The organism is Massilia sp. BHUDP2 (assembly GCF_046236355.1).
GTDB classification, from domain to species: Bacteria; Pseudomonadota; Gammaproteobacteria; order Burkholderiales; family Burkholderiaceae_D; genus Telluria; species Telluria varians.
The window spans coordinates 902,211-959,881 of record NZ_JBJUVW010000003.1; the positions used below are offsets into that span (position 1 = coordinate 902,211).

The 57,671-nt window shown below is 65.5% G+C and carries 50 protein-coding genes (2 of these 50 cut by a window edge); 41 read left to right on the plus strand and 9 right to left on the minus strand.

Annotated elements, in window-relative coordinates; all coding sequences use genetic code 11:
• Positions 1–643, minus strand: partial view of a Tex family protein gene (locus ACK6C6_RS20835; protein ID WP_409269071.1) — the 5' end (the start) only. It extends 1,709 nt beyond the left edge of the window; 643 of the gene's 2,352 nt are visible here — the first part of the coding sequence; the start codon lies at positions 641–643; its stop codon lies beyond the left edge, outside the window.
• Positions 644–913: 270 nt separating this feature from the next.
• Here ACK6C6_RS20835 and ACK6C6_RS20840 point away from each other — a divergent pair, with 270 nt between their 5' ends.
• Complete coding sequence (locus ACK6C6_RS20840) at positions 914–4,039, plus strand: DEAD/DEAH box helicase (RefSeq protein ID WP_209589891.1); 3,126 nt, start codon at positions 914–916, stop codon at positions 4,037–4,039.
• Between the two features lie 74 nt (positions 4,040–4,113).
• Here ACK6C6_RS20840 and ACK6C6_RS20845 read toward each other — a convergent pair whose 3' ends face one another.
• Positions 4,114–4,362: a DUF3297 family protein gene (locus tag ACK6C6_RS20845; RefSeq protein WP_027866436.1), complete on the minus strand. Its 249-nt coding sequence runs from the start codon at positions 4,360–4,362 to the stop codon at positions 4,114–4,116.
• 172 nt (positions 4,363–4,534) lie between these two features.
• Between ACK6C6_RS20845 and ACK6C6_RS20850 the strand changes: the two genes are divergently transcribed.
• The 29 genes from ACK6C6_RS20850 (at position 4,535) to tatC (ending at position 31,351) form a co-directional block, all read left to right on the plus strand.
• On the plus strand, positions 4,535–5,686 hold the full coding sequence (locus ACK6C6_RS20850) for a sensor histidine kinase (RefSeq protein WP_409269073.1): 1,152 nt from the start codon (positions 4,535–4,537) through the stop codon (positions 5,684–5,686).
• Between the two features lie 12 nt (positions 5,687–5,698).
• Positions 5,699–6,379 carry a response regulator transcription factor gene (locus ACK6C6_RS20855; RefSeq protein ID WP_036253354.1) on the plus strand — a complete coding sequence of 227 codons (681 nt, stop codon included), beginning with the start codon at positions 5,699–5,701 and terminating at the stop codon, positions 6,377–6,379.
• A gap of 106 nt (positions 6,380–6,485) precedes the next feature.
• The gene (locus ACK6C6_RS20860; protein WP_409269075.1) at positions 6,486–7,196 is read left to right on the plus strand and encodes a transposase; all 711 of its coding nucleotides are present in this window, start codon (positions 6,486–6,488) and stop codon (positions 7,194–7,196) included.
• Positions 7,197–7,519: 323 nt separating this feature from the next.
• Complete coding sequence (locus ACK6C6_RS20865; protein ID WP_409269077.1) at positions 7,520–12,235, plus strand: glutamate synthase-related protein; 4,716 nt, start codon at positions 7,520–7,522, stop codon at positions 12,233–12,235.
• Between the two features lie 18 nt (positions 12,236–12,253).
• Complete coding sequence (locus tag ACK6C6_RS20870) at positions 12,254–13,717, plus strand: glutamate synthase subunit beta (RefSeq protein ID WP_409269079.1); 1,464 nt, start codon at positions 12,254–12,256, stop codon at positions 13,715–13,717.
• A gap of 671 nt (positions 13,718–14,388) precedes the next feature.
• Positions 14,389–15,195: an ABC transporter ATP-binding protein gene (locus ACK6C6_RS20875; RefSeq protein WP_409269080.1), complete on the plus strand. Its 807-nt coding sequence runs from the start codon at positions 14,389–14,391 to the stop codon at positions 15,193–15,195.
• The gene (mlaE, locus tag ACK6C6_RS20880) at positions 15,195–15,977 is read left to right on the plus strand and encodes a lipid asymmetry maintenance ABC transporter permease subunit MlaE (protein ID WP_036209651.1); all 783 of its coding nucleotides are present in this window, start codon (positions 15,195–15,197) and stop codon (positions 15,975–15,977) included. Before ACK6C6_RS20875 ends, mlaE begins: the two co-directional genes overlap by 1 nt.
• Positions 15,978–16,018: 41 nt before the next feature.
• Positions 16,019–16,492, plus strand: coding sequence for an outer membrane lipid asymmetry maintenance protein MlaD (mlaD, locus tag ACK6C6_RS20885; protein ID WP_027866443.1), 474 nt, complete (start codon positions 16,019–16,021; stop codon positions 16,490–16,492).
• Positions 16,489–17,280, plus strand: coding sequence for a VacJ family lipoprotein (locus ACK6C6_RS20890; RefSeq protein WP_409269082.1), 792 nt, complete (start codon positions 16,489–16,491; stop codon positions 17,278–17,280). Before mlaD ends, ACK6C6_RS20890 begins: the two co-directional genes overlap by 4 nt.
• 104 nt (positions 17,281–17,384) lie before the next feature.
• Complete coding sequence (locus ACK6C6_RS20895) at positions 17,385–18,017, plus strand: phospholipid-binding protein MlaC (protein ID WP_285377384.1); 633 nt, start codon at positions 17,385–17,387, stop codon at positions 18,015–18,017.
• Positions 18,017–18,292: a lipid asymmetry maintenance protein MlaB gene (locus tag ACK6C6_RS20900; protein WP_036209648.1), complete on the plus strand. Its 276-nt coding sequence runs from the start codon at positions 18,017–18,019 to the stop codon at positions 18,290–18,292. Before ACK6C6_RS20895 ends, ACK6C6_RS20900 begins: the two co-directional genes overlap by 1 nt.
• A 150-nt stretch (positions 18,293–18,442) precedes the next feature.
• Positions 18,443–19,378: an ABC transporter ATP-binding protein gene (locus tag ACK6C6_RS20905; RefSeq protein WP_292043320.1), complete on the plus strand. Its 936-nt coding sequence runs from the start codon at positions 18,443–18,445 to the stop codon at positions 19,376–19,378.
• Positions 19,375–20,142: an ABC transporter permease gene (locus ACK6C6_RS20910; RefSeq protein ID WP_036209641.1), complete on the plus strand. Its 768-nt coding sequence runs from the start codon at positions 19,375–19,377 to the stop codon at positions 20,140–20,142. The genes ACK6C6_RS20905 and ACK6C6_RS20910 overlap by 4 nt, the downstream gene beginning before the upstream one ends.
• A gap of 22 nt (positions 20,143–20,164) precedes the next feature.
• Positions 20,165–20,401 carry a BolA family protein gene (locus ACK6C6_RS20915; RefSeq protein ID WP_036209638.1) on the plus strand — a complete coding sequence of 79 codons (237 nt, stop codon included), beginning with the start codon at positions 20,165–20,167 and terminating at the stop codon, positions 20,399–20,401.
• A gap of 3 nt (positions 20,402–20,404) precedes the next feature.
• Entirely contained in the window at positions 20,405–21,661 is a 1,257-nt protein-coding gene (gene murA, locus ACK6C6_RS20920) for a UDP-N-acetylglucosamine 1-carboxyvinyltransferase (protein ID WP_209589900.1), read from the plus strand.
• Complete coding sequence (hisG, locus tag ACK6C6_RS20925) at positions 21,658–22,332, plus strand: ATP phosphoribosyltransferase (protein WP_409269085.1); 675 nt, start codon at positions 21,658–21,660, stop codon at positions 22,330–22,332. Before murA ends, hisG begins: the two co-directional genes overlap by 4 nt.
• A 6-nt stretch (positions 22,333–22,338) precedes the next feature.
• Positions 22,339–23,658 carry a histidinol dehydrogenase gene (hisD, locus tag ACK6C6_RS20930; protein ID WP_409269086.1) on the plus strand — a complete coding sequence of 440 codons (1,320 nt, stop codon included), beginning with the start codon at positions 22,339–22,341 and terminating at the stop codon, positions 23,656–23,658.
• A complete protein-coding gene (locus ACK6C6_RS20935; protein ID WP_209589903.1) occupies positions 23,655–24,473 on the plus strand; it encodes a site-specific DNA-methyltransferase in 819 nt (272 codons plus the stop codon). The genes hisD and ACK6C6_RS20935 overlap by 4 nt, the downstream gene beginning before the upstream one ends.
• Positions 24,470–25,570, plus strand: a complete 1,101-nt coding sequence (gene hisC, locus ACK6C6_RS20940; protein WP_409269087.1) for a histidinol-phosphate transaminase — start codon at positions 24,470–24,472, stop codon at positions 25,568–25,570. Before ACK6C6_RS20935 ends, hisC begins: the two co-directional genes overlap by 4 nt.
• Positions 25,571–25,624: 54 nt before the next feature.
• A complete protein-coding gene (hisB, locus tag ACK6C6_RS20945; protein WP_027866454.1) occupies positions 25,625–26,215 on the plus strand; it encodes an imidazoleglycerol-phosphate dehydratase HisB in 591 nt (196 codons plus the stop codon).
• Positions 26,216–26,222: 7 nt separating this feature from the next.
• Positions 26,223–26,864, plus strand: coding sequence for an imidazole glycerol phosphate synthase subunit HisH (gene hisH / locus ACK6C6_RS20950; RefSeq protein ID WP_027866455.1), 642 nt, complete (start codon positions 26,223–26,225; stop codon positions 26,862–26,864).
• A gap of 40 nt (positions 26,865–26,904) precedes the next feature.
• Positions 26,905–27,681 carry a 1-(5-phosphoribosyl)-5-[(5-phosphoribosylamino)methylideneamino]imidazole-4-carboxamide isomerase gene (gene hisA, locus ACK6C6_RS20955; protein ID WP_036209620.1) on the plus strand — a complete coding sequence of 259 codons (777 nt, stop codon included), beginning with the start codon at positions 26,905–26,907 and terminating at the stop codon, positions 27,679–27,681.
• 5 nt (positions 27,682–27,686) lie between these two features.
• Positions 27,687–28,448 carry an imidazole glycerol phosphate synthase subunit HisF gene (gene hisF / locus ACK6C6_RS20960; protein WP_027866457.1) on the plus strand — a complete coding sequence of 254 codons (762 nt, stop codon included), beginning with the start codon at positions 27,687–27,689 and terminating at the stop codon, positions 28,446–28,448.
• 2 nt (positions 28,449–28,450) lie between these two features.
• Positions 28,451–28,858 carry a phosphoribosyl-AMP cyclohydrolase gene (gene hisI / locus ACK6C6_RS20965; protein WP_307189304.1) on the plus strand — a complete coding sequence of 136 codons (408 nt, stop codon included), beginning with the start codon at positions 28,451–28,453 and terminating at the stop codon, positions 28,856–28,858.
• Positions 28,851–29,189 carry a phosphoribosyl-ATP diphosphatase gene (locus ACK6C6_RS20970; RefSeq protein WP_036209610.1) on the plus strand — a complete coding sequence of 113 codons (339 nt, stop codon included), beginning with the start codon at positions 28,851–28,853 and terminating at the stop codon, positions 29,187–29,189. The genes hisI and ACK6C6_RS20970 overlap by 8 nt, the downstream gene beginning before the upstream one ends.
• 153 nt (positions 29,190–29,342) lie before the next feature.
• Positions 29,343–29,717: a histidine triad nucleotide-binding protein gene (locus tag ACK6C6_RS20975; RefSeq protein WP_027866460.1), complete on the plus strand. Its 375-nt coding sequence runs from the start codon at positions 29,343–29,345 to the stop codon at positions 29,715–29,717.
• A 104-nt stretch (positions 29,718–29,821) separates the two neighbouring features.
• A complete protein-coding gene (gene tatA, locus ACK6C6_RS20980) occupies positions 29,822–30,067 on the plus strand; it encodes a Sec-independent protein translocase subunit TatA (RefSeq protein ID WP_036209607.1) in 246 nt (81 codons plus the stop codon).
• A gap of 9 nt (positions 30,068–30,076) precedes the next feature.
• Positions 30,077–30,598, plus strand: coding sequence for a Sec-independent protein translocase protein TatB (gene tatB / locus ACK6C6_RS20985; protein WP_409269088.1), 522 nt, complete (start codon positions 30,077–30,079; stop codon positions 30,596–30,598).
• Positions 30,599–31,351 (plus strand): twin-arginine translocase subunit TatC, encoded by a 753-nt coding sequence (tatC, locus tag ACK6C6_RS20990; protein ID WP_036209600.1) that lies wholly within the window; start codon positions 30,599–30,601, stop codon positions 31,349–31,351.
• A gap of 12 nt (positions 31,352–31,363) precedes the next feature.
• Here tatC and ACK6C6_RS20995 read toward each other — a convergent pair whose 3' ends face one another.
• The 5 genes from ACK6C6_RS20995 to ACK6C6_RS21015 form a co-directional block, all read right to left on the minus strand.
• Entirely contained in the window at positions 31,364–33,100 is a 1,737-nt protein-coding gene (locus ACK6C6_RS20995) for a PHB depolymerase family esterase (protein ID WP_409269089.1), read from the minus strand.
• A 295-nt stretch (positions 33,101–33,395) separates the two neighbouring features.
• Entirely contained in the window at positions 33,396–35,297 is a 1,902-nt protein-coding gene (locus ACK6C6_RS21000) for a DUF885 domain-containing protein (RefSeq protein WP_409269090.1), read from the minus strand.
• Positions 35,298–35,424: 127 nt separating this feature from the next.
• Entirely contained in the window at positions 35,425–35,907 is a 483-nt protein-coding gene (locus ACK6C6_RS21005; RefSeq protein WP_409269091.1) for a hypothetical protein, read from the minus strand.
• A gap of 49 nt (positions 35,908–35,956) precedes the next feature.
• Entirely contained in the window at positions 35,957–40,072 is a 4,116-nt protein-coding gene (locus tag ACK6C6_RS21010) for an SNF2-related protein (protein WP_409269092.1), read from the minus strand.
• Complete coding sequence (locus tag ACK6C6_RS21015) at positions 40,069–41,982, minus strand: S9 family peptidase (protein WP_409269094.1); 1,914 nt, start codon at positions 41,980–41,982, stop codon at positions 40,069–40,071. The genes ACK6C6_RS21010 and ACK6C6_RS21015 overlap by 4 nt, the downstream gene beginning before the upstream one ends.
• An 89-nt stretch (positions 41,983–42,071) precedes the next feature.
• Here ACK6C6_RS21015 and hemE point away from each other — a divergent pair, with 89 nt between their 5' ends.
• The 4 genes from hemE to ACK6C6_RS21035 all read left to right on the plus strand — a co-directional run bounded on the left by hemE (position 42,072) and on the right by ACK6C6_RS21035 (position 47,463).
• On the plus strand, positions 42,072–43,154 hold the full coding sequence (gene hemE / locus ACK6C6_RS21020; RefSeq protein WP_409269095.1) for a uroporphyrinogen decarboxylase: 1,083 nt from the start codon (positions 42,072–42,074) through the stop codon (positions 43,152–43,154).
• 565 nt (positions 43,155–43,719) lie between these two features.
• The gene (locus ACK6C6_RS21025; RefSeq protein ID WP_409269096.1) at positions 43,720–45,726 is read left to right on the plus strand and encodes a primosomal protein N'; all 2,007 of its coding nucleotides are present in this window, start codon (positions 43,720–43,722) and stop codon (positions 45,724–45,726) included.
• Between the two features lie 22 nt (positions 45,727–45,748).
• Positions 45,749–46,573, plus strand: coding sequence for a hypothetical protein (locus ACK6C6_RS21030; protein ID WP_409269097.1), 825 nt, complete (start codon positions 45,749–45,751; stop codon positions 46,571–46,573).
• A gap of 68 nt (positions 46,574–46,641) precedes the next feature.
• A complete protein-coding gene (locus ACK6C6_RS21035; RefSeq protein WP_409269098.1) occupies positions 46,642–47,463 on the plus strand; it encodes a hypothetical protein in 822 nt (273 codons plus the stop codon).
• On the opposite strand, the gene ACK6C6_RS21040 is transcribed toward ACK6C6_RS21035, so the two are convergent.
• On the minus strand, positions 47,432–48,298 hold the full coding sequence (locus tag ACK6C6_RS21040) for an oxygenase MpaB family protein (RefSeq protein WP_409269099.1): 867 nt from the start codon (positions 48,296–48,298) through the stop codon (positions 47,432–47,434). The genes ACK6C6_RS21035 and ACK6C6_RS21040 overlap by 32 nt on opposite strands.
• Positions 48,299–48,411: 113 nt before the next feature.
• On the opposite strand from ACK6C6_RS21040, the gene ACK6C6_RS21045 reads away from it, so the two are divergent.
• Positions 48,412–49,851, plus strand: a complete 1,440-nt coding sequence (locus ACK6C6_RS21045; RefSeq protein ID WP_409269100.1) for a dihydrolipoyl dehydrogenase — start codon at positions 48,412–48,414, stop codon at positions 49,849–49,851.
• 41 nt (positions 49,852–49,892) lie between these two features.
• On the opposite strand, the gene ACK6C6_RS21050 is transcribed toward ACK6C6_RS21045, so the two are convergent.
• Entirely contained in the window at positions 49,893–50,378 is a 486-nt protein-coding gene (locus ACK6C6_RS21050; protein WP_409269101.1) for an SRPBCC family protein, read from the minus strand.
• A 161-nt stretch (positions 50,379–50,539) separates the two neighbouring features.
• On the opposite strand from ACK6C6_RS21050, the gene modA reads away from it, so the two are divergent.
• The 6 genes from modA to ACK6C6_RS21080 form a co-directional block, all read left to right on the plus strand.
• Positions 50,540–51,286 (plus strand): molybdate ABC transporter substrate-binding protein, encoded by a 747-nt coding sequence (modA, locus tag ACK6C6_RS21055; RefSeq protein WP_409269103.1) that lies wholly within the window; start codon positions 50,540–50,542, stop codon positions 51,284–51,286.
• Between the two features lie 6 nt (positions 51,287–51,292).
• Complete coding sequence (gene modB / locus ACK6C6_RS21060; RefSeq protein WP_027866477.1) at positions 51,293–51,973, plus strand: molybdate ABC transporter permease subunit; 681 nt, start codon at positions 51,293–51,295, stop codon at positions 51,971–51,973.
• Positions 51,970–53,046, plus strand: coding sequence for a molybdenum ABC transporter ATP-binding protein (gene modC / locus ACK6C6_RS21065; RefSeq protein WP_409269104.1), 1,077 nt, complete (start codon positions 51,970–51,972; stop codon positions 53,044–53,046). Before modB ends, modC begins: the two co-directional genes overlap by 4 nt.
• Before the next feature lie 94 nt (positions 53,047–53,140).
• Positions 53,141–55,201 (plus strand): UvrD-helicase domain-containing protein, encoded by a 2,061-nt coding sequence (locus ACK6C6_RS21070; protein ID WP_209589776.1) that lies wholly within the window; start codon positions 53,141–53,143, stop codon positions 55,199–55,201.
• A 156-nt stretch (positions 55,202–55,357) separates the two neighbouring features.
• Positions 55,358–57,514, plus strand: coding sequence for a DUF4214 domain-containing protein (locus tag ACK6C6_RS21075; RefSeq protein WP_409269106.1), 2,157 nt, complete (start codon positions 55,358–55,360; stop codon positions 57,512–57,514).
• Between the two features lie 68 nt (positions 57,515–57,582).
• On the plus strand, positions 57,583–57,671 hold the 5' portion of the coding sequence (locus tag ACK6C6_RS21080) for a SlyX family protein (protein ID WP_027866480.1). 115 nt of this gene lie beyond the right edge of the window; only the first 89 of its 204 coding nucleotides appear in the window; it begins with the start codon at positions 57,583–57,585; the stop codon falls past the right edge of the window.

Here is a 57,671-nt window from a genome sequence, read left to right on the forward strand (position 1 = left end):
CGGCGAATTTTTCGCCTTCGTCTTCTTTACCTGCTACGACCTTGGACTCGACCACGCCGTGCTCCTGCACGTATTCGCGCAGCGACTGCAGCAGCGTCGCATCTTCGGCGAAGCGCTCCATCAGGATCTGGCGCGCACCGTCGAGGGCCGCCTTGGTATCCGCCACGCCCGGGTTGGCGCCGCCGTCGGCGTTGGTGAAGGCTTCGCGCAGGTAGCCGGCGGCCACTTCGTCGGGGTTCAGGCCTGGGTCGTTCAGCAAGGCCTCGGCCAGCGGGGCCAGGCCCGCTTCGATCGCGATCTGCGCCTTGGTGCGGCGCTTCTGCTTGTAGGGCAGGTACAGGTCCTCCAGACGGGTCTTGTCCTCGGCATGGGCGATTGCATCGAGCAGCTCCGGCGTCATCTTGTTCTGTTCCGTGATCGACGCGATGATCGACGCGCGGCGGTCTTCGAGCTCGCGCAGGTAGCGCAGGCGCTCTTCCAGAAGTCGCAGCTGGGTGTCGTCGAGGCCGCCGGTGGCTTCCTTGCGGTAGCGTGCGATGAAGGGGACAGTCGCGCCTTCGTCGAGCAGGGCGACGGCGGCGGCCACCTGGGCCGGTTTGGCGGACAGTTCGAGGGCGAGGCGTTGTTCGATGGATGGCAGCATGGTGCGATGGTGTGCGCGATGAGTACGCGCGTGTCTCTAAAAGGTCAAGCGAACAATGATACGCAAACGCGGTGGATACACCAGTCTTGACAGCGCCACTTGAACATGCGAGAACAGTCGGCTGTACGCGTGATTCGCATGCACGAACAGCGCGCACGAAGATGGTGCGGACAAGTTTTGTCCGCTACGTGCGATTCCGAACAAAACGGAAGCGTCCGTATGAAGGATAATGTTCTTTATTGTCGTTTTTAATACAGACACACGAGACCCATGCACACAGTCGATGATCATCGCGAGAACGCCACCGACGCACCCGCAGCAGCACCTGCCGTCGCCCGCGCTCCCGCACGCGCTCCCGCCCTGCCCGCGCCGGTGGTGAGCTGGCTGCAAAGGGTCGAGGCGGCGGCGCACCCGCAGCCCAAGCTGACCGACGAGGTCGCCGATCCGAAGGCCGTGCAGTACAAGTTTGTCTACGTGATGGCCCCGACCAGCGGCGGCCGCCACGTCGCCATCTGCCTGTGCAAGGCGCGCCTGCGCCCGAACGGCGACGTCGCCGCCGCCAGCCCGGTGAGCGAAGTGTTCTCGCTGCTGTCGGCGCCACCGGCCTACCTCGAAGGCGACGACGTCGACCTGGTGCGCTTCTTCATCGCCATGCGCAGCGGCTCGGCCCAGGGCACCAGTGCCACCGAACCGAAAGGCAAAGTCGGCGCCATCCTGCTGCAGATGCTTCTTGAACAAGGCAAGCTGCTGTGGGCGAACTCGTGGTCCGACATGGCCAATGGCCTGGTCTATCCGCTGCAGGCCGGCCCGACCCGTCTGGCCAGCCTGGCCTGGCGCGACGAGGGCCGCGTGGCCAAGCTGGGGTGGTCGGTGGAGCCGGCCAACGGCGCCACCCACAGCGGGGCCGACCTGATCGACTACATGCTGCCGACCGACCCGCCGTGGTACATCGACAACCTGTCAATCGGCCCGCTCGAACTGAATCGCGGCGGCATCGACATCTCGCTGGCCGAACTGCAGGCGCTGGTGGCCCAGGCCCCGACCCTGACCGGCACCGACAAGAAGCGCGTCTCGCAACTGCTGCTGGCGCACGGCCTGCAGCAGCTGATGCCGCTGCCGCAGCCGCTCACCCAGCGCCTGCGCAACGACGTCAAGCCGATTCCGCACCTGCTGCTCGATTCGGTGCAGCTGTCCGACGGCGGCACGCCGCGCTGGCACGACTTCGCCGTGCTGGCCTACGACTACGACGGCCAGCGCGTGTCCTTCGATCCGGCCCAGCGCGTGGTGCGCCAGATCGGCGACGTCACCGAGGTCATCGAACGCGACCCGAAGGCCGAAGCCGCGGCCCTGAACAAACTGAACGAGATCGGCTTCCGCAAGCCGGTCACCGCACCGTTCAACGCCATGGCCGGCGCCCTGGTGCTGGACAGCCAGGCGCACTGGCTGCGCTTCGCCGAGAACGACCTCGACGCGCTGTCCGACACCGGCTGGCACCTGCAGAAGTCGGCCAAGTACCGCTACGACGTGGTGCCGGTCGAAGACTGGTATGCCGACATCGACGAACCCGAAGAAGCGGGCAATGCCTGGTTCGAACTGGAGCTGGGCATCGTGGTGGCGCGCAAGCGCGTGCCGCTGCTGCCGGTGCTGGTGCAGCTGATCCGCAGCGCCCCCGCCGATTTCGACCCGGCCGTGCTGGCCGCCCATGCCGAAGCCGACCAGATGCTGGCCACGCTGCCGGACGGCGTGCGCGTGGCGCTGCCCTGGGGCCGCTTGAAGCCCATCCTCGCCACGCTCGGCGAGCTGTACTTCAATGACAAGATCAAGGGCCGCATGCGCATGTCCACGCTGGACGCGGCGCGCCTGGAAGACCTGGCGCGCGGCCTCGAGCTGCGCTGGACCGGCGGCGAGCGCCTGCGCGAAACCGGCCGCAAGCTGAGCCAGTTCGGTTCGGTCAAGAAGGTCGAGGCCCCGAAAGGCCTGCAAGCCACGCTGCGCGACTACCAGCTCGACGGCCTGTCGTGGATGCAGTTCCTGCGCGAGTACGACCTCGGCGGCATCCTGGCCGACGACATGGGTCTCGGCAAAACCGTGCAGACCCTGGCCCACATCCTCACCGAGAAGGAAGCAGGGCGCCTGACCAGCCCGGCCCTGGTGATCGCGCCGACCAGCCTGATGACCAACTGGTTCGACGAAGCCGCGCGCTTCGCCCCGAGCCTGAAGGTGCTGCTCCTGCAGGGCAAGGAGCGCATGGACCTGTTCGACCAGATCGACGACGCCGACATCGTGCTGACCACCTATGCGCTGCTGCCGCGCGACGAGGAAAAGCTGCGCGAGCACCACTATCACCTGGTGATCCTGGACGAATCGCACTACATCAAGAACACCCGCTCCAAGGCGGCGCAGACGGCCGGCTCGCTGAATGCCCGCCACCGCCTGTGCCTGTCCGGCACCCCGCTCGAGAACCACCTGGGCGAGCTGTGGTCGCAGTTCCACTTCCTGCTGCCTGGCCTGCTGGGCGACGAGAAGAGCTTCAACAACCAGTTCCGCCACCCGATCGAACGCCAGGACGACTCGGTGCGCCGCACCCTGCTGAGCCGCCGCATCAAGCCCTTCCTGCTGCGCCGTACCAAGGACCACGTGGCCAAGGAACTGCCGGAGAAGACCGAGATGGTGCGCCGCATCGAGCTTTCGGGTGCACAGCGCGACATGTACGAAACCGTGCGCCTGGCGATGGACAAGAAGGTGCGCGAGGAGATCGACCGCAAGGGCGTGGCGCGCAGCCAGATCGTCATCCTCGAAGCGCTGCTCAAGCTGCGCCAGGTCTGCTGCGACCCGCGCCTGGTCAAGGCCATGCCGGGCAAGAAGAACACCGCCGCGGTGTCGGCCAAGCTGACCGACCTGATGCAGATGGTCGAAGACCTGCTGCAGGAAGGCCGCAAGATCCTGGTGTTCTCGCAGTTCACCAGCATGCTGTTCCTGATCGAGGAAGAGCTGGCCGCGCGCGGCATCCACTACGCGCTGCTCACCGGCGAGACGCGCGACCGCTCGGCCCAGGTGGCCGCCTTCCAGCAGGGCGCGGTGCCGATCTTCCTGATCAGCCTGAAGGCCGGCGGCGTAGGCCTGAACCTGACCGCGGCCGACACCGTGATCCACTACGACCCGTGGTGGAACCCGGCGGCCGAGAACCAGGCCACCGACCGCGCCTGGCGCATCGGGCAGGATAAACCCGTGTTCGTGTACAAGCTGATCGCCAAGGGCACGCTGGAAGAGAAGATCCAGCAGCTGCAGCTGAAGAAGTCGGAGCTGGCGCAGTCGATCCTGTCCGAAGGCGAATCGCAGAAGATGGCGCTGACGCAGGAAGACCTGCAAGCGATCTTCGCACCGCTGGAAGACTAGGAGCGCTCCAAGGGCGCAAATAAAAAGGGCGGCTGGTTTGCACCAGGCGCCCTTTCTTTTTGCATCACTGCGGATTACTTGTAAAAAGCCTCGACCTTGCCCTTCAGCTTGATCAGCATCGGCTTGCCCTTGCGGTCGAGCGTGCGGCCGGCGGCGACCTTGATCCAGCCTTCGCTCATGCAATACTCTTCGACGTCGTGGCGATCCTTGTCGTTGAAGCGGATGCCGATCTCGCGCTGGAAAACGTCGCGGTTATGAAAAGGGCTGCTCGGGTCGATCGAGAGCCGGTCCGGGAGTGGGGGGAGGGTAGCGGTATCGTTCATAGACGCGAATTATCCACCAACTGCGCCCACCGTGGCGCATTTTTCATCACATCGGCATGGCGATCCGGCGCCGGAGCAGGACAAGGTCGGGCTTGCTCCTATACAAAGTGGCGGGAGCAACGATATACTGAGTGACAACGTTCATTGTCCCATCGATAACAGAAAGTGCCCAATGACCCGTAGCACGGCTGCTGATCCCCATGCTCCGGCCAGTCCGGAGCGCCCTGCCGGCATTGCCGGTATCGATCATCATTTCCGCACCATTGCCGAACTCGCCGGCGACATTGCCTTCAGCATTGAGCTGCCCGCGCACACGCTGCGCTACCTGAGCCCGGCGTTTTTCGCCTTGCTGGGCCACGAGGCCGGCGCACTGCAGGCCGCGATCGCCGGCGGCGGCGCGCACGAGGCGCTGGGTGCGCTCGGCCTGCACCTCGCGGCGCAGGGCGAGCTCGCGCCGGGCGAGCGCCGCGTGCAGGAAGTCGACGTGCGCAACGCGGACGGCCATCCGGTCGGGCTGCAGGTGATCACTACGGTGGTGCGCAACGATGACGCCAGCCGCTCGCTGGTGGGATTGCTGCGCGACCTGTCGGCGCAGCGCGCCCACCTGGCCGACCAGCGCCGTTTCGCGAGCATGCTGAACCACGAATTCCGCACGCCGCTGGCAACCATCGACGGCGCGATCCAGCGTCTGGAAGCGACCGCGCAGGGCGCCGACGACACCGTGCGCCAGCGCTACCGCAAGATCGCGGTCGCGGCCGACCGCCTGATCGCCATGCTGGATGAATATTTGTCGCCCGACCGCATGGCCGCGATCGGCCAGGTGCGCCAGCCGAACACGATCGCCGCGCGCGACTTGCTGGACGACGGCGTGAAGCAGTTGCGCGAAGCGGGCCGCGAAGCGGTAGTGGACGCGGAACAGCTGAGGCTGGGCCTGCGCGGCGAGCCCGAGGGATTGCGGCTGGCGCTGAAAGTCCTGGTCGACAATGCCCTGCTGTACTCACCCGCCGGCAGCAAGGTGACGCTGGGCGCGCGCCGCAGCGGCAACGGCGTCGAGTTCACGGTGCGCGACGAAGGCGCCGGGGTGCCGCCGGAGGATGCAGCCTGCATTTTCGACAAAGGCTACCGCGGCAGCAATGCCACCGGCCTGCCGGGCAGCGGCCTGGGCCTCTATATGGCGCGCTCGATCGTCGACGTCCACGGCGGCATGCTGCGCCTGGGGGAGGACGGCAAGGAATTCCGGCTCTGGCTACCCGCCCTGGATATTAACGGCCAACAACAACTTGCCTCATCCTCTCCCAACAGTGATAATCGGACCGATCATTAACCTGACCAATCCATGACGCAGATACTGATTGTTGAAGACAATGGCGAATACGCCGACGACATGGCCGAGTTCTTGCGGGAACTGGACCATGACGTCACGATCGCCAAGACCGCGAGCGAGATGTGGGCGGCGCTGACGCGCACGCCGGCAGCGGTCGTCGTGCTCGACCTCGGCCTGCCGGACGAGGATGGTTTCAATGTCATTCCGCGGATGCGCCAGCTGTACCCGGAGATCGGCCTCCTGGTGCTGACCGGCCGGGTCGCGTTCGACCACCGCATCCTCGGGCTGCGCCTGGGCGCCGACCACTACCTGACCAAGCCGATCAAGTTCCCCGAACTGGCGGCGCACATCGAAGCGCTGGACCGTCGCGTGCGTCCGGCCGACCCGGCGCCAGCGCCGAGCAAGTGGACCCTGCGCGTGAGCGCCCGCCAGCTCGAACTGGGCGGCAAGGTGATCGACCTGACCGAAAAGGAGTGCAACTTCCTGCACCTCCTGACCATCAACACCCGTCCGGTGCCGCGCCAGGTGATTGTCGCCGGCATGGGCGGCGAAGACCCGGACGCCAGCCGCCGGGTCGACATGCTGGTCTACCGCCTGCGCAAGAAAGCCCGTTCCGGCCTCGGCCAGGACCTGCCCCTGCGCAGCGCCTACGGCGAAGGCTACAGCCTCTCCGCCGGCTTCACCCTGGCCTGAGTATTAAATAGGGACAGAGTTGCCCCATTTTTTGGCTGCCCCGCGATTAATTGGGGACAGAGTCAGGTTTCTCGGCTAAAATGCGTGCTCGACTTTCGAGCACGCCATGGCACGCCTTCCCCGACTCATCATCCCGAACCAGCCCCATCATCTTATCCAGCGCGGCAACAACCGCCAGCCGATCTTTCGTGAAGAGGTCGACTACCAGCGCTTCCTCGCCTGGCTGAAGGAGGCGGCGCGCTTCTACGAGGTGGCCATTCACGCCTATGTGCTGATGCCGAACCACCTGCACCTGCTGGCGACGCCTTCCAACGATACCGGGCTGGCGCTGATGATGCAGAAGGTCGGCCGCTTCTATGTCCCCTGGTTCAATCAGAAGTACGAACGCACGGGCGGACTGTTCGAAGGGCGTTTCCGCACATCGCTGGTCGATACCGAGCATTATTTGCTGGCCTGCAGCCGCTACATCGAGCTCAATCCGGTGCGCGCCGGGCTGGTCGCGGCGCCGCTGGACTACCCGTGGTCGAGCTACGCCCACCACACCGGCGTGCGCACGGACGCCCTCATCACCGACCACCTGCTCTACTGGGGCCTGGGCAATACGCCTTTCCAGCGCGAAGCGGCCTACACCGACCTCGTGATGCAGGGCATTGCTCAGGAAGAGGTGGACTTCGTGACCGCCTCGGTACTGAAGAACCAGCCCCTGGGCTCGGATGCCTTCAAGGCCGAGCTCGAGCGCCGGACCAAGCGCCAGATCCTGCCGGCCAAGCGCGGGCGGCCGTTCCGGGAACCAATCCCGCCGCTTCCGCAAGCATAAGCAATCAGCAATTGATCAAGGGCACGATTATTCGTTCCCTTTTTTTATTCGGCATCGCGCAAGCAGGTCGGCAGGTATGGAATGTGACATCCGGACGAGCCTGCTGCCATACTGAACGCCTCCACTTCTCCTCATTAAAATCAATGGCTTATCGATGAATAGGCCCATTTTTGCCGTTTGCATGTGACTCTGTCCCTAATTAATAGAAACTTCAAAAACTTATCAAAAAATTTGACTCTGACCCTAATTATTCTTGTTTACGTTTGTGTTGCGTTGCACTATTCTCGATTTTCGACCCTAGATAAAGCTGTGGAGATTGCCTCATGATTGCCCAAGGTTTGTACGATCCCGCCAATGAACACGATGCCTGCGGCGTCGGTTTCATCGCCCATATCAAGGGCAACAAGAGCCACTCGATCATCGAGCAGGGCCTGCAGATCCTGAAGAACCTCGACCACCGCGGTGCGGTCGGCGCCGATGCGCTGATGGGCGACGGCGCCGGTATCCTGATCCAGATCCCGGACCAGTATTTCCGCGACGAGATGGCCAAGCAGGGCGTGGAACTGCCGCCGCCCGGCGAATACGGCGTCGGCATGGTGTTCCTGCCGAAGGAACACGCTTCGCGCATCGCCTGCGAACAGGAAATCGAACGCGCCGTGCGCATCGAAGGCCAGGTCGTGCTCGGCTGGCGCAACGTGCCGGTCGACGAGACCATGCCGATGTCGCCCTTCGTGAAAGCGAAGGAGCCGGTGATCCGCCAGATCTTCATCGGCCGCGGCCCGGACATCATGGTCACCGACGCGCTCGAGCGCAAGCTCTACGTCATCCGCAAATCCTCCGGCCACGCGATCCAGGCCCTGAAGCTCCTGCACGGCAAGGAGTTCTTCGTGCCCTCGATGTCGGCCCGCACCATCGTCTACAAGGGCCTGCTGCTGGCCGACCAGGTCGGCGTCTACTACAAGGACCTGCAGGATCCGCGCTGCATCTCGGCCCTGGCCCTGGTGCACCAGCGCTTCTCCACCAACACCTTCCCGGAATGGCCGCTGGCCCACCCCTACCGCCTGATCGCGCACAACGGCGAGATCAACACCGTCAAGGGCAACTTCAACTGGACCCGCGCCCGCGAAGGCATGCTGAAGTCCGCCGTGCTGGGCGAAGACCTGGGTAAACTCTTCCCGCTAATCTATGAGGGCCAGTCCGACACCGCCTGCTTCGACAACGCGCTCGAACTCTTGGTGATGGCCGGCTACCCGGTCGCCCAGGCGATGATGATGATGATCCCGGAAGCCTGGGAAAACCACACGTCGATGGACGACAACCGCCGCGCCTTCTACGAATACCACGCCGCGATGATGGAACCGTGGGACGGCCCGGCCGCCATGGCCTTCACCGACGGCCGCCACATCGGCGGCACCCTGGACCGCAACGGCCTGCGCCCGGCGCGCTACGTCATCACCGAGGACGACCTGGTCGTCATGGCCTCGGAATCCGGCGTGCTGCCGATTCCCGAATCGCGCATCGTCAAGAAATGGCGCCTCCAGCCGGGCAAGATGTTCCTGATCGACCTGGAAGCCGGCCGCATCATCGACGACAAGGAGCTGAAGGACACCTACTCGAACGCCAAGCCGTACAAGGCCTGGATCAAGTCGGTACGCATCAAGCTCAACGAAATCAAGCTGTCGGAATCGCAGCTGACCCAGCACCGCGCCAAGGATGCCCAGGGCGAAAAAGCGGCGGTGCCGCTGCTGGACCGCCAGCAGGCCTTCGGCTACACCCAGGAAGACCTGAAGTTCCTGATGGCGCCGATGGCGGTGCTGGGCGAAGAAGCCACCGGCTCGATGGGCAACGACTCGCCGCTGGCGGTCATGTCGAACAAGCTCAAACCTTTGTATAACTACTTTAAACAATTGTTTGCGCAAGTGACCAATCCGCCGATCGACCCGATCCGCGAAAGCATGGTCATGTCGCTGGTCTCCTTCATCGGTCCGAAGCCGAACCTGCTGGACACCAACAACGTCAACCCGCCGATGCGCCTGGAAGTCTCGCAGCCGATCCTCGGCTTCGACGACATGGCGCGCCTGCGCGGTATCAGCTCGCACACCGGCGGCAAGTTCAAGTCCTATGAGCTGAACATCTGCTATCCGGTCGCCTGGGGCAAGGAAGGCATCGAAGCCTCGCTCGCCTCGTTGTGCGCCGAAGCCGTGGACGCGGTCAAGTCGGGCCACAACATCCTGATCGTCTCGGACCGCAACATGTCCGCCGACCAGGTCGCGATTCCCGCGCTGCTGGCCACTTCGACCATCCACCAGCACCTGGTCGCTAGAGGCCTGCGCGCCTCCACCGGCCTGGTGGTCGAAACCGGCTCGGCCCGCGAGACCCACCACTTCGCCCTGCTGGCCGGCTACGGCGCGGAAGCGGTGCACCCGTACCTGGCGCTCGAGACCCTGGCGGACCTGGCGCACAACCTGCCGCACGAGATGGACGCCGACAAGGCGATCTACAACTACACCAAGGCGGTGGGCAAGGGCCTGATGAAGGTGATGTCCAAGATGGGCATCTCCACCTACATGTCCTACTGCGGCGCCCAGATCTTCGAAGCCGTGGGCCTGAACAAGTCGCTGGTCGACAAGTACTTCCGCGGCACTTCCTCGACGGTGGAGGGCATCGGCCTGTTCGAAGTGGCGGAAGAGGCGCTGCGCCTGCATTCGCTCGCCTTCGGCAACGATCCGGTGTTGGCCAACGCGCTCGACACCGGCGGCGAATACGCCTTCCGCGTGCGCGGCGAAGACCACCTGTGGACCCCGGACGCGATCGCCAAGCTGCAGCACTCGACCCGCGCCAACAATTTCAGCACCTACAAGGAATACGCGCAGATCATCAACGACCAGAGCCGCCGCCACCTGACCCTGCGCGGCCTGTTCGAGTTCAAGATCGATCCGTCGAAGGCCATCCCGCTGGAAGAAGTCGAGCCGGCGAAGGAAATCGTCAAGCGTTTTGCTACCGGCGCGATGTCGCTCGGCTCGATCTCGACCGAGGCGCACGCCACGCTGGCGATTGCCATGAACCGCATCGGCGGCAAGTCGAACACCGGCGAAGGCGGCGAAGACCCGCGCCGCTACATGGGCGAATTCAAGGGCATCAAGATCGCCAAGGGCGAGAGCCTGGCCTCAATCCTGGGCTCGGACCGCGTGGTGGCCGACATCCCGCTGGAAGAGGGCGATTCGCTGCGCTCGAAGATCAAGCAGGTGGCGTCGGGCCGCTTCGGCGTCTCCGCCGAGTACCTGGCATCGGCCGACCAGATCCAGATCAAGATGGCGCAAGGAGCAAAACCAGGCGAAGGCGGCCAGCTGCCGGGCCACAAGGTGTCCGAATACATCGCCAGCTTGCGGGTCTCGGTGCCGGGCGTCGGCCTGATCTCGCCGCCGCCGCACCATGACATCTATTCGATCGAAGACCTGGCGCAGCTGATCCACGACCTGAAGAACGTCAACCCGAGCGCCTCGATCTCGGTCAAGCTGGTGTCGGAAGTCGGCATCGGCACCGTCGCCGCGGGCGTCTCGAAGGCCAAGGCCGACCACGTGGTGGTCGCCGGCCACGACGGCGGCACCGGCGCGTCGCCGCTGTCCTCGGTCAAGCACGCCGGCACCCCGTGGGAGCTGGGCCTGGCCGAGACCCAGCAGACGCTGGTGCTCAATGGCCTGCGCAGCCGCATCCGCGTCCAGGCCGACGGCCAGATGCGCACCGGCCGCGACGTGGTTGTTGCCGCCATGCTGGGCGCCGACGAAATCGGTTTTGCGACGGCGCCGCTGGTGGTCGAAGGCTGCATCATGATGCGCAAGTGTCACCTGAATACCTGCCCGGTCGGCGTCGCGACCCAGGACCCGGTGCTGCGCGCCAAGTTCCAGGGCAAACCAGAGCACGTGGTGAACTACTTCTTCTTCGTCGCCGAAGAAGCGCGCCAGCTGATGGCGCAGCTGGGCATCCGCAGCTACGACGAACTGATCGGCCGCACCGACCTGCTGGACAAGGCCCGCGCGGTCCAGCACTGGAAGGCGCAAGGCCTGGACTTCTCGAACATCTTCTACCAGCCGAAGGTCGAATCGCAGCGCGCGCTGTTCCACACCGACGGCCAGGACCATGGCCTGGACAAGGCGCTGGACCACAAGCTGATCGCGCAGGCCAAGGCCGCGCTGGAGAAGGGCGAGCGGGTCTCCTTCATCTCGCCGGTCCGCAACCTGAACCGCACCGTGGGCACCATGCTGTCGGGCGAAGTGGCCAAGCGCTACGGGCACGCCGGCCTGCCGGACGACACCATCCACATCCAGCTGCAGGGCACCGCCGGCCAGTCGGCCGCGGCCTTCCTGGCGGCGGGCATCACGATCGACCTGGTGGGCGAGGGCAACGACTACGTCGGCAAGGGCCTGTCGGGCGGCCGCATCATCGTGCGCCCGAACACCGAGTTCCGCGGCTGGGCGGTGGACAACATCATCGTCGGCAACACCGTGCTGTACGGCGCGATTTCGGGCGAAGCCTTCTTCAACGGTGTAGCCGGCGAGCGCTTCGCGGTGCGTAACTCGGGCGCCACGGCGGTGGTCGAGGGCTGCGGCGACCACGGTTGCGAATACATGACCGGCGGTACGGTCGTGGTGCTGGGCGAGACCGGCCGCAACTTCGCGGCGGGCATGTCGGGCGGCGTCGCCTACGTGTACGACCCGAAGGGAGAGTTCGAAGGCAAGTGCAATACCACGATGGTCAACCTGGAGCCGGTGCTCACCACCAAGCAGCAGGGCGACAAGGCCGGCTGGCACAGCCAGACCCGGGGCGGCGAGCGCGAGTCGGACGAGGTCATCCTGCGCCGCCTGATCGAGCGCCACTTCAAGCACACGGGTTCGACCCGCGCGCGCAACCTGCTGGACGACTGGGCCAACAGCCGCGGCAAGTTCGTGAAGGTCTTCCCGACCGACTACAAGCGCGCACTCGAGGAAATGCACAACTCGAGCATGGAAGAGGCGAACGACAAGATCGAGCTGGCTGCTTAAAGAGATAAGGAAAACAACGTGGGTAAAATTACCGGCTTCATGGAATTCGAACGGCAGGAAGAGGGCCACCTCGAGCCGACCGATCGCGTCAAGAACTACAAGGAATTCGTGCTGACCCTGACCGATGGCCAGGCCAAGGTACAGGGCGCACGCTGCATGGATTGCGGCATCCCCTTCTGCAACACGGGCTGCCCGGTCAACAACATGATCCCCGACTGGAACGACCTGGTCTACCACGGCAACTACCGTGCGGCCGTCGAGAACCTCCATTCGACCAACAACTTCCCGGAGTTCACCGGCCGCATCTGCCCGGCGCCCTGCGAGTCGGCCTGCACGCTCGGCATCAACGACGACCCGGTGGGCATCAAGTCGATCGAGCGCAAGATCGCCGACACCGGCTGGGAGCACGGCTGGATCGTGCCGCAGCCGGCAAGCGTCAAAACCGGCAAGAAGGTCGCCGTGGTCGGCTCCGGCCCCGCCGGCCTGGCCGCCGCCCAGCAGCTGGCGCGTGTCGGCCACGACGTGACCGTGTTCGAGAAGAGCGACCGCATCGGCGGCCTGCTGCGCTACGGCATTCCCGACTTCAAGATGGAGAAGGACCTGATCGACCGCCGCGTCGAGCAGATGAAGGCGGAAGGCGTGGTCTTCCGCACCAGCGTCCTGATCGGCAAGGACTTCCCGGCCACCGTCAGCAACATGGCGCGCGACACCATCTTCCCGGAAGACCTGGCGAAAGACTTCGACGCCGTGGTGCTGGCCGGCGGCGCCGAGCAGCCGCGCGACCTGCCGGTGCCGGGCCGCGAGCTAAAGGGCGTGCACTTCGCGATGGACTTCCTGCCGCAGCAGAACCGCGTGAATGCCGGCGACAAGCTGAAGGACCAGATCAAGGCGACCGGCAAGCACGTGGTCGTGATCGGCGGCGGCGATACCGGTTCCGACTGCGTCGGCACCTCGAACCGCCATGGCGCGGCGTCCGTTACCCAGTTCGAACTGATGCCGATGCCGCCGGAGCAGGAAAACAAGCCGCTGGTCTGGCCGTACTGGCCGACCCGCCTGCGCACCTCGTCCTCGCACGAGGAAGGCTGCCAGCGCGACTGGGCGGTGGCCACCAAGCGCCTGGAAGGCAAGGGCGGCAAGGTCGAAAAGCTGGTGGCCTGCCGCGTCGAGTGGAAAGACGGCAAGATGGTCGAGGTGCCGGATTCGGAATTCGAGATGAAGGCCGACCTGGTCTTCCTGGCGATGGGCTTCGTGTCGCCGGTGCAAAACGTGCTGGACGCCTTCGGCGTGCAGAAGGATGCACGCGGCAATGCCCGCGCCGTCACCGAGGGCGAAAAGTCGTACCAGACCTCGCAGCCGAAAGTGTTCGCCGCCGGCGACATGCGCCGCGGCCAGTCGCTGGTCGTGTGGGCCATCCGCGAGGGCCGGCAGTGCGCCCGTGCGGTCGATGAATTCCTGATGGGAAGCTCGGTGCTGCCGCGTTAAGCTGTTTGCTATCGACACAAAGGCGGCCTCGGCCGCCTTTTTCTTTTGGTTTTTTTATCCTGGTGTAACCCTTGGGGGTCAGGTCTGACATTTAGACACGAGCTCGAGCGTTACCCTTGTTGTATTGCTCAGCTCGTGTCCGAATGTCAGACCTGACCCCGTTGGCCGTTGGTAGTGCCGTCGATGAATTCCTGATGGGAAGCTCGGTGCTGCCGCGTTAAGCTGTTCGCTATCGACACAAGGCGGCCTCGGCCGCCTCTTTCTTTTGGTTTTTTTATCTCGGTGTGTACAGGTTCCAACAGCCGGGTGGTATTTACCGCTTACCGACACACTTATGTGCGTGTCCGCACGACGATCAAACGCTCAATGTTCGTAGGCTAAGCCTTATTGCAGTGCATCACATGACACAAAATGCGGGTGCAGACAAAAAGATACATCCGCAAATGTATGGTTCATTGCTCTGCAGTATTTATTGATATAATTCAATAACTTTCATGTTAGTAGATATACATATCTCTTAAAAAACAATGCCTTACAAAATAAAATATCTGACTCATTAGTCAATATTGTTGTAAGAGCACGTCGCGAAAGCGGGCCAAAATGGGCCACCTCAAGCGGGGCTTAAGCTTTCTGCACTACAATAACGGATTACCCAAAATATCAAACACGCTGTGTCCAACCTAGTTGAAATCCGCGATCTGCACTTTGCGTACGGGGAGCGTTCCATCCTGTCGAACCTGCGCATGGACTTCCCGCGCGGTAAGCTCGTGGCCGTCATGGGCGGTTCGGGCTGTGGCAAGACCACGGTCCTGCGCCTGATCGGTGGCCAGATCCGTCCGCAGCGCGGCGAGGTGCGCGTGGGCGGCGAAGTCGTGCACCAGCTCAATACCGAGGGCCTGTACCGCCTGCGCCGCCGCATGGGCATGCTGTTCCAGTTCGGCGCGCTGTTCACCGACCTGTCGGTATTCGACAACGTCGCCTTCCCGCTGCGCGAGCATACCGACCTGCCGGAAGAAGTGATCCGCGACCTGGTGCTCATGAAGCTCAATGCCGTGGGCCTGCGCAACGCGCACCGCCTGAAGCCGGCCGAGATTTCCGGCGGCATGGCGCGCCGCGTGGCCGTCGCCCGCGCCGTCGCGCTCGACCCCGAACTGATCATGTACGACGAGCCCTTCGCCGGCCTCGACCCGATCTCGATGGGCGTTACCGCCAACCTGATCCGCAACCTGAACGATGCCCTCGGCTCGACCTCGATCCTGGTGTCGCACGACGTGCACGAATGCTTCGCGATTGCCGACTACGTGTACTTTATGTCGGCAGGCAAGATCGTGGCCGAAGGCACGCCGGCCGAGCTGCGCGTCTCGGAAGACCCGTATGTGAAGCAGTTCGTGAATGCCGCGCCCGATGGCCCGGTGCCCTTCCACTATCCGGGCAAGTCGCTGGCCGACGACCTCGGCCTGGGCGGGGTGCGCAAATGATGATCACGCGTTTCCTGGGAAACATCGGCCGCAGCGTACGCGAAGCCATCGAAAGCGTCGGCTTCGCCACGCGCGCCTTCTTCAACCTGCTCGGCGTCTCGCCCGGCGCCTTCAGGCGCCCGGCCCTGATCTCGGAACAGATCCACTTCATCGGCAACTATTCGCTGGTGATCATCATCGTGTCCGGCCTGTTCGTCGGCATGGTGCTCGGCCTGCAGGGCTATTACACGCTGAACCAGTACGGCGCCGAGCAGGCGCTGGGACAGGTGGTGGCGCTGGCCCTGGTGCGCGAGCTCGGCCCGGTCGTGACCGCGCTGCTGTTCGCCGGCCGTGCCGGCACCTCGCTCACCGCCCAGATCGGTCTCATGAAGGCCGGCGAGCAGCTGTCCGCCATGGAAATGATGGCGATTAATCCGGTGCAGCGTGTGCTGGCGCCGCGCTTCTGGGGCGGCGTGATCGCCATGCCGATCCTGGCGGCCATCTTCTCGGCGGTCGGTGTGTTCGGCGGCTACCTGGTCGGCGTGCAGCTGATCGGCGTGGACGAGGGCGCGTTCTGGTCGCAGATGCAGGCTGGTGTGGATGTGCGCGCTGACGTACTGAATGGCGTTCTCAAAAGCTTTATCTTTGGTATCGCGGTGACGTTCACGGCGCTGTTCCAGGGTTACCAGACCAAGCCGACCCCGGAAGACGTGTCGCGCGCGACCACGCGTACCGTCGTCATCGCGTCGCTGATGGTCTGGGGCCTGGACTTCATCATGACCGCGCTGATGTTCAACAAGTAAGAACAAGCAAGTAACTAAACAAGATTTACTAGGGTATTCGTATGCACCGCAAAACTATCGACGTCTGGGTTGGCCTGTTTGTCCTGCTGGGCGCGGCCTCGCTGCTGTTCCTGGCCCTGCAGGCCGGCAATATGAGCTCGCTCTCGTTCAGCAAGACCTATGCCGTGACCGCAAAGTTCGACAATATCGGCGGCCTCAAGCCGCAGGCGCCGGTCAAGAGCGCCGGCGTGGTGGTCGGCCGCGTGGGTGAAATCACCTTCGACGACAAGACCTACCAGGCGCTCGTGCGCCTCGATATGGAGCCAGGATATAAATTCCCGAAAGACAGTTCGCTGAAGATCCTGACTGCTGGCCTGCTGGGCGAGCAGTACATCGGCATCGAACCGGGTGGCGACACCCAAAACCTGGCCGAGGGCGACCGCATCAACCGTACCCAGTCGGCGACGGTGCTCGAAGACCTGATCAACCAATTTATCTATAGCAAGGCCGCTGAAGGAAAGGAAGGTAGTGAATGAAGCACGCACCACACCGTACCACCGGCCGTATCCATGGGCTTGCAGCAATCGCTGCCGTCCTGCTGCTGACCGGCTGCGCCACGACGCAGAATCCGCAAGACCCGCTCGAAGGCTATAACCGTACCGTGTTCCGCTTCAACGACGCGGTCGACCGTACCGTCCTGAAGCCGACCGCCACCGCCTACAAGAACGTGACCCCGAGCTTCGTGCAGACCGGCGTCGGCAACTTCTTTGGCAACCTGTCCGACGCCTGGAGCGCGGTGAACAACCTGCTGCAGGGCAAGGTGGAGAATGGCATGGGCGACGTCACCCGTGTCGCCGTCAACTCGACCTTCGGCATCTTCGGCCTGCTCGACATCGCCTCGGAAGCCGGCATCCAGAAGCACAACGAGGATTTCGGCCAGACCCTGGGCGTCTGGGGCGTTCCAAGCGGCCCCTTCTTGATGTTGCCGATTCTGGGCCCATCTACGGTGCGTGACACCGCTGCGTTGCCTGCCGACATAGGCGGCGACATCTGGAAGTACAAGCGTCCGGAAAACTGGCGCAACATCGGCGCCGCGGTGCGTGTGGTCGACAAGCGCGCCAGCCTGCTCGATGCCGGCAACCTGCTGGAAGACGCCGCCCTGGACCGCTACGAGTTCCTTCGCGACGGCTACATGCAGCGCCGCCAGAGCCAGGTCTATGACGGTAACGTGCCGCGCCAGGCCGAGGATGCCGATGAGGCGACCAGCAATGCCGAACCGGCCGCCGACCCGGCAGGCAAGGCAAGCGCGGAGCCGACCAAGTAACAAGTCCTTACATACCGGTGTCATCCGTAGGACAGCAAGAAGAGTTAACCGGGGCATGCCGCGCCGCTTGAAGGCGGCGCCGTACCCAACGACAAGGAAACCACATGAAGCCCATCATCCAACTGATCGCAGCAGCAAGCGCCACCGTCGCCTTCGCCACCTCGGCCATCGCCGCCGAAGCCCCGGACGCCCTGGTCAAGCGCATCAGCGCCGACGTCATCGAGACCGTCAAGTCGGACAAGGACATCCAGGCCGGCAACCGCAACAAGATCATGGACCTGGTCAATTCCAAGATCCTGCCGCACGTCGACACCCAGAAAATGACCCAGCAGGCGGCCGGCCGCTTCTGGCGCCAGGCCACCCCGGCGCAGCAGCAGCAGCTGACCAAGGAATTCACCAACCTGCTGGTCTACACCTACTCGGGTGCGCTGTCGCAGATCAAGAACGAGACCGTCGAATTCCAGCCGATGCGCGCCGAAGCCGGCGCCAACGACGTGGAAGTGCGTTCGCAGGTGAAGGTCGCCCGCGGCGAGCCGATCACCCTGAACTATCGCCTGGCCAATGGTCCGCAGGGCTGGAAGATCTACGACATCAACGTGCTGGGCGCCTGGCTGGTCCAGACCTACACCAGCACCTTCGCCAGCGAGATCAACAAGGGCGGCATCGATGGCCTGATCAAGAAGCTGGCCGAGCGTAACCAGCAGCTGGCTTCCAAGCCGCTGAAGGCGCCGAAGTAATGGCCGAAGCCAATCCGATGCTCTCGCTCGATGCCCTGACCTTCCAGAGCGCCAGAAGCGCCCTGGAGCAGGGCTGCGCGGCGATCGCCGCGGGCGAGACCGTGTTCGACCTGGCCGGCGTCGGTGCCGCCGATTCGTCCGGCGTGGCCCTGCTGCTGGCCTGGCAGCGCCGTGCCCAGAAGGCCGGCCAGCGCCTTACCTTCATCAACGTTCCCCAGAACGTGCAGAAGCTGGCTGCGCTGTATGGCGTGGACCAGCTGATCCCGCAGTCGTAATCGCGTATTTCCCCGGTGGGCGGCAAGCCCGCCCACCGGCGAACCCCTCCCGCGCCGAATTACCCCGCCGGCCTCTTGCATTGTCGATTTCCCCTATAATGGGTCGTTTCCCCGCACGGCCTGGCGCGCTCGCGCCGCCTCCCAACAAGAATGACAGCGATCCAGATTAACAGCGTCGAGAAGAGCTACAAGGGCTTCAAGGCCCTCAAGGGCGTCTCGATGAACATCGAGGAAGGCGAGTTCTTCGGCCTCCTCGGCCCCAACGGCGCCGGCAAGACCACCCTGATCTCCACCGTGGCCGGCCTGATCCGCCCGGACGTGGGCAGCGTCAAGATCCACGGCCACGACGTCGTGAGCGACTTCCGCGAAGCGCGCAAGCGCCTGGGCGTGGTGCCGCAGGAACTGGTGTTCGATCCCTTCTTCACCGTGCGCGAGACGCTGCGCCTGCAGTCGGGTTATTTCGGCATCAAGAACAACGACGCCTGGATCGACGAGGTGATGCATAACCTCGACCTCACCAACAAGGCCGACGTCAACATGCGCGCCCTGTCGGGCGGCATGAAGCGCCGCGTGCTGGTGGCCCAGGCGCTGGTGCACAAGCCGCCGGTCATCGTGCTGGACGAGCCGACCGCCGGCGTCGACGTCGAGCTGCGCCAGACCCTGTGGAAGTTCATCTCGCGCCTGAACCGCGAGGGCCATACCGTGGTCCTGACCACCCACTACCTGGAAGAAGCGCAGGCCATGTGCCAGCGCGTGGCGATGCTCAAACTGGGCGAAGTGGTGGCGCTGGACACCATGTCGGCGCTGCTGCGCCGCGTGTCCGGCTCGCAGCTGGTGGTGCATTTGAAGAGCGGCGAACTGCCGGATGGCCTGCGCCACCTGGTCTCGCACGACGAGCACGACCAGAACAACGGCAGCGGCAACCGCTACACCCTGCGCGTCAACCACGTCAACGAAGTCGAGCCGATCCTGGCCAGCCTGCGCACGAACGGCGCCGTGATCGACGAGATGCAGCTCGAGCAGGCCGACCTGGAAGACATCTTCCTGCAGGTGGTCGGCGACAAACAGCCGGGAGGTCCGCAATGACCCTGTTCTCCGTGGGTTTCCGCACCCTGTTCTACAAGGAGTCGCTGCGCTTCTGGAAAGTGGCGACCCAGACCATCGCCGCGCCGGTCGTCACGGCCATGCTGTATCTGTTGATCTTCGGCCACGTGCTGGACGGCCGCGTCGAGATGCTGGACGGCGTCAGCTACACCGCCTTCCTGATCCCGGGCCTGGTGATGATGAGCGTGCTGCAGAACGCCTTCGCCAACTCGTCCTCGTCCCTGATCCAGTCCAAGATCACCGGCAACCTGGTGTTCATCCTGCTGCCGCCGCTGTCGCATGCCGAAATCCTGTCGGCGTATGTGGCGGCGGCCGTGCTGCGCGGCGTCGTGGTCGGCTTCGGCGTGTTCGTGATCACCGCCTGGTTTGCCCACCTGAGTTTCGTGGCGCCGCTGTGGATCCTGGTGTTCGCCTTCCTGGGCGCGGCCATCCTCGGCACCATGGGCGTGATCGCCGGCATCTGGGCCGAGAAGTTCGACCAGCTGGCCGCTTTCCAGAACTTCCTGATCATGCCGGCCACCTTCCTGGCCGGGGTGTTCTATTCCATCCAAAAACTGCCGCCGTTCTGGCTCGCAGTCTCGCATTTCAACCCGTTCTTTTATATGATTGACGGGTTCCGCTATGGATTCTTCGGCAAGTCCGACGTCTCGCCCTGGACCAGCCTGGCCATCGTGTCGGTGTTCTTCGTGGTGCTGGCGGCCATTGCGGTCAACCTTCTCAAGCGCGGCTACAGGCTGCGCCACTAAAAGAATTCACTTGGAGTTACCCGTGGCGACCACACCCGAACTGATCCACAGCTACATCAGCGCCGGCCTCGAATGCACCCACCTTCAGGTCGAAGGCGACGGCCAGCATTTCACGGCGGTCATCGTGTCCCCAAGCTTTGCCGGCAAGCGCCCGATCCAGCGCCACCAGCTGGTGTACGCCGCGCTCGGCGACCGCATGCGCGAAGAGATCCACGCGCTGTCGATGAAGACCCTCACCCCTGAAGAGTACCAAGGCTAAAACATGGACAAGCTCCAGATCGTTGGCGGCAAGCGCCTGAATGGCGACATTTCCGTTTCGGGCGCCAAGAACGCGGCGCTGCCCATCCTGTGCGCCGGCCTGCTGACGGGCGGCGACCTCGAACTGTCGAACGTGCCGCGCCTGCACGACGTGCGCACCATCCTCAAGCTGCTCGCCCAGACCGGCCTGAAGGTGACCCAGGACGACGAACGCGTCACCCTGAATGGTTCGAACATCACTTCGCTGGAAGCACCGTACGAGCTGGTGAAGACCATGCGCGCCTCGATCCTGGTGCTGGGCCCCCTACTGGCGCGCTTCGGCGAAGCCAGGGTCTCGCTGCCGGGCGGCTGCGCGATCGGTTCGCGTCCGGTCGACCAGCACATCAAGGGCCTGCGCCAGATGGGCGCCGAGATCACCATCGAAGGCGGCTACATCCACGCCCGGACCAACGGCAAGCTCAAGGGCGCGCGCATCCACACCGACATGATCACGGTGACCGGCACCGAGAACCTCCTGATGGCCGCCACCCTGGCCGAGGGCGAGACCGTGCTGGAGAACGCCGCGCGCGAGCCGGAAGTGACCGACCTGGCCAACCTCCTGGTGGCCATGGGCGCAAAGATCGAAGGCATCGGCACCGACCGCCTGGTGATCCAGGGCGTCGAAGCCCTGCATGGCGCGCAGCACGCCGTGATCTCGGACCGCATCGAAGCCGCGACCTTCCTGTGCGCGGTGGCGGCCACCGGCGGCGACATCATGCTGCGCAACACCCGCACCGACATCTTCGACGTGGCGCTCGACAAGCTGCGCGAGATCGGCCTGCAGCTCGACGTCGGCACGGACACGATCCGCGCGCGCATGGACAAGCGTCCGCACCCGGTCTCGTTCCGCACCACCGAATACCCGGGCTTCCCGACCGACATGCAGGCCCAGTTCATGGCCGTGAACATCCTGGCCGACGGTCCGAGCCGCGTCACCGAAACCATCTTCGAAAACCGCTTCATGCACGTGCAGGAGATGAACCGCCTGGGCGCCCAGATCTCCACCGAGGGCAATACCGCCTTCATCAAGGGTGTGGACCGCCTGGTCGGCGCGCCGGTGATGGCGACCGACCTGCGCGCCTCGGCCTCGCTGGTGATCGCCGGCATGGCGGCGCAGGGCACTACCCTGGTCGACCGCATCTACCACCTCGACCGTGGCTACGACCGCATGGAAGTCAAGCTCTCGGCCGTCGGCGCCGACATCGTCCGCATCAAAGAATGACTATCACCACCAACACCGGAGAGCCGGGCCTGATCCTGGCCCTCTCCAAGGGCCGCATTTTCGAGGACACCCTGCCGCTGCTGGAAAGCGCCGGCATCACCGTCCTCGAGAATCCGGAATCCTCGCGCAAGCTGATCCTGCCGACCAACGACCCGGGCGTGCGCGTGCTGATCGTGCGCGCCAGCGACGTGCCGACCTATGTCCAGCATGGCGCCGCCGACTTCGGCGTGGCCGGCAAGGACGTGCTGCTCGAGCATGGCGGCGAAGGCCTGTACCAGCCGATCGACCTGCACATCGCCAGCTGCCGCATGTCGGTGGCGGTGAACGCCGGCTTCGACTATGAGAGCGCGGTGCGCCAGGGCGCGCGCCTGCGCGTGGCGACCAAGTTCGTCAACACCGCGCGCGAGCACTTCGCCCGCAAGGGCGTGCACGTCGACCTGATCAAGCTGTACGGTTCGATGGAACTGGCGCCGCTGGTCGGCCTGTCCGACGCCATCGTCGACGTCGTCTCCACCGGCGGCACCCTGCGCGCCAACAACCTGGTGGAAGTCGAAAAGATCATGGACATCTCGTCGCGCCTGGTGGTCAACCAGGCCGCGCTCAAGCTCAAGCGCGAGCGCCTGCAACCCATCCTCGATGCCTTCCAGCGGGCATCCTCACAACAAGGCTAAAGCATCATGGCAGTACAGATCCGCAAGCTCGACTCCACCGCCCCCGACTTCAAGCAGCTGCTTTCCGCCCTGCTGGCTTTCGAAGCCGAAACCGACGACGCCATCGAGTCCAGCGTCGCGAAGATCCTGGCGGACGTGAAGCATCGCGGTGACGCTGCCGTGCTGGAGTACACCAACCGTTTTGATCGCATCCCGAACGGCGGCGCTGCTTCGATGGCCGCCTTCGACGTCAAGCAGGACGAACTGGATGCGGCCCTGGCCTTGCTGCCGGAAGCGCAACGCGCGGCATTGCGTACCGCAGCGGAGCGCATCCGCGTGTTCCACGAGCGCCAGAAGCAGGAACTGAACGGTTTTACCTTCACCGAGCCTGACGGCACCGTGCTGGGCCAGCGCGTGACGCCGCTGGACCGCGTCGGCATCTACGTCCCGGGCGGCAAGGCTGCCTATCCGTCCTCGGTCCTGATGAACGCCATTCCGGCCCAGGTGGCGGGCGTGCAGGAAATCGTGATGGTGGTGCCGACCCCGGATGGCGTGAAGAACCAGATGGTGCTGGCTGCCGCGGCGATCGCCGGCGTCACCCGCGTGATCACCATCGGCGGCGCCCAGGCGGTCGGCGCGCTGGCCTACGGCACCGAGACCATTCCCGCGGTGGACAAGATCGTCGGCCCGGGCAACGCCTATGTGGCGGCCGCCAAGCGCCGCGTGTTCGGCACGGTCGGCATCGACATGATCGCCGGCCCGTCGGAGATCCTGGTGCTGTGCGACGGCACGACCGACCCGGACTGGGTGGCGATGGACCTGTTCTCGCAGGCCGAGCACGACGAGCTGGCCCAGGCCATCCTGCTGTGCCCGGATGCGGACTACATCGCGCGCGTGGAAGCGAGCATCCACAAGCTGCTGCCGACCATGCCGCGCGCCGCGACCATCACCACCTCGCTGAGCGACCGTGGCGCCCTGGTGAAGGTGCGCGACATGGAAGAGGCGTGCGAGATCGCCAATGCCATCGCCGCCGAGCACCTCGAGATCTCCGCAGAGGAGCCGCTGCAGTGGGCGGATAAAATCCGCCATGCCGGCGCCATGTTCCTCGGCCGCTTCTCGTCCGAGTCGCTGGGCGACTACTGCTGCGGCCCGAACCACGTGCTGCCGACCTCGCGCACCGCGCGCTTCTCCTCGCCGCTGGGCGTGTACGACTTCCAGAAGCGCTCGTCCGTGATCCAGGTGAGCGAGCAGGGCGCCCAGACGCTGGGCAAGGTGGCGGCCGAGCTGGCCTATGGCGAAGGCCTGCAGGCGCACGCCCGCAGCGCAGAACTCCGCCTGAAATCATGAGCACCTGGGTCGACCAGGTCTTCTGCGAGGATGCGCTCGCCGGCATGGCGCGCATCCCGGATGCGTCCATCGACCTGATCCTGACCGACCCGCCCTACAATCTCGGCAAGGACTACGGCAATGCCTCCGACCAGCAGAGCGTCGAGGATTACCTGGCCTGGACCGAGCAATGGATCGATGCCGCGCTGCCCAAGCTGAAAGCCAACGGCAGCCTGTACATTTTTCTGACCTGGCGCTTCGCACCCGAGATCTTCGTGATGCTGAAACGGCGCATGACGATGATGAACGAGATCATCTGGGACCGCCGCGTGCCCTCGATGGGCGGCAGCGTGCGCAGCTTCTCCTCGGTGCACGACACCATCGGCTTCTTCGTCAACCGCAAGGATTATTACTTCGACCTGGATGCCGTGCGCATCCCCTATGACGCCGAGACCAAGAAGGCGCGCTCGCGCTCGATCTTCATCGGCGCCAAGTGGCTGGAAGTCGGCTACAACCCGAAGGACGTGTGGAGCGTCTCGCGCCTGCACCGCGAGCACCCGGAGCGCGCCGACCACCCGACCCAGAAGCCGCTCGAGATCATCGAGCGCATGGTGAAAGCTTCCTGCCCGCCGGGCGGCGTCGTGCTCGACCCCTTCATGGGCAGCGGCACCACGGCCATCGCCGCGCGCCAGACCGGGCGCCATTTCACCGGCTTCGAACTGAACCCCGCCTACTGCGACATCATCCGCGCGCGCCTGGCCGCGCCCGAGGTGCCGGTCGCAGGTAAAAAACGCAAGAGCGCGAAGAACGCTCCCCTGAACGAGGAAACCGCATGACATCGAGCGTCACTGCGATCGACAAGTTGATCGCCAATACCATCCGCCAAGACGTCCGCGACACCGCCACCTACTTCGTGCCGGATGCGAGCGGCTACATCAAGCTCGACGCGATGGAAAACCCCTATGAACTGCCGGACGCGCTGCGCGCCGAGCTGGGCCAGCGCCTGGCCGACGCCGCGCTGAACCGCTATCCACCGCCTTCCTACACCACGCTCAAGGGGAAGATCTGCGCCGGCCTGGGCGTGCCGGGCGGATACGACGTCCTGCTCGGCAACGGCTCGGACGAGCTCATCTCGATCATGGCCACCGCCGTGGCGCGCCAGGACAAACGGGCGGTCGTCATGGCGCCGACCCCGGCCTTCGTGATGTTCGCGCGTTCGGCCGGGTTCGCGGGCGCCGATTTCGTCGGCGTGCCGGTAAAAGCCGACTTCTCGCTCGACCTGCCGGCCATGCTGGCCGCCATCGCGCAGCACAAGCCGTCGCTGGTCTTCCTGGCTTACCCGAACAACCCGACCGGCAACCTGTTCGATGCCGCAGACATGGAAGCCATCATCCGCGCGCTGGGCGAGACCGGCATCGCGGTGGTGGACGAGGCCTACCAGCCCTTCGCCAAGAAGAGCTTCATGGGCCGCCTGCCGGAGTTCCCGAACCTGGTCGTGATGCGCACCCTGTCCAAGCTGGGCCTGGCCGGCATCCGCCTCGGCTACCTGTCGGGCGATCCGAAACTGCTGGAGCAGTTCGAGAAGGTGCGCCCGCCCTACAACGTCAACGTGCTGACCCAGGTCGCGGCCGAGTTCGCGCTCGACCACCTCGACGTGCTCGACCAGCAGGCCGAGATGCTGAACGCCGAGCGCACGCGCCTGGCCGCCGAACTGGCGGCCCTGCCGGGAGTCGAAGTGTTTCCATCGGCGGCGAATTTCATCTCGATGCGGGTGCCGGACGCGGACCGTACCTGTTCAAAACTGCGCGACGAAAAGGTGCTGATTAAAAATTTGAGTAAAATGGACAAGGTATTGGCCAATTGCATTCGCGTCACGGTCAGTACCCCTGAAGAAAACACCGCATTCCTGAATGCCCTGAAAGCGTCCCTATAAAGTGTTACCCGCGGCAGCCCCTTCCGGGCAGGCCGCACTGACGAGCCCCCAGCAATGAACCGCACCGCCGACATCACGCGCAACACCAACGAGACGCAGATCCGCGTCGCGATCAACCTCGACGGCACCGGCCGCCAGAATCTCAATACCGGCGTCCCCTTCCTCGACCACATGCTCGACCAGATCGCGCGCCACGGCATGATCGACCTCGAAGTCGAAGCCGTCGGCGACCTGCACATCGACGCGCATCATACCGTCGAGGACACCGGCATCACGCTGGGCATGGCGGTGGCCAAGGCCGTGGGCGACAAGAAGGGCATGGTGCGCTATGGCCACTCCTACGTGCCGCTGGACGAAGCGCTGTCGCGCGTGGTGATCGATTTTTCCGGCCGTCCGGGCCTGGAAATGCACATCCCCTGGACGCGCGCCATGATCGGCACCTATGACGTCGACCTGACCGGCGAATTCTTCCGCGGTTTCGTGAACCACGCCGGCGTGACCCTGCACATCGACAACCTGCGCGGCGTGAACGCGCACCACCAGTGCGAGACCGTGTTCAAGGCCTTCGGCCGCGCGCTGCGCATGGCCACCGCGCTGGACGAGCGCGCCGCCGGCATCATCCCTTCGACCAAAGGCACCCTGTAAAACCATCATGACGAACAAGATTGTGGTGGTCGACGGCCTGGGTAACCTGCGCTCGGTGGCGCAGGCGCTGCGCGCCGCGGCGCCCGAGGCCGACATCCTGGTGTCCAACAACGCGGCCGACATCGATGCGGCCGACCGCATCGTGCTGCCGGGCCAGGGCGCGATGCGCGACTGCATGCGCAGCCTGCGCGAATCCGGCGCCGAGGAAGCCCTGCTGCGCGCCGTGAAGACGCGCCCGGTGATGGGCGTGTGCGTCGGCGAGCAGATGCTGTTCGACGAGAGCGAAGAGAACGAAGGCACGCCGGGCCTGGGCCTGTTGCCGGGCCGGGTCGTGCGCTTCCAGCTGGATGGCAAACTGCAGGCCGACGGCTCGCGCTTCAAGGTGCCGCAGATGGGCTGGAACCGCGTACGCCAGACCCGCGCCCACCCGCTGTGGGAAGGCGTCGAGGACGGCAGTTATTTCTATTTCGTGCACAGCTATTATGCTGCGCCCGACGAGCCTGCCGACACGATCGGCGAGGCCGACTATGGCGGCATGTACACCTGTGCCGTCGCGCGCGACAACCTGGTCGCCACCCAGTTCCACCCCGAAAAGAGCGCAGCCGCCGGCTTGCGCCTGTACCGCAATTTCATTCATTGGAAACCGTGAGTTTCAACCTTAATCCGCTGCCAACCAACCGACAACGACCATGCTGCTGATCCCTGCCATCGACCTGAAAGACGGTCACTGCGTTCGCCTGAAACAGGGCGACATGGACCTCGCCACCGTGTTTTCCGAAGACCCCGCCGAAATGGCGCTGCACTGGCTGAAAAAGGGCGCACGCCGGCTGCACCTGGTCGACCTGAACGGCGCGTTCGCGGGCAAGCCGAAGAACGAGGAAGCGATCAAGTCGATCCTGAAAACCGTGCAGGACTACGCCGAAGAAATGGGCATCGAGGAGATCCCGGTCCAGCTGGGCGGCGGCATCCGCGACCTCGACACCATCGAGCGCTACCTGGACGACGGCATCACCTACATCATCGTCGGCACCGCCGCGGTGAAGAACCCGGGCTTCCTGCACGACGCCTGCGGCGCCTTCCCGGGCTCGATCATCGTCGGCCTGGACGCCAAGGACGGCAAGGTCGCCACCGACGGCTGGAGCAAGATGTCGGGGCATGAAGTCATCGACCTGGCCAAGAAGTTCGAAGGCTACGGCGTCGAGTCGATCGTCTATACCGACATCGGCCGCGACGGCATGATGGGCGGCGTGAACATCGAAGCGACCGTCAAGCTGGCCCAGGCCGTCAAGATCCCGATCATCGCCTCGGGCGGCGTGCACAACCTGGCCGACGTCGAAGCGCTGTGCGCGGTGCAGGACGAAGGCATCGAAGGCGTGATCTGCGGCCGTTCGATCTACGAAGGCACGCTGGACCTGACGTCGGCGCAGGAACGGGCCGATGAACTGACCGAGGGCGCCCAGGCTTAAGCTCCATGCTCGCAAAACGCATCATCCCCTGCCTCGACGTCACCGGCGGCCGTGTGGTCAAGGGCGTCAACTTCACCGAGCTGCGCGACGCCGGCGACCCGGTCGAGATCGCACGCCGCTATGACGGACAGGGCGCCGACGAAATCACCTTCCTCGACATCACCGCCTCGAGCGACGGCCGCGACCTGATCCTGCCGATCATCGAAGCCGTGGCCTCGACCGTGTTCATCCCGCTCACCGTCGGTGGCGGCGTGCGCAAGGTCGAGGACGTGCGGCGCCTGCTCAATGCCGGCGCCGACAAGGTGTCGATGAACACCTCGGCCGTCACCAATCCGCAGCTGGTGTTCGACGCCTCGCAGAAGCACGGTTCGCAGTGCATCGTGGTGGCGATCGACGCCAAGCAGGTCGCGCCCGGCAAGTGGGAAGTCTTCACCCATGGCGGGCGCAACGCGACCGGGCTGGATGCCGTCGAGTGGGCGCGCAAGATGGAATCGCTCGGCGCCGGAGAGCTGCTGCTCACTTCGATGGACCGCGACGGCACCAAGTCCGGCTTCGACCTGGGCCTGACCCGCGCCGTGTCCGACGCGGTCGGCATTTCCGTGATCGCCTCGGGCGGCGTGGGCGGCCTGCAGGACCTGGCCGACGGCATCCTCGAAGGCCATGCCGACGCCGTGCTGGCCGCCAGCATCTTCCACTACGGGCAGCACACGGTCGGCGAAGCCAAGCGCTTCATGCACGAGCGCGGCATCCCGATGCGCCTGGAGTGAACATGCCGAACAAGTGGCTGAATAAAATCCGCTGGGACGAGAACGGGCTGGTGCCGGTGATCGCCCAGGAAGCCGCCACCGGCGACATCCTGATGTTCGCCTGGATGAACCGCGAGGCGCTCGCGAAGACGGCGGAGCTGGGCGAAGCCGTCTATTGGAGCCGCTCGCGCAAGAAGCTGTGGCACAAGGGCGAAGAATCCGGCCACACCCAGAAAGTGCTGGAAATGCGCCTCGACTGCGACGAAGACGTCGTGCTGCTCAAGATCGAGCAGAAGGGCGGCATTGCCTGCCACACCGGGCGCCACTCCTGCTTCTTCCAGCGCTTCGACGGCGAGGACTGGCAGGCGGTCGATCCCGTGCTGCAGGACCCCGACACCATCTATTCCCAGAACAAGAAATCCCATGAGTGAGATCCTGGCCCGCGTCGCGGCCACCATCGAGTCGCGCAAGCCGGCAGCCGGCGGCGACCCTGCGACTTCCTACGTTGCCAAGCTGTTCAGCAAGGGCGACGACGCCATCCTGAAGAAGATCGGCGAGGAAGCGACCGAAACCGTGATGGCCGCCAAGGACGCGCGCGTCTCGGGCGATGCCTCCAAGGTACTCTACGAGACCGCCGACCTGTGGTTCCACTCGATGGTCCTGCTGGCGCAATTCGGCCTGAGCCCGCAGCAGGTGATCGATGAACTGGCGCGCCGCGAAGGCGTGTCGGGAATCGAAGAAAAAGCTGCGCGCAAAGAATAAACAGACAATAAGCAAACAGTAAGTACCTACTCACGCTTGCCATGCCTGCAAGCGATGTCATAATCAGGCCTCCGCCGTCACATCGATGTCATGCGATGCCGGTAGGATGCACGGGTTCCTGACAGGGGACGCTGTAACAAGATCGGAGACAAGATGGATAACTGCATTTTTTGCAAGATCGTCGCCAAGCAGATTCCGGCCAGCGTCGTCTATGAAGACGACGACGTGCTGGCCTTCAAGGACATCAACCCGGCTGCCCCGGTACACCTCCTGGTGATCCCGAAGCAGCACGTGGACAGCCTGTCCGACTGCGGCATGGATCACGCGGCCGTGCTGGGCAAGATGCTGGCGCTGGCGCCGAAGCTTGCAGAAGAGCATGGTATTGCCGTCAAATCCGACGGCAACGGCGGACGCAGCGGTGGCTACAAGACCCTGATCAACAGCGGACCGGACGGCGGGCAGGAGGTTTACCACCTGCACCTGCACGTGTATGGCGGCAAGCGCCCATGGCGCGGGCTCGGTACCTAAGCCCGAACTAAGATTTTAGTGGGGGCAAGACGCCCCGTATGGCGTATACTGAAACGTACGCTTTCCCGAATTACAGGCGCGATGCGCCTTGCTAGGAGATAAACATGGGTTCGATGAGTATTTGGCACTGGGTGATCGTCCTGGTGGTCGTGATGCTGATTTTCGGCACCAAGAAAATCAGCAACATCGGTGGTGACCTCGGCAAGGCCGTGAAAGGCTTCAAGGATGGCGTGAAGGGCGAGGAAGACAAGGCCAATCCGAACGCTGCTTCGACCAGCACCCAGCCGCCGCAGCAGGTGGCCGACAAGTCCACCATCGACGTGGAAGCCCGCGACAAGACCCGTCACTGATCCACGGGCATGATCGATCTGGGACTGTCGAAGCTGGCGATCATCGGCGTTGTCGCGCTGATCGTGATCGGCCCTGAAAAGCTGCCGAAGGTGGCGCGCATGGCGGGCACCCTGTACGGGCGCGCCCAGCGCTACCTGCACGACGTCAAGTCCGAGGTCAGCCGCGAGATCGAGCTCGACGAGCTGCGCAACCTGCACAAGGAAGTGCACGAGAGCGCGGCTTCGTTCAAGGACGAGGTCGAGCAGTCCATGTCCAGCCACGTTGACGAGGTCGAGGCGCTGTGGGACGGCAGGGAGCATGTTTCCTCCTCCACCTCCAGCACCTCCTCGTCCGGCACGTATCCCTTCGTCAGCACGGGCGACATCGAGCGCAAGGCGCGCGACTTCCGGCGCAAGAAGCTGGTGCGGACATCAAGCGTGCCGGCCTGGTACAAGCACCGCAACGGCGGCAAGACCCATGTGCTCTCCGGCGCCGCGCGCGTGCGCAAGTTCCGGCCGGGTTCAAGCAAATCCAAGACTTCCTTTTTCTAGATGACCGAAGAAGCCGCAGGCGAAACCTTCATTTCCCACCTCGTCGAACTGCGTGACCGCCTGGTCAAGGCGTCGATCGGGATCGCCATCGCCTGCGCGGCCCTGTTCATCTGGCCGGGACCCTCGCAGGTCTACGACCTGCTGGCCGCGCCCATGATCGCGTCGCTGCCGCCTGGGGCCAAGATGATCGCGACCGGCGTCGTGTCGCCCTTCCTGGTGCCGATGAAGGTCACGCTGCTGCTGGCCTTCATCCTGTCGCTGCCCTGGGTGTTCTACCAGCTGTGGGCCTTCGTCGCCCCCGGCCTGTACGCGCACGAGAAACGCCTGGTGCTGCCGCTGGTGATCTCGTCTTCGCTGCTGTTCATCGGCGGCGTGGCCTTCTGCTACTTCTTCGTGTTCGGGCGCGTGTTCCACTTCATCGGCGAGTTCGCGCCGACGTCCATCGCGGTGACGCCCGACATCGAGAATTACCTCGACTTCGTCATGTCGATGTGCCTGGCCTTCGGCGCCACCTTCGAGGTGCCGGTGGTCGTCATCATCCTGGTGCGCATGGGGATCGTCAGCATCGAGAAGCTGCGCGAGATCCGTTCCTACGTGATCGTCGGCGCCTTCGTCATCGCCGCCATCGTCACGCCGCCGGACGTGGTCAGCCAGCTGGCGCTGGCCATCCCGATGTGTCTGCTCTACGAGCTGGGCCTGATCGTGGCGCCGATGTTCTCGCGCATGACGCGTGCCCCCGAAGAGCACGCGTAAAACCTTCATCGCCTACGGGCAGCTCCCGATGACGTAATACCCTGCCGCGGTCTGCGCCAGCGTGCTCGTGTTGAAGGTATTGTTCAAGCCCATGTTCTGGTTCGACCCATTGGCCAGCGCGTAGCCGCCGCTCGCATGGGCCCGTCCCGCCGTCACGTGCGCATAATTGCTGGCCGTCGTCGTGCTGCACACGAAGCCCGAGGTGGTCGAGGCCGTCAGGCTGGCCGACTTCGCACTCTCGACGCCGCCATTGCCGGTGCTGGATACCTGGTAGGTGTAGCTGGTGGCCGCGGTCAGGCCGGTGTCAAGGTAGCCGGTGCCGGTGAGCGGCGTGCCATTGAGCTTGGCGCCGTTGCGATAGAGGTTGTAGCCGGTGGCCCCGTTCGCGGCGTTCCAGCTGAGCGCGATGCTGTTCGCCGTGCGGGCGCCAAGCGCCAGGCCGGCGGGCGGCAGCAGGGCCGGCGCCGCGCCGACCAGGAATTGCGGGATGCTGCAGGCGCTGGAAGTCAGCCCGGTCGTGTTGTTGGTGGCGGTGACCGTGCCCGAATAATAGCCATCGGCGCGCGCCGCATAGGCCTTGCTGAAGCCGGCGCCGCTGCCCGCCGCGCTGTCGTCGACCGGGGTCGGGCCGTTCAGCACGACGCGGTAGCTGCCGATGCTGCCGACCGGATCGGTGGCGGCGCCGTTCACGGTGATGGTCGAACCCGATACGCTGGCGCTGCACGAGCTCATGCTGGGCGCCGCCGCGCGTGCGACCCGCAGGTTGTTCCTGAACCAGAAATCCATCACGAAGGCCGGGTAGTTGACCTTGGTCGCATCGACGTAGTTGCTGTTTTGGCCACCGGTGCCGGCCGGCCAGGCATGGCCCATGCCGGTGACCACGATCTCCGACGTGCGCAGCTTGCCGTTGCTGTCCGTGTAGGGCACGTTGCTGCCGCCCGTCGGCACCGTGACTGCCGCCCCTTTCGTGTAGCTGCCGCCGTAGACCTGGCGCATGGCCGCCGCGTTGAGCGGCCCGTAGGCCTGGGCCACGGTGTAGTCGTTGGTGCCCCAGACCACGCCGGCGACCTGGGTGGCGAAATGGCTGGCATTGCCGCCGGCCCAGGAGCTGCAGCTGCTGGCCACGCTGCTCGAGGTGGTGCCGGAAGGGACCATGGAGATCTGCGAGGTCGACACGGTCGGCGCCGGTCCGGCATTGATGCCGATGCCGGCGAAGATGTCGGGCGCCACGCAGCCCATCACCATGGTCTTGGCGCCGCCCGAGGACAGGCCGGTGACGTAGATCTGCTTCGGGTCGATCGCATACTGCGGGTTGCTCACGAAACGGTTGATCAGGTCGAGCAGCACCGCGTTGTGGCCGTAGCTGCGGCTGCGGTTGGTGGCGGCCCAGTCCCAGCAGTGGGCGCCGTACAGGTTGCCGGTGGCATTGGGCGCGAGGATCACGGCGCCGTACTGGTCGGCCGCCGCCTTCCAGTTGTAGCCGGCGTCGCTGCTGCTGTTGACCACGTCGTTGGCCGCGGTCTGGGCGCAGCCGTGCAGCACCAGCACCAGTGCGCGCTTGTTGTCGAGTAGCGGCGTCGTTGCGGGCCAGTAGTAGTAGCCGGTGAGGGCGCCGCCGTTGACCGTGTCGGTGGCCCAGGTCTGGTTCGCGCTCCAGGTGCCGGGTCCGGCCTGGAGTTGGGCGAAGCTCGGGGCGGCCAGCGCCATGCAGGCGGCGGCAAGCGCGGCCCGATTGAAGAGGAATGCCATTGAAAGTCTCCGTTCTGTTGTCAGTACTACGGAACCGCCTGTGGATGGACGTGACGAAGCCACGCCGGTTCCGCATGCGGAGATCGGTGCAACTGGTAAAACAAGAGGAAGGACTGGCGCTGCGCGTCCGCTAGGACGACGGTGCGGGGAGGGAAGTCATCGAAGGTCTCCGGCTTATGGGTATGGGTGCTGCATACCCATTCTAGCCTTGGAGATATTGCGCACAAGCGAGCGCGCGAGCACGCCGCTTGTGCGCTTTTGCACAGGCGGTTTCCTGTGCAACATCAAACTATGTTTACTGCATCAGTTCCGAAATCATCTTCACCGGCGCATTGCCGTAGCCGAGGAACTGGTCGTGGAATTCCTTCAGGTTGAAGCGCTCGCCCAGCTGCTGCTTGCGGCGTTCGCGCAGCTCCATGATCTGCTCGTAGCCGCTGAAGTAGCTGGTCAGCTGCACCGAGGTGAGCGTCACGCGGCGCCATTTTTCATCGGCTTCCTGGCGGGTCTGGAAGGCCTGGCGCACCAGCAGGTCGATTGCCTCCGGCTGCTGCATGCCGAGCACGTGGACGCTGTAGTCGAGAATGGTGTTGGTGACGCTGCGCAGGTTCCACTTCGAGTACATCAGCCACATCTCGGGCGCGTTGTCGCCGTAGCCGTTCTCCAGCATCATGCGCTCGCCGTACACGGCCCAGCCCTCGACCATCGCGCCGTTCCCGAACAGCGACTTCACCAGGGAGGGCGAACGGTTCGCATACACCAGCTGGGCGTAGTGGCCGGGGATGGCCTCGTGGATGTTCAGGATCTGCAGGATCCACTCGTTGTACTCGCGCAGGCTGCTCTCGGCCTGTTCCGGGCTCAAGCCGTCGAGCGGCGTGACGTTGTAATAGGTCTTGTCCTTCGGACGGTAGGGGCCCGGCGCGTCGATGCTGGCGCCGGCCACGCCGCGCTGGTACATCGGGGTCTCGCGCACTTCCAGCGGCTTGTCGGCGTCCAGGGTGAGCAGATTCTTTTCGGTGACGAACTTGTGCAGCGCCGGGATCTGGCGGCGGATCTCGGGCAGGAAGTTCTCGCGCGAGACGTGGCGCTCGGAGAGCTTGTTGATCATCATGCCGATCTTCTGGAAGCGCTCGCGCGGCTTGGCTACGCCTGCCATGTAGCGCGGCCACAGCTCGTCCGAGATCGTGTCCATGCGGGCGAGCAGCTCTTCGCGCGTGGCCAGGGCCTTGCGGAAGGTCTGTTCGGCAGTGCTGGACGACTGGATCTCGAGCGCGAACTTCTGCTCGTACAGCGCCTTGCCGGCGCGGAAGGGGCGCGGCTTGGCGGCGTTCTTGTCGAGTGCATCGAGGAAGTCGACGTAGGCCAGCACCGCAGTGCCGGCGTTGGCGATGCGCTGCGCGAAGATCGCCTTTTCCTGCGTGGTCAGGATCGATTCCTGCGCCGCCTTGCCCAGGTCGGCCAGCACCGCGATGGTGCCCGGCGCCTGCGCGATGGCGAGCTGGGTGTGTTCGCGCGTCGGATTGGCGATCGAGGCTTGCGCCGCCGCATAGAAGGCCGGCACGTTGGCCAGGCGCTTGAGGATGGTGCGCAGGCGCTGCGGCTTGGCGGCGTATTCGGTATTCAGGATCAGGTCGAGCGGCTGGGCGACGTTGTACAGCGCCGGGTTCCACTCGTATTCACGCCAGGTCGTCAGGTTCCAGCGGTCCTTTTCCAGCTTGTTCACCAGGAGGGCCAGGTCGGTGCGCTGGCGGTCCGACAGCTGGCGGGTATCGAGCTTGCCGAACTTGTCCAGCCATTCGTTGGCGAAGGCCAGCTTCTTGGCGCGGGTGGCGGCATCGGGAATGGTGAGATTGGCGGCCTGGTCGAACTTGCCGACGTAGATGCCGCCTTCCGGATCGACGCGCCACAGCGCGGTCAGGTACTGCATGCTCATCGAGTCGAAGCGGCGGTCGAGGCGTTTCTCGCTGGCGCCGGCGCTTGGGCTTACGGCGACGGCGGTAGCGGCAGTCGCTGCGGTAGCGGTGGCAACGGCCGCTTTCTTTGCCCCCTTCTTGACCGGCGCCTTGGATTTATTCGTTTTCGCTTTGACCACTTTCGTGGCTTTGGGCTTGCCCTTGGCGGGCTTGGTGGTCTTGGCGCTGGCCGGCGCCAGCGCGAAACTCGCCAGCAGGACTGCCAGCGCGATCTTCGTTTTCATCATCCTGTTCGAACCCTGTCAATTAAAAGGTCGGCTTCCGCTGTGCGGCAAGCGCAGGGCGGAGCCCGGAAGAGTAGCACCATTCAGTCCGCTTGCCGACTGCTGAAACATTCCGACACTTAATGCAGACTTAATCGACGACGCCCGAACGGATCATCTGCTGGTGGATCGCGTTGACCGTGTCGACCGCTTCGCGTCCGCGCGCGATCTGGTGCAAAACGATGCTGCTGCCCCGGGTGAAGCGGTGGCCGATATGCACCGTGTAAGAGCGCGTCACCCAGGCGAGGAAGCCGCCGGCGTAAGCAGCGTTGTCCATGTCGCGCCACTTCACGCCGTGCACGCCCTTATTCCAGGGCAGGACGCCCGACACCACCCAGACACCGACGTCGTCGTAGTACAGCATGACGCTGCGCACTACCAGCCATCGATAGCCGACGACCAGGGCCGACAGCGCCATGACCGCGGCGGCGGTCAGCTCGTTCCAGCGGAAGGCGAACGGCACCGCGACCAGGAACAGCAGCGCGGCCAGCGCCAGCACGCCGGCATAGGCCGTCCACGACTTGACGCCGATGACGCGCGCCTGTGCCGCCGTTGCCGCTTTGTCCAGTTCCATCCGTCTTTACTCTTCTGTAAAAATCGGCATGATCACATGGAATGCCGTCCTACGCCAGGCCCTGCTTCAGCATGGCGAGCATCTCGCCCGGCGACATGCGCGCCGCCATCTCGGTCCCTTCCAGCAGGCTGTCGGCCAGGTCGCGCTTGCGACCATGCAGTTCGACGATGCCTTCCTCGATGGTGCCGCGCGCTACCAGGCGGTAGATCGTGACCGGGCGCTGCTGCCCCATGCGGTGGGCGCGGTCCGAGGCCTGGTCTTCCACCGCCGGGTTCCACCACGGGTCCATGTGGATCACGTAGTCGGCCGCGGTCAGGTTGATGCCGACGCCGCCCGCCTTCAGGCTGATCAGGAACAGCTCGCCTTCGCCGGCCTGGAAGGCATCCACGCGGCGCTTGCGTTCCTGCATCGAGGTGGCGCCGTCGAGGTACTGGTAGGGAATGTGCTTGCCGTCGAGGTACTTGCGGATCAGGCTGAGGTGGTCGACGAACTGGCTGAACACCAGCACCTTGTGGCGGTTCTCCAGCAGGCCGTCGACCAGGCGCGCAAAGGCGATCAGCTTGCTGCTGGCGATGCCGGCGCCGGGCGCCACCAGTTCCGGATTGCAGACGGCGCGGCGCAGCCGCATCATCTCGGCCAGGATCTCGATCGACTTCTGGCTTTCCGGCGCTTCCAGCGCGGCCAGCTTGTCCAGCGCGTCGCGGCGCAGCGATTCGTACAGCGCGCTTTCTTCCTGGGTCAGCTCGACCGGCACCACGATCTCGGTGCGCGGCGGCAGCTCGGTGAGCACCTGGGCCTTGATGCGGCGCAGGATGAAGGGCTGCGTAAGCCGGCGCAGGCGGTTCCTGGCCCCCAGCTCGGCGCGCTTGTCCTGAGCCTTTTCGATGGGGCCGGCGAAGCGCAGCTGGAACTGGTCGGCGCTGCCCAGCAGGCCGGGGTTGATGAAGCGGAACAGGTTCCACAGCTCGCCCAGGTGGTTTTCCAGCGGGGTGCCGGTGGCCGCCATGCGGAAGTTCCCCTGCAGCGCCATCACCGCCTGCGAACGCTTGGTGTGCATGTTCTTGATGGCCTGGGCTTCGTCCAGCACGATGCTGTGCCATGGCCGTTTTGCAAACAACGCCGCCTCCAGCTGCAGCAGGCCATAGCTGGCCACCACCACGTCGAAGGGACCGGCTTCATCCAGCATCGCCGCGCGGTCGCCGGGGCCGAACAGCTTCAGTTTCAGGGTCGGCGCGAAGCGCTGGGCTTCGGCGATCCAGTTCAGGCAGACCGAGGTCGGCGCGATCACCAGCGCCGGACCATCGGGCGCACGCGTGAGCAGCAGGGCCAGGGCCTGCAGCGTCTTGCCGAGGCCCATGTCGTCGGCCAGGCAGGCGCCGACGCCCAAATGGGCCAGGCGTCCCAGCCATTCGAAGCCCTCGCGCTGGTAGTCGCGCAGCTCGGCCTGCAGGGTGGACGGCAATGTGGGGGTGAAGGCTTCGCTGTCGGCGATGCGCTTCAGGTGCTGGCGCCAGGCGGCGTCGCTGTCCACGCTGCCGGCGTCACGCGCCAGCTCCGCCAGCGAGAAGCTGGCCAGCGGATGCATGCGCAGCTCGTCCCCAATGATGGTCCCGTAGTCGCCGAGTTCCATCAGGCGGCGGTGCAGCTCGTCGCTCAGGGCCAGGTATTCGTTGTCGCCCAGCGCCACGAAGCGGCTTTTCCCTTCGCGCACGCGTTCGAGCAGCGAGCGCAGGTCCAGTACCCGCTGCTCGTCGACCACGATCTCGCCATTCGCGGCGAACCAGTCGCGGTCGCGCCGGACCTGGATGCGCACCGATTTTGAGTTCGCGCGCTTGGTGACGCGGAATTTTTCGCCCTCCGGCCAGGCCACCACCACCTTGCCCGGATCGAGGCTGCGCAGTTCCTCCACCAGTTCCAGGCACAGCAGGGGCTGGCCGAGCAGCCATTCGCCGTGCTCGAGTTCTCCGTGCTCGAGCGCCTGGCAGGCGCCGACCAGCTGGCGCTCGGCCTCGCGTTCCGCATTCAGGTCGCGCCGCGCTTCGGTGCGGATGCCGTTGACGTCGGCGATCACGCTTTCCGCGCCGGTGCCGGGCGAGTAATAGGCGCCGCCATCGAGCGGACGGACCAGCACCTGCATGCTCAGGCCCTGCTGGTAGGGGCGCAGGTGCAGGTGCAGGCGCGGGTCGGCCGCCACCTGCTCGATGTCGCCGGGGCTGGCGCCGATGTCCGACTGCACCGTGACGATCGAGGAGATCGCGCTGATCGCGCGCAGCACGCGGCGCTCGGCTTCCACCGGCACTTCCAGGCCCTCACCGACGATGGCGGCGATGCGGCGGTGTTCCTCGTTGACGCGCACCAGGCGCAGGCGGGTCGGCGTCTCGCGCGTGACGATCACTTCGCCGTCCTGCTCGCCCGGCGCGGGGTGCAGCGAGATGGTGACCTTGCCGCCGCGCGCCTTCACCAGCAGTTCCGGCTCGCCCGGCAGTAGCTCGACGCGGGTGCCCGGCGAGTCCATCCAGAACAGCAGCGGATGGCCGACCAAGGCAGCGAGCGCCTTGTCGCGCTCGAACTCGAAACGGATGCCGGTGCTGCCGTAGTAGCGCCGTCCGGCAATGCTTGCCACTGCCTGCAGGTCCTGGGCGGTGAGGAACTCGAGCTGCTGGGCATCCTCGGCCAGGCGCTTCAGGCCGATGGCGCGGCCACGGCTCCAGCCGCCCTGCGCATCGCGCTTCTGCTCGCGCGGCTCCAGCTCGCGCACGCCCATATGCTCGTCGTAGCGGATCATCCACACCAGGCGCGATTCGCGCACCACCTCGGCATTCAGCGCCGGCTGCAGGTTGATCAAAGCGTTGAGCTGGCGCTCCCAGGCTTCCTCGCGCTCGAACCAGTGGGTCAGGTCGGTGATCCGATGACGGCGCCGCAGCTCGCTCGCGCGGGCTTCATAGGTGATGGCGCCCGCTCCGCCGATCTGGCCCAGCAGCGCGGCCAGCTGGGCCGACAGCAGGTCGAAGCCGGCGCGCTCGGACTGGGCCAGCATATCCTCGATGTCCTTGCGCTTGCCCTGCAGTTGCGGCAGGCCGAGCCAGTGGTGCATCAGGGCGCGGAAGGTGAAGGGCTCGAGCGCCATCTCCCAGCTGCGCGAGGCCAGCACCTCGGCGTCGACGGTGCCGCGCCGAATCTCCTGCAGCATGCTGAGCTGGAAGACCACGGCCGTCTCCGGCCGCTGCACCGCGCGGGTGGCGATCTCCAGCCAGGCGTCGGCCAGCTTCAGCTGCGCCGGCTGGTTGCTGCGCAGGAGGGCGGCCAGGTAGAGGTGGGCGCCGATACCGTCGAACACGGCCTTGCGCTTGCCGGTCTCGCGGCGCAGCTGCTTGAGCGCCGCCTCGATGCCGGGCAGGGCGATGTCGGGCTCGTCGCGCAGCAGGGCGATCACCTTGCGCAGGAACAGGCCGGCCGCGTCGTCGACCTCCTGCAGCAGCCCGGAGGCGTCGTCGAGCCGGCCGCACAGGATCAGGTGTTCGCCCAGCGCGATGCGCAGCGCGATCGAGGGATCGCCCTGGGCCGCGTGGCTTTCCGCGGCGGCGCGGATCGCGGGCGCAAGTTGCGGTTCGCGCTGGGCATGCTGGACCAGGGTCGCCAGCACGCCGTCGCGCAGCGAGGGATCGATGCGATCGAGCAGGGCGGGCTCGAAGGGACGTGCGCAGACCTCGACCAGTGGATGCAGGTAGGACGCTTCATGGCAGCGCAGGCAGGCGGCCAGCAGCGGCGTGACGGTCGATCCGTTCTCGCCGGCCAGCAGGGCCATGCGCAGCAGGGCCAGGCCCTGGCGGTAGCTGCGCAGGACCGGCGTGCCCTGCCAGTCGCGACGCAGCGGCGTGACGCGCTCGTAGGCCGCGCGCAGGCCGGCGAACAAGTCGCCCGACAAGGCGTGCTCGATGGCCGGCCATACGGCGCCTGGCGCGATCGTGACGCCGCGCTCACCCGCCTCGAGGACCAGGCCCGCTTCGCGCAGGTGCGCCAGCTCGGCCGCCCATTGCTCGGGCGGCAGCGGCAGGCCGGCGGCCATCAGGTGTTCGAGGATGCGCTGGCGGCCCATGGGCTCGCCGCCCAGCGCCAGCAGGGACAGGAGCGCCTGCTCGCCGCTCTCCAGTTCTTGAAAAATCATGCAGCCGGCAGGTTCTCGATCTCCACCGCCGGCAGGCCGGCAGGCACGGGGATGTGGAAGACACGCAGGTAGAACACCAGCTCGGATTCCAGGGTCGTCACCACGCTCTCGGCCTTGCGGAAGCCGTGGCCTTCGCCTTCCAGGGTGATGTAGGCCACCGGCACCCGGCGCGCGCGCAGCGCCTCGACCATGGTTTCGGATTGCTGGGGCGGCACCACCATGTCGTCCAGGCCCTGGAAGAAGATCATTGGCCGTTTCAGCTTGTCGGTGTGGTGGATCGGCGAACGCTCGCGGTAGACCTGTTCGGCGCGATCCGGCGGCGCGATCAGGTACTGGTTGTAGTGCGACTCGAACTTGTGCGAATCCGCGTCCAGTCCGGCCAGGTCGGACACGCCGTAGTAGCAGGCGCCGGCCTTGAACAGGTCGTGGAAGGCGAGGGCGGACAAGGTCGTCAGGCCGCCGGCGCTGCTGCCGCGCACCAGCAGGCGCTCCGGATCGACCAGGCCCTGCTCTGCCAGGTAACGGGCGCCGGCCACGCAGTCCTCCACGTCGACCACGCCCCACTGGCCCTTGAGCAGGTCGCGGTAGGCGCGGCCGAAGCCGGTGCTGCCGCCGTAGTTCACGTCCAGCACGGCGAAGCCGCGGCTGGTCCAGAACTGGGTTGCCAGTTTGAGGGTGCTGGCCGCCATGCCGGTCGGGCCGCCGTGGCCGATGACGATCAGGGGCGGCAGTTCGCCATGTTGCGGGGCGAAGTCGGCATTGGTGGGCGGATAGTGGAAGGCGTAGGCGCTGCGGCCGTTCGCGCTGGGGTAGCTGATCGAACGCGGCACCGAGAGGTAGCCGACATCGGGCAACTGCGCGATCGAGCGCGCCAGTACCTCATGCCGGCCGCCGTCGAGGTCGATGCGCGCCAGTTCCAGCGCGACGGTGGGCGCGCCGCCCAGCAGCGCGACCGTGTGGGCGTTTACGCGCAGTTCGCGGATTTCCTCGTAGGGCGTCGGTACCTCGGTGAGCTGGCCATTGCGCAGGCGCGCCAGCTTGCTGACGCCGCCCTCGATGTAGGCGCAGACGATAGCCTCGTCCGAAGTAAAGCCATACAGCGAGCCGCCGAAGGTCCACAGCGGCCCGCCGAATTCCGCCTCGCGCGGGCACAGCGCTTCCACCACGCCATGTTCGAAGCGGTACAGGTTCCACCAGCCGCTGCGGTCGGACACGAAGTGCAGCACGCCGCCGGGCGACCATTCCGGCTGGCAGACCGATTCCTGCGGCCCGCCCGCCACCAGCCGGCCATTCGCCAGCGTGCCGTCGTCCATGATGTCGGCCAGCCACAGCTCGCTGCCTTCCCAGGGCATGCGCGGATGGTCCCAGCACAGCCAGGCCAGGTGGCGCCCGTCCGGAGAGATGCGCGGCGCGGCATAGAAGTCGTTGCCGTCCACCAGCACGGTTTCGACACCGTCGAAGCCGATGGCGGCGATCGTGTTCTCGGGGTAGTGGCCGCCGGCCGCATGGTCTTCGCGCACGGCCACCAGGCGCCGGCGCCGTGCGTCGACCACGAAGTCGGCGTAGCGCTGCTTGTTGTCCTCGGCAGTGACCGGCGCCGGCTGCGCGCCCGGCTCGACCCGGTACAGCCGGCCGTCGGCGTGGTTCGAGAACCAGGCGACGCCATCGGCGACCGTGACCGCGCCGCCGCCGTATTCGTGCACCTTGCTGCGCACGTTGAACGGGGCCGGCGTCAGTTCGCCCCGGCTGCCCACCAGCGTCGAGCGTCCCGCCTCGCTGGCCCGTCCTTCCAGCCAGTACAGGTCGGCGCCGTCGAGCACCAGCGAGGCGAGCGGCGTGGCGCCGGCCGCGACGCTTGACGCAGTGATCGGGGAGGTCCAGGTGCCGCAGGGTGCTTGCTGTTTGGTCATGGCAGTACTTTCATCGACAAGAAACGCATTATAAGTGTGCCCCCAAAGATGCGATAATGGAGGTTTTCCCTCCGCCGTCATTGTCAGCCATGCCACAATTCGCCCCGCTTCAGAACGACACCTTCCTGCGTGCGCTGCTGCGCCAGCCGACCGACTACACCCCGGTGTGGCTGATGCGCCAGGCGGGCCGCTACCTGCCGGAATACCGCGCCACGCGCAAGCAGGCGGGCTCGTTCCTGGGGCTGGCAAAGAATCCGGATTTCGCCACTGAAGTCACGCTGCAGCCGCTCGACCGCTATCCGCTGGATGCGTCGATCCTGTTCTCGGACATCCTGACGGTGCCGGACGCAATGGGCCTGGGACTGTACTTCGCCGACGGCGAGGGCCCGAAGTTCGAGCGCCCGCTGCGCACGGAAGCCGAGGTACGCGCCCTGCAGGTACCGGATATGGCGTCGCTCGACTACGTCTTCAAGGCGGTGACCCAGATCCGCACCGCCATCAACGGCCGCGTGCCCCTGATCGGTTTCTCGGGCAGCCCCTGGACCCTGGCCTGCTACATGGTCGAAGGCGGCGGTTCGCGCGAATTCCACACCATCAAGAAGATGATGTATGCGCGCCCCGACCTGATGCACCACATCCTGGACACCAACGCGCGCGCAGTGAGCCAGTACCTGAACGCCCAGATCGACGCCGGCGCCCAGGCCGTGATGATCTTCGATTCCTGGGGCGGCGCGCTGGCCGACGGCGCCTACCAGGAGTTCTCGCTGAACTACATGCGGCAAGTAGTGAGCCAGCTGCAGCGCGAGAAGGACGGCGTACGCATCCCGGCGATCGTGTTCACCAAGGGCGGCGGCCTGTGGCTGGACGAGATGGCGGACATCGGCGCCGACGCGCTGGGCCTGGACTGGACCGTCAACCTGGGAAAGGCGCGCGCGCTGGTGGGCGACCGCGTGGCCCTGCAGGGCAACCTCGACCCGGCCATCCTGTTCGCCGAACCGGAGCAGATCCGCGCCGAAGTCGAGCGCTCCTTGACCGCCTACGGCAAGCCATCGAACGGCCATGGCCACGTATTCAACCTGGGTCACGGCATCTCGCAGTTCACGCCGCCGGAGTCGGTGACCGCCATGGTCGAGGCTGTGCACGACTTCAGCCGCCAGCAGCGCGCCTCATAAGCGGCCGGTATTGTCCCCAGCTGCAGCAAGCATTGCTGCAGCAAAATCTCACTTGTTCACAAGTTCGTTAAACCGCAAAATTATTCCTGTGGACATCTTTGTCAAGCCTGAAAATACGCAAATCAATGATTCTTAAGCGTTTTTTTCATGGTGAACTGTAGGTATACACAGTAGGCCAGATCGTTTGCAGGTAAATTGTCCCGGCTTCCTGTCCATTGTTCACAAAGTTATGCACAGGATGACGGATGAGTTGTGAAAAGTGCTTCGTTTACGCGGACTTAGCTCAACTCTTCAAGTAAGGTGTGAAGATTCTGGTGCACCGCAACGAGTTTTTCCATCACACACGTGCAGTTATGCACAGCAAGGCGATTCCAGCCCGGGTTGTTAACAGGGATAACTCTAGCTTTGTAAGTCATTGAATTTACTGAATAATTTATTGTTGTTCCAGTGAATCGCGCGTTTGGAGTTGATCTAACGTAAACCTCGAACGGGGTCAAGTACAGCGCTATTCACAAAGTTTTCCACAGCTTATTGGTCCTGGTTTCCTTACTTAAGAAGGTTGGATTTGGCACACTGCTTCTTACAGGTTGCGCTCGATACACCGCTCAACAGCTGCTTCGATTACCGCTGGGAATGCCAGCCGGGCGAAGAGCCGGCGGTGGGCCAACTGGTGCTGGTGCCCTTCGCGCGCCGTGAGGTCGTGGGCCTGATCGTCGCCGTCAAGGGTGATACGGACGTCCCGGCGGACAAGCTGAAGGATGCGATCGCCGTGCGCAGCCAATTGTCGCCGCTGCCCGAGCGCTGGGTGGCGCTGGCGCGCTTCGCCGCCGACTATTACCAGCGCCCGCTCGGCGAGGTGGCGCTGCCCGGCCTGCCCAAGAACCTGCGGGTGCCGAAGACCGTGGCGCTGGACCGCGCGCTGAAAAAGCTGGCCAAGGAGGCCAGCCCGCACGATCCGACGCCCTCCGGCATGCCCGTGCTGAACCCGGCGCAGCAGGAAGCGGCGGGCAGCATCGGCGGGGCGCAGGGCTTCACCCCGATCCTGCTGTACGGCGTCACCGGCAGCGGCAAGACCGAGGTCTACCTGCAGGCCTGCGCCCAGGTGCTGGCGCGCGAGCAGGACGCCCAGATCCTGATCCTGGTCCCGGAAATCAACCTGACCCCGCAGCTGGAAGGGAACATCCGCGCGCGCTTCCCGGGCGTGATGCTGGCTACCCTGCACAGCAGCCTGTCCGAGGGCGAGCGCATGCTGCACTGGCTTGCCGCCCATGAGGGCCGCGCGCGCATCGTGCTGGGCACGCGCCTGGCGATCCTGTCCTCGCTGCCGAACCTCAAATTGATCATCATCGACGAGGAGCACGACCCCTCGTACAAGCAGCAGGAAGGCCTGCGCTATTCGGCGCGCGACCTGGCCGTGTGGCGCGCGCACCAGCTGGGCATTCCGATCGTGCTCGGTTCGGCCACGCCTTCGCTCGAGACCTGGCACCACGCCCAATCCGGCCGCTACCGCAAGCTCGAGCTGCGCGAGCGCGCCGTGCGCGACGCCGTGCTGCCCACCGTGAAGCTGGTCGACATGGAGCGCGACCGCCCCAAGGATGGCTTGACGAGCGCCCTGATCGCCGCGCTGCGGGGGCGCCTGGACCGCGGCGAGCAGTCGCTGCTGTTCCTGAACCGGCGCGGCTACGCCCCGGTGATCTGCTGCGACGCCTGCGGCTGGATCAGCAACTGCACCCGCTGCACCGCCTTCATGGTGCTGCACCGCCCCGAGCACCGGCTGCGCTGCCACCACTGCAGCCTGGAGCTGCGCATCCCGCGCCATTGCCCGACCTGCGGCAACGTTGACCTGCAGCCGCTCGGGCGCGGCACCCAGCGCATCGAGGAAGGCCTGGCGGCGATGTTCCCGGAAGCGCGCATCCTGCGCATCGACGCCGATTCCACGCGCCTGAAGGGCAGCGCCCAGGCGGCCTTCGACACCGTGCACCGGGGCGAGGTCGACATCCTGGTCGGCACCCAGATGGTCGCCAAGGGCCACGACTTCAAGAAGCTCACCCTGGTGGGCATCCTGAATCCGGACACCGCCCTGTTCTCGCAGGACTACCGCGCCAGCGAGCGCCTGTTCGCCCAGCTGATGCAGGTGGCGGGGCGCGCCGGACGGGCCGGAGCCGCTTCGGAGGTGCTGGTGCAGACCCGCTACGCCAGCCACCCGCTGTACGGCGCCGTCGTGCGCCACGACTACGACCGCTTCGCCGGCAGCCTGCTGGAAGAGCGCCGCCAGGCCGGCCTGCCGCCCTTCATGTACCAGGCGCTGCTGCGCGCCGAGGCCCCCGAGCTGGCCAATGCGATCGCCTTCCTGGAGGCGGCGCGCGACAGCCTGGTGTGGGATGCGGTGATGATCAACGACCCGATCCCGATGACGATGACGCGCGTGCACAACGTCGACCGTGCGCAGCTGCTGGTGGAATCGAGCTCGCGCCCGGCCCTGCAGGCTTTCCTGCGCGAGTGGGTCGAGATCCTGCGCGGGATGAAATCGCGCGTGCGCTGGTCGCTCGAGGTCGATCCGCTCGATATCTAAGCCAACGTACCGAAAGCCTGCCATGAGCTTCCCGACTGCCGCACGCCTCCCGCTTCTGCTTGCATTGCTTGCCCTGCTGCCCGCGGCGCAGCTTGGGGCCGCGACGCGTGCCGGACTCGATGTGGTCCATGAGGTACGCAACCGGATCGCGGCAGGCGACTGCGGGGCCGCCGTGGAGCGCCTCAGGAGCGGGCTGAAATGGGGCTATCCCGAGGTGGTGCTGCTGGCCGGATCGATGTACGAGCACGGCATCTGCGTCAAGGCCAGCTGGGACACTGCGCTGACTTTCTACGTCCGGGCCCACGAGGGCGGGGCGCCGGAAGCCGCCGAACGGATCGCCGCCGGTTTTGCCGACCCGGCCAGGGGGCCCGACGCCGCGGCGGCGCTGTGGTGGAACCTGCGGGGCCGTGCCGGCGCGGGTGCCGAGGCCTGCGCCGTCAGCCCGCAGGCCGCAACGGACCCGGATCGCTTCGTCGAGGAACTGCGTACCTGGCATGCGTCCAAACTGGCGATCTGCAACTACGTCGTCGGCGTGATCTCGACGATTTCCGCAGAAATGCGCTATCCGGGCCACGCCGAGGTGCTTGGCCTGGGTGGCGAAGTGAGCTTGCGCTTCCTGCCCGGGGTGCCGCGCATCGACCTGAAAATGGGCGGCAGCGGCGCCTATGTCCCGTACGGCGTGGTCAAGGGCGATTCGCTGCCCAGCCGCCCTCTGGCGCCGCTGACCGGCTCGTTCGAGCATTCGATGCACGCGCTGGTCAATTACGCCCTGCGCCGCTATCCGCAGCCGGCCGGCATTCCCGCCGATGCCCAGGCCGAGGTCCAGTTCCTGTTCAAGCGCGAATGAGGCAATCCGAGAGAATTCACGTCTATCCGCACTGCTAGACTGTTCCCTTGTTCCGACTGGGGCCCGCCATGCGCGCTTTGACAATCGCTTTCCTCATGCTTGCCCTGCTCGGGGCATCCCACCACGCCGGCGCGGGCACCCGTTCCGGCGCCCTGGCCGTCGACGCCATCCGCGTCAGCATCGCCGCGCAGGACTGCCGGCAGGCCGTGGACCGGCTCAAGAGCGGCCTGAAGAACGAGTACCCGGAAGTCTTCCTGCTGGCCGGCTCGATGTACGAGAACGGCATCTGCGTGCGGCGCGACTGGGATCGCGCGGTCACGTTCTACGTCCAGGCGCATGACGCGGGCGAAAAGGATGGCGCCGCGCGGATCGCGGCCGGCTACGCCGACCCGGCCAATGGAGCCGACGTGGCGGCCGCGCTCTGGTGGGCGATGAAGACGCCCCCATTCCGGTCGGGAGCGTGCGGCATGCCGAAAGAAGCGACGGCGGACCCCGACCGCTTCGTCGCGGAACTGAAGACCTGGCCGCCGGCCCGGCTGGCGGCCTGCAATTACGTTGCGGGCGTGTTGTCCACCATTGCCGCCGAGGTGAAGTATCCGGACCAGGCCGCGGCCCATGCGATCGGCGGCGACGTGAAGCTGCGCTTCCTGCCGGGCATACCGCGCATCGACTTGCAGCGCGGCGAATCGCGCGAGTACGAGATGGTGGGCTGGGTCATGGCCGACACGCTGCGCGACCGCAAGACAAGGCGGATGGCCAACGGTTTCGAGGCGGAGCTGAGCCGCGTGGCCAATCGCGCGCTGCAGCGCTACCCGCATCCCGGCGGCATTCCGGCCGATACCCTGATCGAGACGACATTCACTTTCGGGATCCAGTACCAGATGCGCTGAGCCGCCGGGCAGCCTGGGCGGCCGGGGTATCCCCCAGCGGCAGCAGGACGCATGAACGCGCCAGCGCACGCACGAGCGCCCCCTCGCCGGGACGCAGGCCCTGCTTGCGCAGCTGGGGCAGCGAAGCGACCGGCTCCGGCACGATGTCCACGGCGGCGCGTACCAGCAGCCGCTGCAGGGGCCGCATCGGTCCCGGCACCAGCGGCGTCTCGTGCATGATCCGCAGGAAGTCGGCCAGGATGGCGGAGCCTTCCAGCCGGGGCGCCGTTTCGGCCAGCAAGGCTTCCCAGGCTCCCCAGGAGCGCGGCGCGCCAAGCGCGCCATACAGCCGGGCCGCGCTCTCGCCTTCGGCAAAGGCGGCGTCCTTCTCGGGCGCCGACAGCGGCCGCAGGTAGCGGTGGTAGGCTTCGGTGAAGCCGAAGGCGGCGGTGGCCTGCACCCAGTCGAGCAGGCGCGGGTCGTTGGCGCGGTAGGGCAGGCCCGCGGGCGTCGTGCCCCGCACCCGCTCATGCATGCGCACCACGCGCGCGATCATCTGCTCGGCCGCCGAGCGCGGCCCGTAGACGGTCATCATGGCCGCGAAGCCGGTGCGGCGCAGGCGCATGACCGGGTCCTGCCGGAAGCCGCCCTGGTCCCACACGCCGGAGCGCACCGAGGGCTCGCTCAGCTCGAGCAGCACCGCCGCTACCCCGCCCACGAACAGGACCACCGGATTGGCGAACACCTGCCAGGCGATGCCGTCGCGGGGCGCGAGCGCCGGCTCGCCCGCCGGCTGGCTGAAGTCGAAGGCCATGCCGGGAGGCGGGCGCAGCAGCTCCCTGATCGGTTCCAGCATTCGCCCTCCCATGGTGACAGGCGATCATGGTGGCACATTGGCCCGGTTCCGGCGGTCCGGCTGAAAATCGCGTATCGTTTCGTCATCATCTGTAGAGAGACCCGGAGAAGACGATGAACAAACTGGATGTGGATGTCGCCATCATCGGCACCGGCACCGCCGGCATGACGGCCTATCGGGCGGCGAAGGCGCAAGGAGCCCGGGTGGTGGTCATCGAAAGCAGCCACTACGGCACCACCTGCGCACGGGTCGGCTGCATGCCCAGCAAGCTCCTGATCGCCGCAAGCGAGGCCGCGCACGTGATGCAGCACAGCGCGCCCTTCGGCGTGCACGCGGGCGAAGTCCGCATCGACGGCCGCGCCGTGATGGAGCGCGTGCGGCGCGAGCGCGACCGCTTCGTGGGCTTCGTGCTGGAAAGCGTCGAGTCCTTCGATGACGCAGACAAGCTGCGCGGCCATGCGCGCTTCACCGGCCCGCATACCCTGCTCGTGGACGATCACACCGAGATCAGCGCCGGCCGCGTCGTCATCGCCACCGGCTCCACGCCGCTGCGCCTGCCGGTGCTGGAGAAGGTCGGCCCCGGCATCGCTACCTCCGACGACGTGTTCTACTGGGACGACCTGCCGAAGTCGGTGGCCGTGATCGGCACCGGCGTGATCGGCCTGGAGCTGGGCCAGGCCCTGCAGCGCCTGGGCGTGCGCGTGAAGCTGTTCGCGCGCGGCGGCAGCATCGCCCACCTGAGCGACCCGGAAGTGCTGCGCAGCGCCACCCGCGTGCTCACCGAGGAACTCGACATCCAGTTCCAGTCGAAGGTGGTGGGCGCGGTGCAGGAGGGAGACGAAGTGGCATTGCGCTACAGCGACGCCCTCGGCGAAGAGAAGACCGAACGTTTCCAGGTCGTGCTGATGGCGGCCGGCCGCACGCCCAATGTGCACGACATCGGGCTGGAGCACACGGGCCTGGAGCGCGGGCCGGACGGCATTCCGCTGTTCGACGTCCGCACCATGCAGTGCGGGACCAGCCACATCTTCATCGCCGGCGACGCCAACAACGAGCGCCCGCTGCTGCACGACGCGGCCGACCACGGCAAGATCGCGGGGGACAACGCCGGCCGCTATCCGGACGTGCGTCCGGGATTGCGCCGCACGCCGATCGCGGTGGCCTTCACCGACCCGAACATCGCCACCCTGGGCGCGAACTACCGCAGCCTGTGCGAAGGGGGCAAGCGCAAGTTCGCGGTCGGTTCGGTCTCGTTCGCGAACCAGGGCCGCAGCCGGGTGATGTTGCAGAACAAGGGGATGCTGCGGGTGTATGCGGAATACGGATCGCGCCGCTTCCTGGGCGCCGAGATGATCGCCCCGCGCGCCGAGCACCTCGCGCACACCCTGTCCTGGGCCTGCCAGATGCGCATGACGGTGGACCAGATGCTGGAGATGCCCTTTTATCATCCGGTGATCGAGGAGGGCGTGCGCACCGCCCTGCGCGACCTGGCGCATAACCTGGCCAAGGGAGAGAGCGAGATCGACCCGGCCGATACCGAGCCGGGTACGTAGATCAATTTGGCTTAATCATTCGCCAAAAAGATTAGCGAAACTTAATTCAGGTAGCTGGCATCCAGCTTGCCCTCGCCGGCGAGCTGGCGCAGGATGCGCACGGTGTCGATGTCGGCTTCCTGGTAGGCCGAGCGCTTGAAGTCGTCGTACATGGCGTTGGCCGGGTCGGTGTGCTCGCCCTGGCCGTCGTCGTAGCAGAAGCGCACCAGCAGCATGGCGTCGGTCGGCGCCTCGATGATCATCTTCAGGCTGGAGGCGGCGATCTCGCCCTGGGCCGGCACTTCGTAGCGCACTTCCTTCAGCGGGGTCAGGTACACGACGTCGTCGATCACCAGGTCGCCGTAGCGCAGGCGGCGCGCAAAGCTGCCGCTGGTCCTGTCGCCGATCGTGCATTCGTCCAGGTGCGGCACGAACATGGTCGGCGATTCGGCGCGCAGCACCAGCCCGCGCCACAGCTGTTCGATCGAAATGGTGTCGATCAGCGGATTGAGCGGATCGTTGATCTGGATGAGATGTTCAAATTTCATGGTGCAGTCCGAATAAGGCCTGGCGCGCGGCGCCACAAGGCTGCGATGGTACCCGATTGCGTGTCCCGGCGTCGCCGCTGCCCCGGCGGGCAGGCGCGCTTTCATTGGTACATTGGTAATATAGCGGTAGTTCTTCACCGTCCCCGTCTCGAAAGGGTGTCATGCAGCGTTTCCTCAGTCTCGCCCTCATCGCCATGGCATGCGCCGCGGGCGCCCATGCCGGGGAAGTCCAGGTAGCGGTTGCCGCCAATTTCACGGCTCCGATGCACGCCATTGCCGCGCAATTCGAACGGGACACCGGCCACCGGGCCAGGCTGGCATTCGGTTCCACCGGCAAGTTCTATGCGCAGATCAGGAACGGCGCGCCCTTCGAAGTCTTGCTCGCCGCGGACGATGAGACCCCGGCGCGGCTGGAAAACGAGGGCCAGGCGGCGCCCGGCACCCGTTTTACCTACGCAATCGGCAAGCTGGTCCTGTGGTCGGCCCGGGCCGGTGTCGTGGATGCCAAAGGCGAGGTGTTGCGGACAGGCGATTTCCGGCATCTCGCCATCGCCAATCCCAAGACCGCGCCGTATGGCGCGGCAGCAGTCGCCGTCCTGAAAAAGCTGAACCTGTTCGATGCGGTGCAGGCCAGGCTGGTGCAGGGCGAGAACATCGCGCAGACGCACCAGTTCATCAGTACCGGGAATGCGCAGCTCGGCTTCGTCGCGCTGTCCCAGGTGGCCAGGGACGGCAGGATCGCCGCGGGTTCCGGCTGGATCGTGCCGGCCAGCCTGCATGAGCCGATCCGCCAGGACGCGCTGGTCCTGGCCAGGGGACGCGGCAACCCTGCCGCACAGGCCCTGCTGGACTACCTGAAGTCGGCCAAGGCCCGCGCCATCATCCAGTCCTTCGGCTACGCGCTGTAAACCGGCATGGCAGAGGAAAACCTGGCAGCCGTGTGGCTGACGCTCAAGCTGGCGTCGATCGTCACGGTCCTGTTGCTCATCCTTGGGACGCCGATCGCCTGGTGGCTGGCGCGCACGCGTTCGCGCATGAAAAGCGCGGTGGGCGCGGTCGTGGCGCTGCCCCTGGTCCTGCCGCCGACCGTGCTCGGTTTCTACCTGCTGGTCGCCATGGGACCGAACGGGCCGGTCGGTCGCGCCACCGATGCCCTGGGCCTGGGCACCCTGCCGTTCACCTTCCCCGGGCTGGTGATCGCCTCGGTGTTCTATTCCATGCCCTTCGTCGTGCAGCCCCTGCAAAATGCCTTCGAGGCGATCGGCGAGCGCCCGCTGGAAGTGGCGGCGACCCTGCGCGCCAGCCCCTGGGATACCTTCTGGTCGGTCGTGGTACCGCTGGCGCGCCCCGGCTTCCTGTCCGGCGCCGTGCTCGGTTTCGCGCATACGATCGGCGAGTTCGGCGTGATCCTGATGATCGGCGGGAACATCCCGGACAAGACCCGTGTGGTCTCGGTCCAGATCTACGACCACGTCGAGGCCATGGAATATGCGCAGGCGCATTGGCTGGCAGGCGGCATGCTCGTGTTCAGTTTCCTTGTTCTGCTGGCCCTGTACACCTTCAATCCGCCGGCGGTGAAAGGCATCAAGGGATGAGCGGCATCCGCGCCAGTTTCCGCATCGACCGCGGCGGCTTCATGCTCGATGTCGACCTCGCCTTGCCGGGGCGCGGGGTGAGCGCCCTGTTCGGCCCCTCGGGTTCGGGCAAGACCACCTGCCTGCGTGCGATCGCCGGCCTGGAGCGCGCACCGAACGGCTATGTCGCGCTGGGCGACGAGGTATGGCAGGATGAGGCGCGCAAGGCGTTCGTGCCGACGCACCAGCGCGCCCTGGGCGTCGTGTTCCAGGAAGCCAGCCTGTTCCCGCACCTGAGCGTGCGCGGCAACCTGGAATTCGGCTTGAAGCGGGTCGCCGGCGCCGACCGCCGCTTCGAGCTCGGGCCGGTGGCCGTCATGCTCGGCATCGAGCGGCTGCTCGAGCGTAAGCCGGCGAGCCTGTCCGGCGGCGAGCGCCAGCGTGTGGCGATCGCCCGCGCCTTGCTGTCGTCGCCGCGCCTGCTGCTCATGGACGAGCCGCTCGCCGCACTCGACCTCAAGCGCAAGCAGGAAATCCTGCCTTACCTGGAGCGCATGCATGACGAGCTCTCCATTCCCATCATCTATGTCAGCCACGCGCCCGACGAAGTGGCGCGCCTGGCCGACCACCTGGTGCTGCTCGACGCCGGACGCGTAGTGGCCAGCGGCCCGCTCACCGAAGCGCTGGCCCGCGCCGACCTGCCGCCGGTATTCGCCGACGATACCGGGGTGGTGCTGGAGACCGTGCTGGCCGGGCACGAAGCCGACGATCTTTCGCGCCTGGCGTTCGAGGGCGGTGCGCTGTTCGTCGGACGCCGCAGCGAGCCGGTGGGCAGCCGCCTGCGCTGCCGCATCCATGCACGCGATGTCAGCATCGCGCTGGAGCGGCCCCAGCGCAGCAGTATCGTGAATCTCCTGCCCGCCGTCGTGACGGCCACCGCGGCCACCGACACGCCGGGACACGTGCTGGTGCAGATGCGCATGGGCGAGGTGCCGCTGCTGGCCCGCATTTCGGAACGCTCGCGGCGCGAGCTGGACATCCGCCCCGGCCTGCAGGTCTGGGCTCAGGTCAAGGCGGTGGCATTGCTCGCATAGAAGGGTGTTGCAAAACGGGTTTTTTACGGCATCCTTTTGGCGCGGTTTCGAACTCAGCCTTACAATACCCGGCCATTCTGCAGAAATCTTTCCCATGTCCAACGCACCAAAATTCGGCCTCAACGGGCCGCAGAGCGAAGCCGTGCTCTATCTCGACGGCCCATGCCTGGTGCTGGCCGGTGCCGGCTCGGGCAAGACGCGCGTCATTACGCAAAAGATTGCGTACATGATCGAAGACCGCGGCTACGACCCGCGCACGATCGCCGCCCTGACCTTCACCAACAAGGCCGCGCTCGAGATGCAGGAACGCATCGCCAAGCTGCTCAAGCAGCCCAAGCAGGCCAAGCAACTGACCGTCTCCACCTTCCACTCGCTGGGCGTCAAGATCCTGCGCCAGGAAGCGGCCGGCGTCGGCCTGAAGGACAAGTTCTCGATCATGGACAGCGACGATTGCTACACCGTCGTCTCCGACCTGGCGCTCACCACCGATAAGCAGGAAATCCGCCGCATCCAGAATGCGATCTCGCTGTGGAAGAACGGCCTGGTCGACCCCGAGGACGCGATCCGTAACGCGAAGGACGAGGACGAAGCCATGTCGGCGCGCGTCTACCGCAGCTACCTGGCCACCCTGCAGGCCTACCAGGCGGTGGACTTCGACGACCTGATCCGCCTGCCGGTGGAGCTGTTCCGCAACAACGAATCGATCCGCGACCGCTGGCAGCGCCGCCTGCGCTACCTGCTGATGGACGAGTACCAGGACACCAACACCTGCCAGTACGAGCTGGTGAAACTCCTGGTCACGGGCTTGGGTAAAAAGCCGATGTTCACGGCCGTGGGCGACGACGACCAGGCGATCTACGCCTGGCGCGGCGCCTCGGTCGAGAACCTCAAAACGCTGCAGACCGACTTCCCCGACCTGCGCGTCATCAAGCTGGAACAGAACTACCGCTCGACCACCCGCATCCTGCAGGCGGCCAATGCCGTCATCGGCAACAACCCGAAGCTGTTCGAGAAGTCGCTGTGGTCCGAACACGGCCTGGGCGAGCCGATCGAAGTGCTGGGCATGCAGAGCGACGAGCAGGAAGCCGAGCAGGTGGCCATCATGATCTCGGCCGACCACTTCCAGCGCAAGAACAAGTGGACCGACTACGCCATCCTGTACCGCGGCAACCACCAGGCGCGCATCATCGAGCAGGCCCTGCGCAAGGAGCGCATCCCCTACACCATGTCGGGCGGCCAGAGCTTTTTCGACAAGGCCGAGATCAAGGACATCATCGCCTACCTGCGCCTGATCGCGAACCAGGACGACGACCCGGCCTTCATCCGCGCCGTCACTACCCCTAAGCGCGGGGTCGGCATGGCCACGCTCGAGACGCTGGGCGAATTCTCCAAGCAGTGGAATTGCTCGCTGTTCGAGGCCGCGCGCAAGAACGGGCTGGAAGCCAAGCTGGCCGAGCGCCAGCTGGCGCCGCTGCGCGACTTCTGCCGCTTCCTGCTGGAGCTGGAAGACCGCGCCACCCGGCCCGGCCCGTCCGGCAGCGGCGACAATGCCGCCGAAGTGCTCGACGACATGATGAAGGAGATGAACTACGAGCACTACCTGTACGAGAGCTTCGACGACCGCGCGGCCCAGGCCAAGTGGCAGAACGTGCTCGAGTTCACCAACTGGCTGAAGGAACGCGGCCGGGGCGGGCGCGACCGCGATGGCGAAGAGAAGAACCTGCTGGAACTGACCCAGATGGTGGCCCTGATGTCGATGCTGGAAGGCTCGGACGAGGAACAGGACGCCGTGCGCATGTCCACCCTGCACGCCTCCAAGGGCCTGGAATACCCGCACGTATTCCTGGTCGGGGTGGAAGAGGGCATCCTGCCGCACAAGGGCGACCCGGACGCGCCGGTGGAAGTCATGGCCGCCCGCATCCAGGAGGAGCGCCGCCTGATGTATGTGGGTATCACGCGCGCCCAGCGCACCCTGCGCCTGACCTGGTGCAAGAAGCGCAAGCGCGCCGGCGAGCTGGTGCATTGCGAACCCTCGCGCTTCATCAAGGAGATGGCGCTGGACGTCGGCGACGCCCCGCCCAAGGAAACCGAAGTGCTCAGTCCGAAGGAAAGGCTGGCCAACCTGAAGGCCTTGCTGGCCATGCCGAAAGCATAAGTCTTCGCTTGCACGCGTTGCGTATCAGCCTTGTCTGCCTGCTAATAGCCGCGCACGATTGAAATTCTTATTTGACTTCATTTGTGCCGCAGGAAATACTTTCCGGAAAGCGAGCTCAATGTAGAGTCTTGCAACCACTTTCTGACTATCTCAAGCATGGCAACCGTTACCGACCTGACCACGACCCCCCTGTCCGGGCTGAATCACATCGATGCGCTGCTCGATATCGGCCCCGACTGGAACTACATGATCGGCGTGACGCCGAACACGATTTATTACACCTTCGACCTGTCGTCGGGAACCGAAGTGAACCCGGAAACCGGCACGCCGGTGACGGGACAGGCTGCGTTCAATATCAACCAGCAGACTGCCGCGCGGTCGGCCTTCACCTACCTGCAGCAGGTCACCGGCATCCAGTTCGTCGAAACCTCGAACGGCAGCAATGCCCAGATCCACCTGGCCAACCTCGACCTCGAAGGCAGCCAGACGACGGGCCTGTGCAGCTGGAACGGACCGTATTCGTACATCGGCAATAACGTCGTCGGATACAAGCCGAATGCCTACGTCTATCTCGATAACGTGGAATGGCGCGCGCAGAACAGCAATCCGGTACCGGGCAGCGAGGGCTACCAGACCTTGCTGCACGAGCTGGGGCATGCGCTCGGCCTCAAGCATCCCTTCCATGAGGGGGAGGAGCACGACCACATCCATCTCCCCTTCCAGCAGGACAACACTGGCAATACGATCATGTCGTACACCGATACCGGCGGACCGTACAGCACCTTCAGCCCCTACGACATCGCCGCGCTGAACTGGCTGTACGGCGGCGATGGCCTGGGCGGCGCGCTCGGCGTCGACGCAGGCGGGCGCTTCATCACCGGCACCACCGGCGCCGACCGCATCACCGGCACGGCCGGCAACGACCGCATCGTCGTCCTCGGCGGCAACGACGTCATCGACGGCGGGGGCGGCACCGACACCGTCGTGTTCAGCCGTGGCCGTGGCGAATACACCTTCAGCGAGAACGGCAGCGGCAGCCTGCTCGTGACGCACGCGACCCTGGGCACTGCCACGCTCAGCAACATCGAACTGCTCGCCTTCACCGACGGACAGTACCAGCGTTCCCAGGTCACGAGCGACGTCACGCCGCCCGCGGCGCCGGCGCTGTCGGTGTCGAAGAACGCCGCCGGCTACACGTCCGGCAACAAGCCGCTCGTCACCGGCTCGGCCGAAGCAAACGCCCTGGTGCGCATCTACGACGGCGAACGCATCGTGGCCGAAACCCGCGCCGACGCGAACGGCCTGTTCAGCGTGGTCGCCAGCGCCTTCAATGACGGCCTGAATTACTCGCTGCGCGCAAGCGCGACCGACGCCGCCGGCAACGTCTCGGCATTCAGCAACGCCGTCAGCTTCAACGTCGACGCGACGCCGCCGGTGATCCCGACCTCGACGCTGGCCCTGGGCGCGGGCGGCAATCAGCCGGTCTTCAGCGGCACCGCCGAGGCCGGCACCACGATCCAGCTGGTGCGCATCAGCGACGCCACCGAGATCGGCCGCACCGTGGTCAAGAGCGATGGCAGCTGGCGGATCGACTCGGTGGCGCTGCCGAACGGCCCCTATGAAGTGGCCGCCGTGTCGGTCGACATCGCCGACAACGCCACCAGCGCGGCGAACCGCATGCAGTTCACCATCGACAGCATGCTCAACCTGACCGGCAACAGCCTGAACAACACCTTCACGCCGGGCGCGGGCAACAACGCGGTCGACGGCGGCGCCGGCCTCGATACCGTCGTGTACAACGGCGCCCGCGCCGGCTTCACGATCGAGCGCGGCGTCTACGGCGTGAGCGTGACCGACAAGAGCGGCGCGCTGGGCATCGACAACCTGGTCAACGTCGAGCGCATCCAGTTCGGCGACACCATGGTGGCGCTCGACATCGACGGCTCGGCCGGCGAGGTCTACCGCCTGTACCGCGCCGCCTTCGACCGCGAGCCGGACAAGGGCGGCCTGTCGTTCTGGATCAAGGCCCTGGATACCGGCAATTACACGCTGACCCAGATCTCGCAGATGTTCCTGGCCGACAAGGAAGCCCAGGCCCTGTATTCGACCGACCCGTCGGACAGCTATTTCGTGAGCAAGCTGTACGCCCACGTGCTGCACCGTCCGGCCGAAGGTGCGGGCTTCGACTTCTGGGTCAATGGCCTGAAACAGGCCTCGCGTGCCGAGGTGCTGGCCTTCTTCTCGGAGAGCCCGGAAAACCAGGCGCAAGTGATCGGCCTGATCAACAACGGCATCGAGTTCCCGCTGGGTTGACGCCTGCCGCGCGCGCCTGGCCGGCTTGTGACTCTGTCATAATGCCGGCTTTGCGCGCGGGGTAGAGCATGAGCCAGGAAGACCGATTCGTCGATATTGAAATCAAGCTCGCGCACCAGGAAGACTTGGTCGAGACGCTGAACGATACCATCTACCG

Bases quoted from the DNA above. Each gene is read 5' to 3' on its own strand.
- ACK6C6_RS20935 (WP_209589903.1), top strand. From the start codon at position 23,655: ATGAGCACCTGGGTCGACCAGGTCTTCTGCGAGGATGCGCTCGCCGGC.
- ACK6C6_RS21005 (WP_409269091.1), bottom strand. From the start codon at position 35,907: ATGGAACTGGACAAAGCGGCAACGGCGGCACAGGCGCGCGTCATCGGC.
- ACK6C6_RS20905 (WP_292043320.1), top strand. From the start codon at position 18,443: ATGACAGCGATCCAGATTAACAGCGTCGAGAAGAGCTACAAGGGCTTC.
- modA (WP_409269103.1), top strand. From the start codon at position 50,540: ATGCAGCGTTTCCTCAGTCTCGCCCTCATCGCCATGGCATGCGCCGCG.
- tatC (WP_036209600.1), top strand. From the start codon at position 30,599: ATGACCGAAGAAGCCGCAGGCGAAACCTTCATTTCCCACCTCGTCGAA.
- mlaE (WP_036209651.1), top strand. From the start codon at position 15,195: ATGATCACGCGTTTCCTGGGAAACATCGGCCGCAGCGTACGCGAAGCC.
- hisF (WP_027866457.1), top strand. From the start codon at position 27,687: ATGCTCGCAAAACGCATCATCCCCTGCCTCGACGTCACCGGCGGCCGT.
- ACK6C6_RS21035 (WP_409269098.1), top strand. From the start codon at position 46,642: ATGCGCGCTTTGACAATCGCTTTCCTCATGCTTGCCCTGCTCGGGGCA.
- hisI (WP_307189304.1), top strand. From the start codon at position 28,451: ATGCCGAACAAGTGGCTGAATAAAATCCGCTGGGACGAGAACGGGCTG.
- ACK6C6_RS20970 (WP_036209610.1), top strand. From the start codon at position 28,851: ATGAGTGAGATCCTGGCCCGCGTCGCGGCCACCATCGAGTCGCGCAAG.
- ACK6C6_RS21045 (WP_409269100.1), top strand. From the start codon at position 48,412: ATGAACAAACTGGATGTGGATGTCGCCATCATCGGCACCGGCACCGCC.
- ACK6C6_RS20890 (WP_409269082.1), top strand. From the start codon at position 16,489: ATGAAGCACGCACCACACCGTACCACCGGCCGTATCCATGGGCTTGCA.
- ACK6C6_RS20975 (WP_027866460.1), top strand. From the start codon at position 29,343: ATGGATAACTGCATTTTTTGCAAGATCGTCGCCAAGCAGATTCCGGCC.
- ACK6C6_RS20840 (WP_209589891.1), top strand. From the start codon at position 914: ATGCACACAGTCGATGATCATCGCGAGAACGCCACCGACGCACCCGCA.
- ACK6C6_RS20845 (WP_027866436.1), bottom strand. From the start codon at position 4,362: ATGAACGATACCGCTACCCTCCCCCCACTCCCGGACCGGCTCTCGATC.
- hisC (WP_409269087.1), top strand. From the start codon at position 24,470: ATGACATCGAGCGTCACTGCGATCGACAAGTTGATCGCCAATACCATC.
- ACK6C6_RS20865 (WP_409269077.1), top strand. From the start codon at position 7,520: ATGATTGCCCAAGGTTTGTACGATCCCGCCAATGAACACGATGCCTGC.
- hisH (WP_027866455.1), top strand. From the start codon at position 26,223: ATGACGAACAAGATTGTGGTGGTCGACGGCCTGGGTAACCTGCGCTCG.
- ACK6C6_RS20895 (WP_285377384.1), top strand. From the start codon at position 17,385: ATGAAGCCCATCATCCAACTGATCGCAGCAGCAAGCGCCACCGTCGCC.
- hisA (WP_036209620.1), top strand. From the start codon at position 26,905: ATGCTGCTGATCCCTGCCATCGACCTGAAAGACGGTCACTGCGTTCGC.
- hisB (WP_027866454.1), top strand. From the start codon at position 25,625: ATGAACCGCACCGCCGACATCACGCGCAACACCAACGAGACGCAGATC.
- ACK6C6_RS21010 (WP_409269092.1), bottom strand. From the start codon at position 40,072: ATGATTTTTCAAGAACTGGAGAGCGGCGAGCAGGCGCTCCTGTCCCTG.
- ACK6C6_RS21015 (WP_409269094.1), bottom strand. From the start codon at position 41,982: ATGACCAAACAGCAAGCACCCTGCGGCACCTGGACCTCCCCGATCACT.
- hemE (WP_409269095.1), top strand. From the start codon at position 42,072: ATGCCACAATTCGCCCCGCTTCAGAACGACACCTTCCTGCGTGCGCTG.
- ACK6C6_RS21030 (WP_409269097.1), top strand. From the start codon at position 45,749: ATGAGCTTCCCGACTGCCGCACGCCTCCCGCTTCTGCTTGCATTGCTT.
- ACK6C6_RS20995 (WP_409269089.1), bottom strand. From the start codon at position 33,100: ATGGCATTCCTCTTCAATCGGGCCGCGCTTGCCGCCGCCTGCATGGCG.
- ACK6C6_RS21040 (WP_409269099.1), bottom strand. From the start codon at position 48,298: ATGCTGGAACCGATCAGGGAGCTGCTGCGCCCGCCTCCCGGCATGGCC.
- modC (WP_409269104.1), top strand. From the start codon at position 51,970: ATGAGCGGCATCCGCGCCAGTTTCCGCATCGACCGCGGCGGCTTCATG.
- ACK6C6_RS20860 (WP_409269075.1), top strand. From the start codon at position 6,486: ATGGCACGCCTTCCCCGACTCATCATCCCGAACCAGCCCCATCATCTT.
- ACK6C6_RS21070 (WP_209589776.1), top strand. From the start codon at position 53,141: ATGTCCAACGCACCAAAATTCGGCCTCAACGGGCCGCAGAGCGAAGCC.
- hisD (WP_409269086.1), top strand. From the start codon at position 22,339: ATGGCAGTACAGATCCGCAAGCTCGACTCCACCGCCCCCGACTTCAAG.
- tatA (WP_036209607.1), top strand. From the start codon at position 29,822: ATGGGTTCGATGAGTATTTGGCACTGGGTGATCGTCCTGGTGGTCGTG.
- ACK6C6_RS20855 (WP_036253354.1), top strand. From the start codon at position 5,699: ATGACGCAGATACTGATTGTTGAAGACAATGGCGAATACGCCGACGAC.
- ACK6C6_RS21075 (WP_409269106.1), top strand. From the start codon at position 55,358: ATGGCAACCGTTACCGACCTGACCACGACCCCCCTGTCCGGGCTGAAT.
- modB (WP_027866477.1), top strand. From the start codon at position 51,293: ATGGCAGAGGAAAACCTGGCAGCCGTGTGGCTGACGCTCAAGCTGGCG.
- mlaD (WP_027866443.1), top strand. From the start codon at position 16,019: ATGCACCGCAAAACTATCGACGTCTGGGTTGGCCTGTTTGTCCTGCTG.
- tatB (WP_409269088.1), top strand. From the start codon at position 30,077: ATGATCGATCTGGGACTGTCGAAGCTGGCGATCATCGGCGTTGTCGCG.
- hisG (WP_409269085.1), top strand. From the start codon at position 21,658: ATGACTATCACCACCAACACCGGAGAGCCGGGCCTGATCCTGGCCCTC.
- ACK6C6_RS20910 (WP_036209641.1), top strand. From the start codon at position 19,375: ATGACCCTGTTCTCCGTGGGTTTCCGCACCCTGTTCTACAAGGAGTCG.
- ACK6C6_RS20900 (WP_036209648.1), top strand. From the start codon at position 18,017: ATGGCCGAAGCCAATCCGATGCTCTCGCTCGATGCCCTGACCTTCCAG.
- ACK6C6_RS21050 (WP_409269101.1), bottom strand. From the start codon at position 50,378: ATGAAATTTGAACATCTCATCCAGATCAACGATCCGCTCAATCCGCTG.
- ACK6C6_RS20850 (WP_409269073.1), top strand. From the start codon at position 4,535: ATGACCCGTAGCACGGCTGCTGATCCCCATGCTCCGGCCAGTCCGGAG.
- ACK6C6_RS21000 (WP_409269090.1), bottom strand. From the start codon at position 35,297: ATGATGAAAACGAAGATCGCGCTGGCAGTCCTGCTGGCGAGTTTCGCG.
- murA (WP_209589900.1), top strand. From the start codon at position 20,405: ATGGACAAGCTCCAGATCGTTGGCGGCAAGCGCCTGAATGGCGACATT.